General features: G+C 71.8%; 47 protein-coding genes (1 of these 47 cut by a window edge). 21 read left to right on the top strand and 26 right to left on the bottom strand.

Annotated features, from left to right (window positions below; all coding sequences use genetic code 11):
- Both ABT053_RS39565 and ABT053_RS39560 read right to left on the bottom strand, forming a co-directional pair.
- Positions 1–977: the beginning of an alpha/beta hydrolase gene (locus ABT053_RS39565; RefSeq protein ID WP_350976496.1), read on the bottom strand. 1,450 nt of this gene lie to the left of the window's left edge; the window shows 977 of its 2,427 coding nt (coding positions 1–977); the start codon lies at positions 975–977; its stop codon lies off the left edge, out of view.
- Positions 978–1,364: 387 nt separating this feature from the next.
- Positions 1,365–2,507, bottom strand: coding sequence for an FAD-dependent monooxygenase (locus ABT053_RS39560; RefSeq protein WP_350976494.1), 1,143 nt, complete (start codon positions 2,505–2,507; stop codon positions 1,365–1,367).
- A 55-nt stretch (positions 2,508–2,562) separates the two neighbouring features.
- Here ABT053_RS39560 and ABT053_RS39555 point away from each other — a divergent pair, with 55 nt between their 5' ends.
- Positions 2,563–3,144, top strand: coding sequence for a TetR/AcrR family transcriptional regulator (locus tag ABT053_RS39555; protein ID WP_350976492.1), 582 nt, complete (start codon positions 2,563–2,565; stop codon positions 3,142–3,144).
- A gap of 179 nt (positions 3,145–3,323) precedes the next feature.
- Here the strand turns inward: ABT053_RS39555 and ABT053_RS39550 are convergent, their stop codons facing one another.
- From ABT053_RS39550 to ABT053_RS39530, 5 genes are all read right to left on the bottom strand, one after another.
- Complete coding sequence (locus tag ABT053_RS39550) at positions 3,324–4,439, bottom strand: carbohydrate kinase family protein (protein WP_350976490.1); 1,116 nt, start codon at positions 4,437–4,439, stop codon at positions 3,324–3,326.
- A 360-nt stretch (positions 4,440–4,799) separates the two neighbouring features.
- Positions 4,800–7,676 carry a PEP/pyruvate-binding domain-containing protein gene (locus tag ABT053_RS39545; RefSeq protein WP_350976487.1) on the bottom strand — a complete coding sequence of 959 codons (2,877 nt, stop codon included), beginning with the start codon at positions 7,674–7,676 and terminating at the stop codon, positions 4,800–4,802.
- On the bottom strand, positions 7,627–8,133 hold the full coding sequence (locus tag ABT053_RS39540; protein WP_350976485.1) for a MarR family winged helix-turn-helix transcriptional regulator: 507 nt from the start codon (positions 8,131–8,133) through the stop codon (positions 7,627–7,629). The genes ABT053_RS39545 and ABT053_RS39540 overlap by 50 nt, the downstream gene beginning before the upstream one ends.
- 362 nt (positions 8,134–8,495) lie before the next feature.
- A complete protein-coding gene (locus ABT053_RS39535) occupies positions 8,496–8,981 on the bottom strand; it encodes a hypothetical protein (RefSeq protein WP_350976483.1) in 486 nt (161 codons plus the stop codon).
- Positions 8,982–9,309: 328 nt separating this feature from the next.
- The gene (locus ABT053_RS39530) at positions 9,310–10,032 is read right to left on the bottom strand and encodes a hypothetical protein (RefSeq protein WP_350976481.1); all 723 of its coding nucleotides are present in this window, start codon (positions 10,030–10,032) and stop codon (positions 9,310–9,312) included.
- Between the two features lie 610 nt (positions 10,033–10,642).
- Between ABT053_RS39530 and ABT053_RS39525 the strand changes: the two genes are divergently transcribed.
- The 3 genes from ABT053_RS39525 to ABT053_RS39515 all read left to right on the top strand — a co-directional run bounded on the left by ABT053_RS39525 (position 10,643) and on the right by ABT053_RS39515 (position 14,765).
- Positions 10,643–12,595 carry an ABC1 kinase family protein gene (locus ABT053_RS39525; RefSeq protein WP_350976479.1) on the top strand — a complete coding sequence of 651 codons (1,953 nt, stop codon included), beginning with the start codon at positions 10,643–10,645 and terminating at the stop codon, positions 12,593–12,595.
- Positions 12,596–12,656: 61 nt separating this feature from the next.
- On the top strand, positions 12,657–13,895 hold the full coding sequence (locus tag ABT053_RS39520) for an NAD(P)/FAD-dependent oxidoreductase (protein ID WP_350976477.1): 1,239 nt from the start codon (positions 12,657–12,659) through the stop codon (positions 13,893–13,895).
- 291 nt (positions 13,896–14,186) lie between these two features.
- Positions 14,187–14,765 carry a GNAT family N-acetyltransferase gene (locus ABT053_RS39515; protein WP_350976476.1) on the top strand — a complete coding sequence of 193 codons (579 nt, stop codon included), beginning with the start codon at positions 14,187–14,189 and terminating at the stop codon, positions 14,763–14,765.
- A 97-nt stretch (positions 14,766–14,862) separates the two neighbouring features.
- Here ABT053_RS39515 and ABT053_RS39510 read toward each other — a convergent pair whose 3' ends face one another.
- The gene (locus tag ABT053_RS39510) at positions 14,863–16,473 is read right to left on the bottom strand and encodes an NsdA family TPR-like regulatory protein (RefSeq protein ID WP_350976475.1); all 1,611 of its coding nucleotides are present in this window, start codon (positions 16,471–16,473) and stop codon (positions 14,863–14,865) included.
- A gap of 327 nt (positions 16,474–16,800) precedes the next feature.
- On the opposite strand from ABT053_RS39510, the gene ABT053_RS39505 reads away from it, so the two are divergent.
- The gene (locus ABT053_RS39505; protein WP_350976473.1) at positions 16,801–17,484 is read left to right on the top strand and encodes an ATP-binding protein; all 684 of its coding nucleotides are present in this window, start codon (positions 16,801–16,803) and stop codon (positions 17,482–17,484) included.
- Positions 17,485–17,488: 4 nt separating this feature from the next.
- On the opposite strand, the gene ABT053_RS39500 is transcribed toward ABT053_RS39505, so the two are convergent.
- Entirely contained in the window at positions 17,489–18,961 is a 1,473-nt protein-coding gene (locus ABT053_RS39500; protein WP_350976470.1) for a hypothetical protein, read from the bottom strand.
- Positions 18,962–19,080: 119 nt separating this feature from the next.
- Here ABT053_RS39500 and ABT053_RS39495 point away from each other — a divergent pair, with 119 nt between their 5' ends.
- From ABT053_RS39495 to ABT053_RS39485, 3 genes are all read left to right on the top strand, one after another.
- Positions 19,081–20,151: a hypothetical protein gene (locus ABT053_RS39495; RefSeq protein WP_350976468.1), complete on the top strand. Its 1,071-nt coding sequence runs from the start codon at positions 19,081–19,083 to the stop codon at positions 20,149–20,151.
- 168 nt (positions 20,152–20,319) lie between these two features.
- A complete protein-coding gene (locus tag ABT053_RS39490; protein WP_350976466.1) occupies positions 20,320–20,829 on the top strand; it encodes a GbsR/MarR family transcriptional regulator in 510 nt (169 codons plus the stop codon).
- A gap of 318 nt (positions 20,830–21,147) precedes the next feature.
- Entirely contained in the window at positions 21,148–22,521 is a 1,374-nt protein-coding gene (locus ABT053_RS39485; RefSeq protein WP_350976463.1) for a serine hydrolase domain-containing protein, read from the top strand.
- A gap of 28 nt (positions 22,522–22,549) precedes the next feature.
- Here the strand turns inward: ABT053_RS39485 and ABT053_RS39480 are convergent, their stop codons facing one another.
- Complete coding sequence (locus ABT053_RS39480) at positions 22,550–22,804, bottom strand: hypothetical protein (protein WP_350976461.1); 255 nt, start codon at positions 22,802–22,804, stop codon at positions 22,550–22,552.
- Between the two features lie 694 nt (positions 22,805–23,498).
- On the opposite strand from ABT053_RS39480, the gene ABT053_RS39475 reads away from it, so the two are divergent.
- Positions 23,499–24,833: a hypothetical protein gene (locus ABT053_RS39475; RefSeq protein WP_350976459.1), complete on the top strand. Its 1,335-nt coding sequence runs from the start codon at positions 23,499–23,501 to the stop codon at positions 24,831–24,833.
- A gap of 72 nt (positions 24,834–24,905) precedes the next feature.
- Here ABT053_RS39475 and ABT053_RS39470 read toward each other — a convergent pair whose 3' ends face one another.
- The gene (locus tag ABT053_RS39470) at positions 24,906–25,370 is read right to left on the bottom strand and encodes a GNAT family N-acetyltransferase (RefSeq protein WP_350976457.1); all 465 of its coding nucleotides are present in this window, start codon (positions 25,368–25,370) and stop codon (positions 24,906–24,908) included.
- A gap of 322 nt (positions 25,371–25,692) precedes the next feature.
- Here ABT053_RS39470 and ABT053_RS39465 point away from each other — a divergent pair, with 322 nt between their 5' ends.
- Positions 25,693–27,729, top strand: coding sequence for an NACHT domain-containing protein (locus ABT053_RS39465; protein ID WP_350976455.1), 2,037 nt, complete (start codon positions 25,693–25,695; stop codon positions 27,727–27,729).
- Positions 27,730–27,867: 138 nt separating this feature from the next.
- Here the strand turns inward: ABT053_RS39465 and ABT053_RS39460 are convergent, their stop codons facing one another.
- The 5 genes from ABT053_RS39460 to ABT053_RS39440 form a co-directional block, all read right to left on the bottom strand.
- Positions 27,868–28,629 (bottom strand): ABC transporter permease, encoded by a 762-nt coding sequence (locus tag ABT053_RS39460; protein ID WP_350976453.1) that lies wholly within the window; start codon positions 28,627–28,629, stop codon positions 27,868–27,870.
- 9 nt (positions 28,630–28,638) lie between these two features.
- Positions 28,639–29,454 carry an ABC transporter ATP-binding protein gene (locus ABT053_RS39455; protein ID WP_350976451.1) on the bottom strand — a complete coding sequence of 272 codons (816 nt, stop codon included), beginning with the start codon at positions 29,452–29,454 and terminating at the stop codon, positions 28,639–28,641.
- Positions 29,455–29,477: 23 nt separating this feature from the next.
- Positions 29,478–29,870: a DUF1048 domain-containing protein gene (locus ABT053_RS39450; RefSeq protein ID WP_350976449.1), complete on the bottom strand. Its 393-nt coding sequence runs from the start codon at positions 29,868–29,870 to the stop codon at positions 29,478–29,480.
- A gap of 3 nt (positions 29,871–29,873) precedes the next feature.
- Entirely contained in the window at positions 29,874–30,203 is a 330-nt protein-coding gene (locus tag ABT053_RS39445) for a PadR family transcriptional regulator (RefSeq protein WP_350976447.1), read from the bottom strand.
- A 490-nt stretch (positions 30,204–30,693) separates the two neighbouring features.
- Complete coding sequence (locus ABT053_RS39440) at positions 30,694–31,809, bottom strand: LacI family DNA-binding transcriptional regulator (protein WP_350976446.1); 1,116 nt, start codon at positions 31,807–31,809, stop codon at positions 30,694–30,696.
- A gap of 144 nt (positions 31,810–31,953) precedes the next feature.
- Here ABT053_RS39440 and ABT053_RS39435 point away from each other — a divergent pair, with 144 nt between their 5' ends.
- Both ABT053_RS39435 and ABT053_RS39430 read left to right on the top strand, forming a co-directional pair.
- Positions 31,954–33,324: an MFS transporter gene (locus ABT053_RS39435; RefSeq protein WP_350976443.1), complete on the top strand. Its 1,371-nt coding sequence runs from the start codon at positions 31,954–31,956 to the stop codon at positions 33,322–33,324.
- A gap of 307 nt (positions 33,325–33,631) precedes the next feature.
- Entirely contained in the window at positions 33,632–34,864 is a 1,233-nt protein-coding gene (locus ABT053_RS39430; RefSeq protein WP_350976441.1) for an MFS transporter, read from the top strand.
- A 210-nt stretch (positions 34,865–35,074) separates the two neighbouring features.
- Here the strand turns inward: ABT053_RS39430 and ABT053_RS39425 are convergent, their stop codons facing one another.
- The 4 genes from ABT053_RS39425 to ABT053_RS39410 form a co-directional block, all read right to left on the bottom strand.
- The gene (locus ABT053_RS39425; RefSeq protein ID WP_350976440.1) at positions 35,075–36,007 is read right to left on the bottom strand and encodes an acyl-ACP desaturase; all 933 of its coding nucleotides are present in this window, start codon (positions 36,005–36,007) and stop codon (positions 35,075–35,077) included.
- Positions 36,008–36,148: 141 nt separating this feature from the next.
- Entirely contained in the window at positions 36,149–36,847 is a 699-nt protein-coding gene (locus tag ABT053_RS39420; RefSeq protein WP_350976438.1) for a DUF998 domain-containing protein, read from the bottom strand.
- Positions 36,848–37,137: 290 nt separating this feature from the next.
- Entirely contained in the window at positions 37,138–38,355 is a 1,218-nt protein-coding gene (locus ABT053_RS39415; RefSeq protein WP_350976502.1) for a glycosyltransferase, read from the bottom strand.
- 17 nt (positions 38,356–38,372) lie between these two features.
- Positions 38,373–39,203 (bottom strand): DMT family transporter, encoded by an 831-nt coding sequence (locus tag ABT053_RS39410; protein ID WP_350976437.1) that lies wholly within the window; start codon positions 39,201–39,203, stop codon positions 38,373–38,375.
- 210 nt (positions 39,204–39,413) lie between these two features.
- Here ABT053_RS39410 and ABT053_RS39405 point away from each other — a divergent pair, with 210 nt between their 5' ends.
- Both ABT053_RS39405 and ABT053_RS39400 read left to right on the top strand, forming a co-directional pair.
- Entirely contained in the window at positions 39,414–39,815 is a 402-nt protein-coding gene (locus ABT053_RS39405; RefSeq protein WP_350976435.1) for a lipocalin-like domain-containing protein, read from the top strand.
- Positions 39,816–39,903: 88 nt separating this feature from the next.
- The gene (locus ABT053_RS39400) at positions 39,904–40,227 is read left to right on the top strand and encodes a hypothetical protein (protein WP_350976434.1); all 324 of its coding nucleotides are present in this window, start codon (positions 39,904–39,906) and stop codon (positions 40,225–40,227) included.
- Here ABT053_RS39400 and ABT053_RS39395 read toward each other — a convergent pair.
- The 3 genes from ABT053_RS39395 to ABT053_RS39385 all read right to left on the bottom strand — a co-directional run bounded on the left by ABT053_RS39395 (position 40,211) and on the right by ABT053_RS39385 (position 42,282).
- Positions 40,211–40,876: a DedA family protein gene (locus tag ABT053_RS39395; protein WP_350976433.1), complete on the bottom strand. Its 666-nt coding sequence runs from the start codon at positions 40,874–40,876 to the stop codon at positions 40,211–40,213. The two genes, ABT053_RS39400 and ABT053_RS39395, sit on opposite strands and share 17 nt — an antisense overlap.
- A gap of 188 nt (positions 40,877–41,064) precedes the next feature.
- Positions 41,065–41,538, bottom strand: a complete 474-nt coding sequence (locus ABT053_RS39390; RefSeq protein WP_350976431.1) for a TspO/MBR family protein — start codon at positions 41,536–41,538, stop codon at positions 41,065–41,067.
- Positions 41,539–41,622: 84 nt separating this feature from the next.
- Positions 41,623–42,282: a VC0807 family protein gene (locus tag ABT053_RS39385; RefSeq protein WP_350976430.1), complete on the bottom strand. Its 660-nt coding sequence runs from the start codon at positions 42,280–42,282 to the stop codon at positions 41,623–41,625.
- A 293-nt stretch (positions 42,283–42,575) separates the two neighbouring features.
- On the opposite strand from ABT053_RS39385, the gene ABT053_RS39380 reads away from it, so the two are divergent.
- Positions 42,576–42,923 carry a luciferase domain-containing protein gene (locus ABT053_RS39380; protein ID WP_350976427.1) on the top strand — a complete coding sequence of 116 codons (348 nt, stop codon included), beginning with the start codon at positions 42,576–42,578 and terminating at the stop codon, positions 42,921–42,923.
- 185 nt (positions 42,924–43,108) lie between these two features.
- Here ABT053_RS39380 and leuE read toward each other — a convergent pair whose 3' ends face one another.
- Positions 43,109–43,771, bottom strand: coding sequence for a leucine efflux protein LeuE (gene leuE, locus ABT053_RS39375; protein WP_350976425.1), 663 nt, complete (start codon positions 43,769–43,771; stop codon positions 43,109–43,111).
- A gap of 1,159 nt (positions 43,772–44,930) precedes the next feature.
- Between leuE and ABT053_RS39370 the strand changes: the two genes are divergently transcribed.
- The 6 genes from ABT053_RS39370 to ABT053_RS39345 all read left to right on the top strand — a co-directional run bounded on the left by ABT053_RS39370 (position 44,931) and on the right by ABT053_RS39345 (position 54,906).
- The gene (locus tag ABT053_RS39370) at positions 44,931–46,787 is read left to right on the top strand and encodes a cellulose binding domain-containing protein (protein ID WP_350976424.1); all 1,857 of its coding nucleotides are present in this window, start codon (positions 44,931–44,933) and stop codon (positions 46,785–46,787) included.
- A gap of 147 nt (positions 46,788–46,934) precedes the next feature.
- Positions 46,935–48,494 carry a cellulose binding domain-containing protein gene (locus tag ABT053_RS39365; protein WP_350976422.1) on the top strand — a complete coding sequence of 520 codons (1,560 nt, stop codon included), beginning with the start codon at positions 46,935–46,937 and terminating at the stop codon, positions 48,492–48,494.
- A 152-nt stretch (positions 48,495–48,646) separates the two neighbouring features.
- Entirely contained in the window at positions 48,647–50,317 is a 1,671-nt protein-coding gene (locus ABT053_RS39360; RefSeq protein ID WP_350976420.1) for a carbohydrate binding domain-containing protein, read from the top strand.
- A complete protein-coding gene (locus ABT053_RS39355) occupies positions 50,314–52,344 on the top strand; it encodes a carbohydrate binding domain-containing protein (protein ID WP_350976419.1) in 2,031 nt (676 codons plus the stop codon). The genes ABT053_RS39360 and ABT053_RS39355 overlap by 4 nt, the downstream gene beginning before the upstream one ends.
- A 200-nt stretch (positions 52,345–52,544) precedes the next feature.
- On the top strand, positions 52,545–53,933 hold the full coding sequence (locus tag ABT053_RS39350; protein ID WP_350976417.1) for a putative hexosyltransferase: 1,389 nt from the start codon (positions 52,545–52,547) through the stop codon (positions 53,931–53,933).
- Positions 53,934–54,054: 121 nt separating this feature from the next.
- On the top strand, positions 54,055–54,906 hold the full coding sequence (locus ABT053_RS39345; RefSeq protein ID WP_350976416.1) for a PhzF family phenazine biosynthesis protein: 852 nt from the start codon (positions 54,055–54,057) through the stop codon (positions 54,904–54,906).
- A 249-nt stretch (positions 54,907–55,155) separates the two neighbouring features.
- On the opposite strand, the gene ABT053_RS39340 is transcribed toward ABT053_RS39345, so the two are convergent.
- Positions 55,156–55,872, bottom strand: a complete 717-nt coding sequence (locus ABT053_RS39340; RefSeq protein WP_350976413.1) for a DUF6597 domain-containing transcriptional factor — start codon at positions 55,870–55,872, stop codon at positions 55,156–55,158.
- Between the two features lie 4 nt (positions 55,873–55,876).
- Complete coding sequence (locus ABT053_RS39335; RefSeq protein ID WP_350976411.1) at positions 55,877–56,983, bottom strand: AI-2E family transporter; 1,107 nt, start codon at positions 56,981–56,983, stop codon at positions 55,877–55,879.
- Positions 56,984–57,262 lie beyond the last annotated feature (279 nt).

Genomic DNA, 57,262 nt, shown 5'->3' with positions numbered 1-57,262 from the left:
TTGAGCAGTGCCGCCTTGACGACGCCCTCACCTCCGCGCGAGTGTCCCATCAGGCCGATGTCGTCCATGTCGAGACGGCCCTCGAAGAGCTCGACGAGCTTGCCGTCGCCCGTCCCCTTCGCCGCGTCGGCGAGCAGGTCGAGGTGGCGCATGACGATCTCGCCGCGCGCGAGGGCGCCCCGGTCCTCGCTGAACGGGTTGTCGGCGGCGTTGACGCCGTTGGCGCTGACCGACACGACGGCGTACCCGTGACTGGCGAGCACGTCGGCGGGGCCGTCGTATCCGGTGAAGCTGAGGATCGGCTGCTGCCCGGCCGGGCACGGCCAGGTGCTGTTCGACGTCTGGCGCGTGACGGGGTTGTAGCACGCGGAGTGGCGGCCGTGCTGGAAGACGACCAGGGGAAGCCTGCCGGTGGCCTCCTTCGGCAGGTACACCTTCGCGCGGATCTCGGCCTGCCTGCCGCCGAGGCCCGCGAGGGTGATGGCGGTGTCGCCGAGGTCGTACTCGTCGTGGACGACCGTGTAGCGCCCGGGGGCCGCCGGGTCGACCGGCGGGGGAGGGGGGCTCGGCCTGCCCTGCCGGGAGGGCGCCGGTTCGGGGGCGACCCTCGCGGTGGGGGCGGCCTCCGAGGGGACCTCGCCGTTCCAGGCCACGTCGACGGACGCCGGAGCGGAGGCCCCGGGGTCGGACGTGGTGATCGTCAGGGTCCTGCCGTCCGGCGACTCCACGGCGGGGCCGAGGGAGACGCCGTCGACGGCGAGTTCCGGTACGGCGTCCCGTACCGGGAGTGGTTCGGCGAGCCGAAGTGTGATCTTGTGGCCACCCTCCACCGTCTCAATCGACCAGGCGCCGTCCTCACCGGTTCCCGATACGGGCGGGTCGGCGTGGGCGGGTCCGGCGAAGAGCATCGTGGAGACGAATGCGGCAGCCATGGTTCCGGCGAGTGCCCGTACCCTGACCTGCGCGTACAAGCGCATGTTTTTCCCTTCGAGCGCAATGCCCCAGCGGTGGTTACATCCGCTATTGGTGGGGTTTTTGCATGTACGACCCGAATCAGATCGCGCGTGATCGCTTGCAGGGGTTACGGGTTTTTTGCGAGTCTGTAAATGACATTCGGTGATGACCGTTGGAAAACCGTCCGCCGTGTCCGTACCGGAGCCCGGACCGGCGGGGTCGCCAGGCGGCGGGAGAGTCCGGAGGGCCGCGACGGGGGGCGGTGACGGCGTTAGGGGAGTCCGGGGGGCGCGCGACAGGAAGGCGTCGGTGTAGTCACCTCGCCTCACCGTCCGGCGGTTGTCGACGTCGAGGAAGGGCGGCGGGGAAGGACGACGGGGAAAGACCCGCCCCGATGTCCGTGAGTTGCGCTAGGCGTGCCAGATGGCGGCGAGCTGCCGGGCGGCCAGGCGGGCCGGGATGGCGCGTAGCAGGGTGTCGCGCGCCCAGGCGGCGGCCCCGGTCCGCGAGGTCAGCCGCGACTGCCGTTCCGCGGCTCGCATCAGCCGGTTGGCGCGCGGGCGGCGGATCGCGTCGTAGCGCAGCAGTCGTTCTGCCACGTCGGCGGGTCCGGCCCCTGTCAGGTGGCGGGTGAGCGCGGCGGCGTCCTCGAAGGCCTGGCTGGCGCCCTGTCCGAGGTCGGGTGTCATGGCGTGCGCGGCGTCGCCGAGCAGCGCGATCCTGCCGGTCGCGTACGTCGGCAGCGGCTCGGCCAGGCAGGCGATCGGGTCGACGTGGACGTCGCCGGCGGGGGTGGCCGCCAGCAGCGCGGGGACGGCCGGGTGCCAGTCGGCCATCAGTGCCAGCATCTGCTCACGCGCCTCCTTCGGTCCCGGGACGGGTTGCGGCAGCACGGAGTCGGTGAACCAGTAGAGCCCGTCGGCGCCGATGGGGAACAGCCCGAACATCGCCCCGGTGCGCCGGTCGATCAGGATGCCGGCCAGCAGCTCCTCCACGTCCAGCCCGGCGGGACGAGGCAGGGTGCCGCGCAGGTCCATGCGGCCGATCCTGCGCAGCCCGCCGTGGCCGGGGAACAGCTGTGCGCGCAACCCGCTGCCGATCCCGTCGGCCACGATCACCGCGTCCGCCTCGTCGACGCGCTCGCCATCGCTGAACACCGCCACTCCCTCCACGTCGGGCTCCAGCCGCTCCACCGGTGTCGCGGTCCGTACCGCGCCGGTGGGCAGCGGGGCGCGCAGGGTGCGGTGCAGTTCCGCCCGGTCGGTCACGATCATCGACCCGACCTCGCGCTGTGCCCGTACGGCGTCGGTGATCAGCAGTGGCCTCCCGCGCCAGTCGCGCAGTCCGGCGCTGCGGGCGGGGACGGACTGCCCCCCGGTGTCGTAGCCGAGCTCCTCCAGCGCGCGGAGCCCGTTGGGCATGATCACCACGCCGGTGCCCGTCTCGCGGAGCTCGGCGGCCCGCTCGTAGAGGGTCACCTGGTGCCCTTGGCGGTGCAGGCCCACCGCGGCCGCCACCCCGCCCAGCCCGGCACCGACCACGACAACACGCATGACGTTCCTCCATCCACTACGACCGTACTACTACGGTTATTGGTAGCATGGCCGGGTGCCGCCGACCAACCCAGCCCGCCGCCAAGCCCTGACGGACGCCGCCATCGACCTGCTGGCACTCTCGGGGACGCACGGGGTGACCCATCGCGCGGTGGAGAAGGAGGCGGGGCTGCCGACCGGCACGGCGTCCAACTACTTCCGCAGCCGCGAGGCGTTGCTGGTGGCCGCCGCCGAGCGGGTGGTCGAGCTCCACCTGGCCGACATGGACCAGGCGGCCGGGCACCAGCCCGCGAGCGGCGCCGACCTGGTGGAAATGCTGACCGAGTCGTTGCTCACGGCGGCGACCACGCTGCGCCACCGCTACATCGCGATCTTCGAGCTACAGCTGGAGGCGGTACGCCGCCCGGCGTTGGCCGCGGCGCTGGCGGGGCTGCAGGAGGTCGCGGTGCGCTTCACCGCCGGCCATCACGACCAGCTGGGGCTGAAGATCGCCCGCGAGAAGGTCCCCGCGCTCGTCACGCTCTACGGCGGCGCCCTGTTCGCCCTGGTCGGCGCACCTCTCGGCAGTGTCACCCGGCCCCTCGTAGAGGCCATTGTCGACACCATGGTGCACGGCTCGACCGCACCGGATGACTAGCGCGTGGTCGTGGTGCTCGCGCGGCCGGTCGACGAGGCGGTGTCCCTCGCGGCCCGGCCACCCCGGGGCGCGGGTGGCTTCGCGGTCCGGCGGGAGACTGTCGAGGGCGTGGCCGGTGCCGGTGCCGGTGTCAGTGCTGGCGTCGGTGTCGGTGCTGGGGCCGATGCCGGTTCTGCTGTTCAGCGCGCCCACGGGGGGTTGGCCCCGGCCACCGAGCAGGTGAGCGAGGCGACCCGGGCGGCGAAGGTCGCGGCGTCCACCGCCCGGTCGAGGTCGAGCCGGTCGAGCCGCCCGCCGAGCAGACCGGAGGCGTGCAGCCGGTGCAGGAGCCCGGCGGTGAAGGAGTCACCGGCGCCGACGGTGTCGACGACCTCCGTGGGCGGCGTGGGGACCGTGGCGCGCTCGCCGCCGACGGAGACGAGCGCCCCCAGCGGGCCGCGGGTCACCACGACCAGGCGTACGCCCGCGTCGTGCCAGGTGTCGCAGACCCGCTCGACCGGTTTGCCGGGGTGGATGTGCTCCAGGTCGTCGTCACTCAGTTTGATCATGTCGGCGAGCGCGCACCACCGGGGCATCCGCTCCCGGTAGACGGCCGGGTCGACGAGCACGGCCCGCACGTTGGGGTCGATCGAGATCGTGGCACGGGCCGCGGTCGCCGCCAGCGCCTCCTCGACGGCCTCCGCGCCCGGCGCGCGGACCAGGGCGAGCGAGCCGGTGTGCAGGCAGGAGACGTCCCCGACCCGCTCGGCGGTCAGCTCCGCCGCGCTCCACGCCCAGTCGGCGGCACCGTCGGCGTGGAAGGAGTAGCGGGCCCGCCCCGACTCGTCCAGGGTCGCCACCGCCAGGGTGCTCGGCTCGGGGGCGTCGACGCAGCCGGTCAGGTCGACCCCGGAGGCGCCGAGGTGCGCGCGGAACAGGGCGCCGAAGGAGTCGCCCGACAGGCGTCCCAGGAAGCGGGTGGCGGTGCCGAGGCGCGCCAGGGCCACCGCGGTGTTCGCCGGGCCGCCCCCGGGCAGGACGCGCAGGACGAGTTCGTCCCGCGTGCCTCCCGGGGCGAGGACGTCACCCGCCGAGGATCCGGTCGCGGGGGAGCCGTCCGGGGCGAGATCGTTCGTTGCGGGGTCGTTCGTGGTGGAGCCGTCCAAGGAAGGGACGCCCGAGGAAGGGACGCCCGAGGAAGGGCGAACCGTGGCGGAGCTGCCCGGGGGCGGGGCGCTGCCCGCGGTGGGGGTGTCGCTCGTGGCGAAGGCGTCGGCGACGCACTCGCCGAGTACGGCGACCTGGGTGGAGGGCATGATCCCCGCCTTTCCGGGAGGTGTCTCCTCGACGGCGTCTTCTTGAGGATGTTCTCCTGAGCACGGCTTTCCGAGGACGGCTTCCAGGAGAAAGCCCCCTGAGGAGGGCTTCCCGAGGAAGGCTTCTCGAAGACGGCTTCCTGATTACGGCTTCCTGGAGACGGTCTCTCGGAGACGGTGTGGCAGATGCTCCGGCGACACCGCCGGTAGCAGTCTCGCCCATGTGAACCCCGAGCGAGTCACGAACGAGCCCCGAGCGAGCCGTGAGCGAGCTGTGAACGAACCCCGAACGAGGTGCGAGCGAGCCGTGAACGATCCCGGACGACCCCGAACGAACCCCCGGACGAGCCGCGCGCCAGGTCAGGTGGCGGTGACGACGCCGGAGGCGCCGTCGACGGTGATCTCCTGGCCGGTGACGATGTGCTCGGTCGCCCCGCTCACCCCCACCACGGCCGGGATCCCGTACTCGCGGGCCACCACGGCACCGTGGGAGTTGGCGCCGCCCATCTCCATCACCAGGCCGCCCGCCGTGAGGAACAACGGCGTCCAGCCGGGGTCGGTGGAGGGGCAGACCAGGATCTCCCCGGGTTCCAGGTGCGCGCCGACCGGGTCGAGGACGACCCTGGCGACACCGGTGACGGTGCCCGCCGAGGCCGGGGTGCCGGTCAGCGCCCCGTCCACCGGCGTCCGTACGCCGACGGCCTCCGGCTCGGTGCCGTCCGACAGCAGGACGCGGGGGACGTGCCTGCGCCGCAGCTCGCGGGCGGCCTCCTCGCGCCGCCGCGCCACGAGCTCCGCCGGTGCGAGTCGCGTGGTTCCGCCGGACGGGGAGGTGACGGTCAGTACGGGTACGGAAGCGGGGGCCGGATCGGAGGTCTCCCGGTCGGGCGGAGCCGAGGTCTCCCGGGCAGGGAGGTCGGCGAGGGCCGCCCTGGCCTCGCGGAAGGTCAGGAAGAAGATGTCGTCGGCACAGGACAGCGGCCCGCGCGCCGCCAGCTCGGCACCAACGGCCAGCAGTTCGGCCCGCATCGCGGCGAGCGCGGTCACCATGGCGTACTTGGGCATCTCGCGCAGGCCCACCAGCGCCCGGGTCCTGCCGAGCGCGAAGCGGACGAACCGTCCGCGCGGACCCCCGGCGCGCCCGCTCAAAGTCTTGATCATGAGAACGGCCTCGGCGGCGCCCTTCGCGAACAGCGCGTCGGGAGCCAGGGCCGGGTCCTCCAGCCGCAGGTAGTTGGCGAGGACGCCGATGATGTGGGTCGGGTCCTCCGACCAGCGCGGCAACCCGAGGTCGATCTCGGCGACCGCCCTGACACCGTAGACGGAGAGGAAGTCCGCCAGGCCCCGCTGCGCGACGCCGGGAAGCGACCCGGCGCGGAAGCGTTCGGCCAGCTCGGCGGCGGGGGTGCCCAGCAGCAGGGAGACGGACTCGCGGTCCTCGCGAACGCGGGTGGCCAGCCGCCACAGTGCCAGGTCCATCTCGGTGGTCACGTTGTGCGGCAGCCCGCGCAGGACCGTCTGCAGCTCGCCGGGCCTGGCCCGGTCACCCAGCGCCTTGGCGGCCAGGCCGAGCATCACGAACCCGGCCGCCGCCGCCGGAGCGATCGTCGGCAGCAGCGGGAAGATCTGACGGCTCAGCACCCGTTCGACGTGGTCGAGGCGCTGGGCCGGGGTGGCGTCCCCGGGCGCGGCCAGCTCCCTCCGGAGGCGCGCGTCCAGCAGCTCCACGTCCCGGTGCGCCGACGCGGGGTCGAGCAGGGCCCGTACGGCACGCCGCGGGATGCGGAAGCGGGACGCGATCCTGACCGCCCGGCGCAGGGGCGGGCGGAGCGAGGGCTGGGTGACGCCGAACCGGGGATCGTCGAGCAGGCCGCGCAGCACCTTCGCCGACCGGGCCTCCATCACGTCGAGCACCCTCGGGAAGGCCACGCGGCCCACCCTGCCGCGCATGAAGCCGGTGACGTCGAAGAACAGCCGCCCGCCCGACTCCGCGACGACGGGGGCCCCGGCCACCCGGTCGGCCACCGGGATCCCCAGGATCTCGAACGCCGACGACGACAGCAGCCTGAAGGCCGACATGCCCATGGGGGTGATCGGCCGGTAGAGGCCCTGGGCCAGGCTGAAGCAGAAGTAGACCCGCGTGCCGTCGGGCTCGGGCTCCCGTTCCCGGGACGGCGTGTCCGGGGCGCCGGTTCCCCCCGCGCCCGTGCCGCCCGCCACGGGTGACGGGTCCGCGGACGGCTCCGCGTGGTGGGGGATCGGGTAGAGCGTGGTGATGGGACGCGACTGGGTGAGCCAGAGGACACCCCCGGGGTCGATCGCCCACTCGGTGTCCTGCGGCGCCCCGTAGTGCCGCTCGACCCGGTCACCGAGCGCGGCCAGCTCGGCCAGCTGCGCGTCGGTGACACAGGCGCTCTGCGTGGACTCCGGGGAGGCCGCGGGGCTCGCGGGCGCCTCGACGTGCTCGACGCCGCCGCCCGCCAGTGACCGTACGGCCAGCCGCTTGTCGCCGAGGCGGCGTTCGGTGATCCGGCCGGTGGCGGTGTCGACCACGAAGTGGTCGGGGTTGACCGCGCCGGAGACCACGGCCTCGCCGAGACCGGGACTGGCGTCGATCACCGCCTCGCGCCGCCGCCCGGTGACCGGGTTGGCGGTGAACATCACCCCGGCCACCTCCGACTGGACCATCTCCTGGACGACCACCGCGAGGCGAATTGTGTCGTGGCCGATGCCGTTCGCGGCCCGGTAGGCGACGGCCCGGTCGGTCCAGAGCGAGGCCCAGCACCGCCGGACCGCGTCCAGCACGGCGTCGGCGCCGATCACGTTGAGATAGGTGTCCTGCTGCCCGGCGAAGCTGGCGTGCGGCAGGTCCTCGGCGGTCGCGGAGGAGCGGACCGCGACGGGACCGTCCGCGCTGTCCCGTACGGCTCCCGCGATGTCGTCGGGGACCGGCGCGGTGAGCACGAGCTCGCGGGCCTTCGCGGCCAGCGCGTTCAGGGCGGGGACGTCCCCGGAGGCCGTCGTGGCGAGCGCCGCGAGCACATCCTCCAGCCCGGCCCGCTCGGTGACCCTGCGGTAGGCCTCGGTGGTGACGCACAGGCCGGGGGGAACGGGGAACCCGGCGGTGGTGAGCACGCCGAGATTGGCGGCCTTGCCGCCGACCAGGGGCAGCGTCTCCGCCCCGATGTCACCGAATCTCAGGATGAGCGGGATGGGTGGGATGAGCGGCTTGGGCATGGGTGCGTCGTCTCCTTGAGGCTTCGCCGAGAAGCGTCATGGCCCGGGTCACGAGCTCGCGTTCTTCGGCGGTCAGATGGGCCATGACTTCGAGCTGGGCGTCGGCCCGGACGCGCTCGAACGTGCGGAGGAAGTCGGCTCCGGCCGGGGTGAGGGCGATCCGCCGCACCCGCCGGTCGCCGGGATCCTCCCGGCGGTCGGCCAGCCCCCGCCGTACGAGCTGGTCGACCAGGCGGCTGGTGGCCGAGACGGACCGGCTGATCCGTTCGGCGAGCTCGCGGAGGGTCGGGGCGACCGGTTCGTCGATGGTGTAGAGCGTGGCGACCTGGATCATGGAGGGCTCGTCGCCCTCGAACCCGCTCAGCAGATGGAGCAGCAGACCGGGGATCAGCGCCCGCCGGAAATCGCCGATGTCACCGGCCAGCCGGTCACGCTCCGCGCCGTCCACGGGGTTCATCGGACAACTCCTTGCATCACTGCAACTAATGCGTTGCCGCAAGGTTAGGCGGGGAGGGAAAATAAGTCAACAAGTGATGAAATTAGCTCTCGGAGCATTCGGCGAGCCTCACGAGGTGCCGGGTTCGCGGCCCGGAAGGTGGCGCGTTTCCCTTGGTGGGTCGCTGTCCGGCCTGGGCACGGAAGGTGGACGCGGCACCGGGAGAAAGGGCCGGGCACAGCACGAAGCCGGCCCCCTGGGGAGCCGGCCGGGTTCGAGCGTGGGCGACCGATCGGGTCGATCGGTGCGGGTCGATGTCGGTGAAGGTGTTCGGTGAAAGCGTTGGGTGTTGGTGGGGGTTTTGTGTGTGGGGGTGGGGAGGGTTAGAAGGCGTCGCCCCAGCGGCCGCAGTCGTCGAACTTGTCGGTGCCCTCGCAGACGCGGATCTTGAAGTCGTCGAAGCCGTTGCTCTTCTTGAAGCCGCCGAAGTGGTCGATGTCGCCGTGGCCGAAGGTCTTGAAGACCTTGGTGTGGGAGCCGAAGCGGTCGTGCCACTTGAACCACACGTAGCTGTAGGAGCGGTCGCGGTCACGGTCGAACAGGTCGCCGTAGAACCAGTAGCGGCCGTTGTCCTTGGTCCAGTAGCCCTTGAAGTACGAGCGGTGGCCGAAGTCCTCGCCGCGGCCGAACCCGGAGTAGTAGGGGCCGAAGAAGTGCTTGCTGGAGGTCTGGGCCTGCTGCGTGGCGACCGTGGCCGAAGCCGCGGTGGCGGTCCCGGTGGAGGCGGAGGCTGCGGGGGCGGCGGCCACGCCGGCGAGCAGGGAGGCGGCCAGGGCGGCTCCGGCGAGGAGGGTGCGCGTCGTGCTCATCGTGATGCTCCTGTGCGGTGGTGGAGGGGTGTTGCCGTTCGGACACCACGCACACTAGAAACCGCCAACCCATCCTTCTGCGCAGGAATGCACACTCACCCCCCAACGTGCACTATTACCGCTTTTTACGCCTGGCGGCACTGTGCGACGACCGCGCCACCGCCCCGCGGCCACTCACCCCGCCCACCCCGCCCACCCCGCCCACCCCACCCACTCCGCGCGAGACATGCCGACGGCCACCGCGCGATCCCGGGTGATCACGCGGTGGCCGTCTCATCTCACCTGCGCCGGTACGGGGTCCGTACGCGCGACGCCGGAGTGTTGATCCCTAGTTGCCCCATCCGAGAAGCCAGACCTGGCCGTTGGCGCCGTAGCGGTTCTTCTGCCACGGGTATATCCGGGAGGAGCAAACGCCCGTGACGGGGTTGTAGGACGTGCAGAAACGCCATCTGTCGGTGACGTCCCAGACATTCCAGCCGACCCCGTAGGCCTGGACGTTCTGGCAGCCCTCGTAGATATAGGTGGGAAGCGTCGTGCTCCCGGTGCAACTGGCCGAGGTGTATGTGACACGGACGCCGTCACCGCACCACGTGTGGTAGGCACTTCCCTGGAGAGCGGGGTATCCATATGTCGTCGTGAGATACCAGCAGCCGGTCGTGGCATTGGCGGGACTGAGGTTTCCCGGCCGCTTCGCGGGAGGGAGGAGAGTGCTGGTGAACCGCCCCTGGTCCGTGTCGATGATGCTGGGGACCGTTTCCTTCTGGCGGGACATGTCGATGTATCTGTCGAGTCCCTTTCCGCGGATCTCGGCGGCCGTCAGGGCGCGCACGGTGGGCTTGGGCGGCGGCGCCACCTCCCCGGGCTGGGGTGCGGGCTCCCACGACTGAGGCGCGGCCTCCCAGGGCTGAAGTGCGGCTTCCCGGGGCTGGGGCGCGGGCGGGTTGTCCGGGACGCTCGGCGGTACGGGGGCGAAGGCCCCGAGGCTCAGAACGGCCGCCACCGCGAAGGCGCAGCTGACCGTGACTCGGGCGAATCGTCGCTTCAATGGCATACGGAATGCTCCTTATCAAAACAGCGCGCTGCGGGCGGAGCTCTTGGCATCTCCGTCGACGGCGCGATCTTGACGGCGTGGAAAATATATACGCCCTCCTTTCGAGGGGTGTGGAATTCCGTTTCCGGGAGGGTAAACGAAAATTTCCTCGTTCTGTCTTCCAAAGATATTGCGTATCTTCTCCGGTCCGCGGATCCGATCTCCGTGGCGGTTTCATGATGATTCTCCCCATGTGTGGGAAGAAAGGTGATGCGCGTTTCTTTCTCATGCCGAACGCGCCGCGTTTCGGAATGTCGGTGGATCGCGTCCCGCCCGCGCTCACCGCCCGGTCCCGGCCCGGCCCGGAAACCGGTTCATCGCGCCCCGCCCGGGTCTCCCGTCTCGCCCGGACCCCGCCCTGCCCGGCCCCCCGCTCCGCCCGGACCCCGCCCTGCCCGGAACTCCTTTGTCCCCAAAGCGGGTCATCTAGTCTGTTCGCCGTCGATCACGCCTCCCCGCCCGTGTCCGCGCGTCACGGACACGGGGGACGCATGGGATACGTGCCGGACCTCACCCCCACGACAAAAACGACGAAAACAACGAATACGACGAACGCGACGGAGCGAGCGGAATGAACGTGGACCTTCTAACGCCCCTGGTGCTCGTGATCGGGGTGCTGGTCCTGGTGGCGGCGTTCACCCTGGCCGCGCGGCGCCTGCTCGACCTGCGGTTCGGGATCGTCCGCACGCTGCTGGCCGGGGTGTTCGTGGTCCTGATCGCCGGACCGCTCATGCGGGCGTTCGCGGGAACGGTGGCCCCGGACGACCCCGGTGTCACCCCGATCTGGTTCTTCATCCTCGCCGTGGTCTGCGCCCTGCTCGCCGGGCTGGTCCCCCTGGTGATCGCCGAGGCCCTGATGCCGTCCGGGTCGCTTCCGGGACCGCTGGAGTTGGCCGGAGGGCTGCGCCGTCACCTGATCCGCTCACGCCGCTACCTGCGCATCACGCGCATCCTCGTACGGCACGGTCTCGGGCCGTACCTGCGCGGCCGGGACCCCGACCTCGGCGCGTCCTCCAGCAGGGCCCGGCTGGCCAGGTCGCTGCGGGAGGCCCTCGACGACGGCGGGGTCACGTTCGTGAAGCTGGGCCAGATCCTGTCCACCCGGAGCGACCTGCTGCCGGTGGAGTTCGTCGAGGAGCTGCGCCTGCTGCAGGACGGCGCGGCGTCGGCGCCTTGGGCGGAGATCGAGCCGGTGCTCGTGGCCGAGCTGGGCGGGCCGGTGGAGGGGACGTTCGCCGGGTTCGACCGCGAACCGCTCGCCGCCGCCTCGGTCGCGCAGGTCTACCGCGCCCGGCTGCGGACGGGCGAGGAGGTGGTGGTCAAGGTCCAGCGTCCGGGGATCGCCACCGTGGTCGAGCAGGACCTCGACATCATCGACCGCCTCGCCCACTCGCTCGAACGGCGTACCCGGTGGGGGCGCGCGTTCGGCGTCACCGCCCTGTCCAGGGGGTTCGCGGACGCGCTGCGGGAGGAGCTCGACTTCCGGATCGAGGCCGGGAACATGGCCGCCGTGGCGGCGGTCTCCGCGGGCGAGCCGGTCCACGTGCCGGTGCCGTACCCGGAGCTGTCCGGGCGGCGGGTGCTCGTCATGGAGTGGCTGGACGGCACCCCGCTCGGGGCCGCCGCGTCCGGCGGGCGGGACGGGCAGGAGCTCGCCAGGACGCTGTTCGACACGTTGCTGCGCCAGATCATGCTGCACGGGGTGTTCCACGCCGACCCCCACCCGGGCAACCTCATGCTCCTCGCCGACGGGCGCCTGGCCCTGCTCGACTTCGGCTCGGTGGGGCGGCTCGACGGCTCGCTGCGCGACGCGCTGGGGCGCCTGCTCGGGGCGATGGACCGGGGGGACCCGCTCGGGGTGAGCGACGCCCTGCTGGAGGTGGTGCCGAGGCCGGACGAGATCGACGAGCGGGGGCTGGAACGCGAGCTCGGCCGGTTCATGGCCCGGCACCTGCTCGCCGGTACCCCTCCGGACGCGCAGATGTTCGGCAGGCTCTTCCGGATCGTCTCCTCGCACGGCCTGTCCCTCCCGCCCGAGGTGGCCGCGGTGTTCCGGGCGCTGGCGACGGTCGAGGGCACGCTCGCCCGGCTCGCCCCCGGCTTCGACATCGTCACCGAGGCGCGCGCGTTCTCCCTCCGTCACCTCACCGAACGCCTCGACTCCCAGGGGGTGCGGGACGAGGTCACCCGGGAGGTGCTCGGCCTGCTTCCCATGGTGCGCCGCCTGCCCCGCCGGATCGAGCGCATCGCCGACGCGGCCGAGCACGGCCGCTTCGGCCTGAACGTGCGCCTCTTCTCCGACGAACGCGACCGGCGGCACGTCACCGGGATGCTCCACCAGGTGCTGCTCACCGTGCTGGCGGCCACCACGGGCCTCATGTCCGCGCTGCTGCTCGGGGCCGACACCGGCCCGCGCGTCACCCCGGGCGTCGGGCTCCACCAGCTCATCGGCTACAACCTCCTGCTCGTCAGCGCCATCCTGGGCCTGCGGGTCCTGGTGGTCGTCTTCCGCAGGAACGGATGATCGGCCCGCCGCCTTCCGCGATCGTTGGAACCGGCGGGGGAATGGGAGTAGGAAGGAACCTATGACTACCGAGCAGACGTTCGTCATCGTCGGAGCGGGCCTGGCGGGTGCCAAGGCGGCGGAGTCCCTGCGCGACGAGGGCTTCGAGGGCGCGATCACGCTGATCGGCGCCGAGACCGAGTCTCCCTACGAGAGACCCCCGCTCTCGAAGGGCTACCTGCTCGGCAAGGAGGAGAAGGCCAAGCTCTACGTCCACGACGACGAGTGGTACGCCGCCAACTCCGTGGAGCGGCTGCTCGGCCGCCGCGCGACGGCCCTCGACCGGGCCGCGCACCACGTGGAACTCGACGACGGGCGGCGCGTCCGGTACGACAAGCTGCTGCTCGTCCCCGGCTCCTCCCCGCGCCGCCTCGACGTACCCGGTGCCGACCTGGACGGCGTGCACCACCTCCGCAGCCTCGGCGACTCGGAGCGGCTGCGCGAGGCCATCGGCGGCGGTGGCCGGAGGGTGGTCGTCGTCGGCGCGGGCTGGATCGGGCTGGAGACCGCCGCGGCCGCCAGGGAGTACGGCTGCGAGGTGACCGTCGTCGAGCCGAGGGCGGTGCCGCTGCACGCCGCGCTCGGCCCCGAGCTGGGCGCCTTCTTCGCCGACGTGCACCGGCGCCACGGCGTCGACGTACGGCTCGCCCGCGAGGTGACCGGCCTCCTCGGCCCCGGTCACGTCCGCGCGGTCGCCACCCACGACGGCGAGGAGGTCCCGGCCGACCTCGTGATCGTCGGCATCGGGGTGAGCCCCAACACCGAGCTCGCCGAGCGGGCGGGCCTGGCCGTGGACAACGGGATCCTCGTCAGCGAGTCCCTCCGCACCGACGACCCCGACGTCTACGCCGCCGGTGACGTGGCCAACGCGTTCAACCCCCTGTACGGCACCCGCGTCCGCGTCGAGCACTGGGCCAACGCCCTCAACGGGGGAGTGGCCGCGGCCAAGGCCATGCTCGGCCAGGAGGTGGTCTACGACAGGCCGCCGTACTTCTTCACCGACCAGTACGACGTCGGCATGGAGTTCTCCGGCTGGTTCACGCCCGGCGGGTACGACTCCGTGGTCGTCCGCGGGGACCTGGACTCGCAGGCGTTCCACGCCTTCTGGCTCACCGGCGGGCGCGTCGTGGCGGGGATGCACGTCAACCGGTGGGACGAGGGCATCGCACCGGCCCAGGAGCTGATCCGGAGCGGCGCGACCGTCGACCCCGGCCGGCTCGCCGACCTCTCCGTACCCCTGGCCGACCTCGCGAAAAGCTGACTCCCGCCTGCGGCCGTCCCGCGAAAAGCTGACTCCCCGCCCACAACCGGTCCCGCGAGAGGTCGGCTCCCCGCCACAACCGGTCCCGCGAGAGGTCGGCTCCCCGCCACGGCCGGTCTCGCGAGAAGACGGCCCGCCCCTGTCGTCCTCGCCTTCGCCCCTGCTGTCCTCGCCTTCGCCTCTGTCGTCCTCGCCTTCGTCCCGCACCGGAACCGGGACGGCTACCGCGCCCGTCCACGGGTAAGGAGCCCTCCCAGGGAAGGGCGGTGCGACGGAGGCGAGGAGACAGGGATGACCGACACGACCCCCACCGACGAGATCACCGTGGAGACGCACGGCCGCCGGGAGGCGCTCGCGCTGGCCGGGACGATCTGTGATCTCTACGAGGCGGTGTTCTCGCTGCCCCCGTTCGACGGGAACGCCGCGGAGTTCGCCAACCAGCGCTCGTACTTCCCCAGGCTGGTCGACCGGCCCGGGTTCCGGCTGACCACCGCGCGGTGCGGGCCGGAGCTCATCGGGTTCGGGTACGGCTACCTGCTGCCCGCCGACACCCCCTGGTGGAGCGCGCTCGCCGAACCGGTCGACGAGGAGTTCGCGGCCGAGACCGGCACCAGGACGTTCGCCCTCATCGACTACGGGGTGTTGTACGACCGGCGAGGCGCCGGAGCCGGGCACCGGATCCACGACGAGCTGCTCTCCGGATCCGGCGCCGAGCGGGCCACGCTCTCGGTGCAGCCCAAGGCCGTGCGGACCCGGGAGACATACCGGAGGTGGGGATGGCGGAAGGTGTCGGAGAAACTGATGGACCCGCCGATCCCCGCCCCGGTCTTCGAGATCCTGGTGCTGGAGGAGATGCCCAGGGCGCGCTGACCGGCCGCGACTGGCCGTGGAGGAGCCCCCCGGCCTCGTCGTGGACGGACAGCGCGCCGCCCGGCCGCGCACCGGCCGCGCACCGGCCGCGGGGCCGTCAGGCGATGAGCTGGAAGGCGTGCAGCTTCTCGTCCAGGGCGGCGACCTGTCGGGTCCTCGCCCACGGATTCAGCGTCTCGCGGACCTCCACCACCGAGCGGGCGAGCCGCGGCGAGGTGTTCTTGCAAGTGAGGCGGGCCGCCTCGGCGATCTGCTCGCACGCCTCGTCGATGGCGCGCAGCTGCATGTGCCCGCGCGCCAGATCCAGGCGGCTGAACGCCAGGTTGCGGACGAACGCCGGATCGATCCGGGCCAGGGACCGCGAGGCCATCTCCACGGCGGTCTGGGCGTCGCCCATGTCCAGCAGGCACTTGGTCCTGGTCGACAGATACTGCCCGTCGCCGTAGAAGTAGAGAAGCTTCGCCCCCACGTCGCCCTCGCCCGCGTGGCCCAGCTCGCGCCGGGCCTGGTCGAGGCTGGTCATGCACCGGGCGTGGTCCTTGCGCCGGTCGCTCTTGGCCGAGCGGCGCAGCACCGCCGAGTAGGCGCGGGCCCCCACGTCGCACGCGTACGACACCAGCAGCTTGCTGTTGGCGCGGTGCCCCCAGGCCAGCGCCCCCAGCGCGTGCTCGACGCCCTGGCGGGGGTCGCCCCGCCAGGTCGCCAGCTGTGACCAGTTGGCCAGGACGAAGCTGTTCATCGCGTCGTCGTCGGCCCGGTGCGCGGCTAACTTGGCCTGCTCGTAGTAGTGGTTCGCCCCGTTGAAGTCGTTGAGGTTGAACAGCACCCAGGCGGTGAACCGGCAGATGTTGGCCAGCAGCGACAGCAGCCGCTCCCGCACCTCGTCGTTCGACGCCGACGGGATGAGCGACCGCACCAGGTGCTGCTGGGCGAGCACGGTCCCCAGCACCGCCTGGGGGCCGAGGGTGTCCTCCTGGCGCATGCAGTGGTGCAGCACCGCGTCGATGTGGTCGACGGTGGCCTCGTCCACCCGGGACGGCTCGGCGGCGATCCGGGCGAGCCGGTCGAGCTCGTCGTCGTTGAGCCGGTCCAGCAGCGGGGAAGCCGCGGCGGCGGCAGCGGCGGCCCTGATCAGGGCCAGCACGTCGCGTCGTTTCATGGTCGCCGCCCACTGGGCGAGCGCCCGCACCAGGGCGTCGTACTCCTCGTCGCGTGAGGTCCCGAACGGCACCGGTCCGGTGGGCAGGGTGGGCAGGGCGGCCAGCACCCCCCGGAGGTCCTCGGGGCCGAGACTTCCCGCGGCCCCGGCCGCGACCAGCTCCCGTCCCCGGGAGCGGACGGCCGGTGTGTTGTGCTCGTCGGCATCGCGGTGGTCTTCACCGTCGACCAGGTCGGCGGTGCGGCACTGGTAGATGCGGGCCAGCCGGTTGAGCCCGGCGATCGGCGGCTCGTTGCCGGTGGGGCCGGGCCATGCTTCCCACGACCCGAGTTTCCGGGGCGTCAGCGGCTCGTTCGGCCAGTACTCGTTCCATAGATGGCAGACCTTGGCTTGTGTCAGGCGATGCGCCTCACGGAAACCCTGACGGGAGTTCAGGCGCCAGCGTCGCATGAACTCAGCGGCGACCTCGGCCCACGTGAAACCACGTTCGCGAAGCTCAGCGCTGAAGGCGTCCATCTGCTGCTTGACGCTGCGCGGTGCACGTGGCATCGGCTCGGCCCCTCCCGGCGGGTTCTCCGGCGGCGATTCTTCGGGCCGAACGTTACTGGGCGATCACGTTCGGTGACCGCCGAGTACAGAAATCGGCGATCAGATCACCGCTCCCTGTCACGCCGTCGCTCTGCGGGGTGACTTGACCTCTGAGAGTGACGAACAGACTCGGTGTCGTCGCCTGTTTCCAGCACGCTCCGTAGACCAGGGTGGAGGACAACGCCGGAGCCGTCGGATTCGTGTGGTCTCAGCGCTCGGGCGGGGGCGTCCCCAATCTGCGCCGGGGACGCGCGACCGAACCTTCGTTGAACTTCCCTGGAGCCACCAATGACCGTGCTCCCCGTCGAACGGCCGGGACCGATGCACTCACCGTTTCATCCTGATCCGGACACCGCCGACCACCTGTCCCCGGACTTCCCGGACTCCCAGGACTCCCAGGACTCTCTGGACCACCTGAACATCCAGGACTCCCGGGACTTCCTGGACGCGAACGAGCTGTGGCTGGCGGCGCAGCCGGCCGCGGCCTCCCAGGCGCGCGACTTCACGCGGGCGCAGCTGCTGGCGTGGGACCTGGAGGAGCTGGCCGACCTCTGTGTCCTGGTCGTCTCCGAGATGACCACCAACGCCATCAAGGCCACCGCCGCCCCGCCCGTCCCGTACGGCTACACCTGCCCGCACACCTCCGACTGCCCGCCCACCTGCGCCCGCGCGCGGACCGCCGACCCGTACCCGATCCTGCTGCGGCTCCGCCTCACCGCCGCGGGCCTGTTCGCGGAGGTCTGGGACGGCTGCGACGGCACGCCCGAGGTCACCGAGGCGGAGGAGGACGACGAGAGCGGCCGGGGCCTGCGGCTCGTCGGCATGTGCACCGACGAGTGGGGCCACCACCGGTCACCGGACGGGGGAAAGGTCGTCTTCGGCCGCTGGGCCCTGCCGCTCGCCTGGCACATCCCGGACGCGGTGCCCTCGCGGCCGTACGCGTACTCCCGGACTCACGCGACGCGCGGGTGACCCCTCATCTGCGCGGGGTGTACGCGGGGTACGCCGTCCGGTCCACGTCCGTGTCCGGCCACCGGCGGCGCAGCACCTGCGCCACCCGGCGGGCCCATCCGGACAGGTGGGGCAGGGCGCGGTGGTGCTCGGCGGCCCGCGCCGCGGCGTCCAGCGTGAAGACCATCTGGAGCCGGCTGTTCTCGCCCGGCGGCCGGGCGTCGAGCGTGGGGAACCGGGTGAAACGGGTGGCGGCCCAGGTCAGGCAGGCCGAGGCCAAGCCGGAGCCGAACAGGTGGTCGTCGTCCGCCTCCGGCACGCCCCGGGCCAGCGCGCTGCGGTAACCGGCCTCCAGGCCGGTCGCGATCGGGTCGGACACCGTCAGCCACGCCGGGCCCGGCACGTACAGGCACACGGCCGAGGTGAGGGCGTGCCGGTAACCGGCGAACTCGAAGTCGATGAGCCGCCCGTCGCCGTAGTCGTCTGCGTGGTCGTCGCCGTCCGTCGCCGGGAAGCCGTCCGTAGTGAGGAAGCCGCCCGTTGTCGGGAAGCCTTCCGTAGTGAGGAAGCCGTCCGTCGTGAGGAAGTTGTTCGCCTCGGCGTCCCCGTTGGTCAACGCCAGGAAGGGGCCCGGATCGGCGAGTTCCGCCAGTAGCCGTGCCAGCTCGGTCTCAGCCCGGCCCGGCAGCGCGACCCCGAGCCCCGCGCCGTGCTCCACGGCCCGCCGCCACGCCTCGGCGTCCGAGCAGGTGAGGCCGAGACCCGTGACCGGCCGCCTCGCGAGATAGCGCTCCGCGTGCCCGGCGGTGGCCGCGCCCAGCTCGCCCAGCGCCCGCGCGAAGGCCGCGAGCCCCGCAGCCGCGGGCACCGCGCCGTCGCGGCGCAACACCCGGTCCAGTGGCGTACGCGGAGCGAGGTCCTCCAGGACCAGGAGCGACGCCGCCATGTCGTCGGCGAGCACCCTGGGGGCGAGGTGGAGCCCGAGATCCTCGGAGAGGAAGCGCAGCGCGGCCCGTTCGGTCACCACCTGCCCCGGGTCCATGCGCGACCCGGACGGATCGCTGCGCAACCACTTGACGATCACCGACCCGGGTGGCCCGGAACTCGGCCGGGCCGGGTGCGAAGGCGGTCCGGATTCCGGTCCGCCCGAGAACGTGGGCTTTCCGGCGTCCGGCCCGGCCGGGTATGCGGGTGTTTCGTCGCCCGGCCCGGCCGGGAGCATGGGCGTTTCGACGTTCGGCTCGATCGGCTGCGCGGGTGTTTCGGTGTCCGGCCCGGCCGGGAACATGGACTTTCCGGCGTCCGGCTCGGTCGGGAACATGGGCTTTCCGGCGTCCGGCCCGGCCAGGTGTGCGCGCAGGACCGCCCACGGGGCCAGGTGCTCCACGTGGTCCAGCACCACCGGTGCGCCGAACGCCTTCCCCAGCAGCGCCTCCAGGGCGGGCCGATCGGGCAGCGGGAAGTTCGGCACGGGGAAATCCGCGGGAGGCGTCGGCATCCTGGCAGGGTGCCAGCCGGGGTCGCGGCCTTCAACAGGTTTCCCTTCCGGACCGGCCCGGAAGGGCACCCTGGCCGTCGGGGGCCCGGCACCCCGCTCGCGAGGGGCAGAATGCCGGGATGGATACGACCCTGCGGGCCGCGAGCGAAGTGGTGGGCGTCGAGCTGTCCGATCCGGTGGACCTCGGGGGCAGCCCGCGCAGCGTCGTCCTGCGCTGCCGGACGGCTTCGGGCGGCAGCGTCGTCGTCAAGAAGTACGGCACCGATCCCGAGGGCCTGCGCGCCTTCACCGGGGAGGCGGCCGGGCTCTCGCTGCGGCTGGCCGGTCCCGCACTGCTGGGTGTGGACGCCTCGGTCCCGCTGCTGGTGATGGAGGACCTCGGGTCCGCGCCGACCCTGGCGGACGTGCTGCTCGGCGACGATCCGCGGGCCGCCCTGGACGGCCTGTCGGCCTGGGCGCGCGGGCTCGGGCGGTTGTCCGCCGCGTCGGTGCACCGGCGCGCCGACCTGACCGACCTGACGGCCCGGTACGGCCTGGGCGTGCCGTCCTGGGACGAGGAGCCGTGGATCGCGGGGTACGCGGCCGGGTTCCCCTCGGCGCTCGCCGGGATCGGCGTCGAGGCGCCGCCGGAGCTGGGCGAGGAGCTGGGACGGATCGCGGCGACGGGCGCGGACGAGTACCTCGCCTTCACCCCCGGCGACACCTGCCCGGACAACAACCTGCTCACCCCGGACGGCCTGCGGCTGATCGACTTCGAGTCGGCCTGCTACCAGCCGGTCTTCATGACGGCCGCGTACTGCCGGATGCCCTTCGCCACCTGCTGGTGCGTCTTCACCCTGCCCGCCGGTCTGGCGGAGCGGATCGAGGAGACCTACCGCGCCGAGGTCGTCGGGGCGTACCCGGAGCTGGCCGAGGACGAGATCTGGCAGCCGGGGGTCCGGCGGGCGGTCGCGCTCTGGACGGTGTATCTGACGACGAGCCTGATCCCGCGCATGGGAGAGGACAGGCCGGCGCACCGGACCCGGCGGCCCGTACCGACGCTGTGGCAGCTGCTGAGGCACCGCTGGGAGATGGGGAGCACCCTGGAGGAGTTCCCGGCCTTCGCGGAGACGATGCGGCTGCTGCTCCGGGACGTGGCAGGAGGCTGGGACGTCCCCCCGCTGCCGGGCTATCCCGCGTTCGGCGGCTGAGCACCCGGCAGGAACAGGCGAGACAAGGTCGGCGGGAACGGGCGGGACAGGGCCGATCGCGGTCGCGGCGGCCCGCCCCGGCCGTCCACCGATCCGAAGCGGCAAGCCAGTCGTATCGCAAATGTCGGAGATTTGCGTTATTTCAGTTATGTGAGTAATGTCAGCGATATGGACTACGAGGCCGAGCTTGCCTACGCCGACGAGGTCGGCCGCCACTTCGCGCGGCAGAACGGCCTGCCCCCGATGACCGGCCGGGTGGCCGGATGGCTCCTCATCTGCGATCCGCCGCAGCAGACGATCGCCGAGCTCGGCGAGGCGCTGCGGGCCAGCCGCACCGCCGTCAGCGGCGCCGTCTCCATGCTGGAGGAGTGGTCCTGGATCCAGCGCTCCCGCGCCGCCGGCGAGCGCGTGGACCGGGTCAGCATCCACCCCGCTATCTGGCTGAGGATGGTCGACAAGCCCTCGGAGTACACCTCGCTCGGCGCGCTCGCGCGCCAGGGGCTCAAGGTGCTGGACGAGGCGCCCCCGGCCCGCCGGGCGCGTCTCCTGGAGGGGGCCGCCTTCGCCGAGTTCCTCGTCGAGCGGATGCCCGCGCTCGCGGCCGAGTGGCGCGAGCGCCGCGACGCCCTGCGCGCCTCCGGCGCACTGCCCGGCGACGCGGGGACGAGCCGGTCCTAGCCCGGCGTCACCGGACGGCCCTTTCAACCCGAAGCCACGAAAGCGACCCGAAACCACGAGGCCGTCCCCTCGGGGGTCACGACGAAGCGGCACGAAGCCGTCTCACGAGAGCGGCTTCTTCCTTCACCGTAGTCCGCGTTCCGTAGTCCGCGTTCCGTAGTCCGTTGGGCCGTCCCTGAGGACGGTTCCCCTTTCCTTCCGGCCGGTGCTCCGACGGCACCGGTGTCACCGGCATGCCCCGGCTTGCGTCGTCCCCGCCCGATCGGCCGACGCCCCGCCCGGCACTCGCAATGAGCATTCGCGCTGAGGAGATCTCTGATGACTTTCGACTCCGCCCGCTGGCAGGCCCGGTTTGACGAGCTTCGCGCCGCCCACCGTGTTCCGGGGGCCTCGCTCGCCGTACTGGTCGACGGGAACGTCCACGAGCTGGCCAGTGGTGTGCTGAACCGGGCGACGGGGGTCGAGGTGACGACCGACTCGGTGTTCCTGTCCGGCTCGCTCGCCAAGGTCTACACCGCCACGCTGGTGATGCAGCTGGTCGACTCCGGTGAGCTGGAGCTTGACACTCCCGTGGTGAGCGTGCTGCCGGAGTTCGCCACCCCGGACCCGGAGGCCACGAAGACGATCACGATCCGTCAGCTGCTTAGTCACACCGGTGGCCTGACCTGCGACTTCACCTACGACTCCGGCCGCGGTGACGACTGCCTGGCCAGGTACGTCGAGGCCGCCAGGGAGGTGGCGCCGGACTGCCCGCCCGGGATGGCGCTGTCGTACAGCAGCGTCGGGTACGTCGTGCTGGGCCGCGTCGTCGAGGTGCTGACCGGCCTGACCTGGGACCGGGCGCTGAAGGAGCGGCTCCTCGCCCCGCTCGGGCTGGAGCACTCGATGACGCTGCCCGAGGAGGCGCTGCGGTTCCGCGTCGCCATGAGCCACCTGGGGGAGCCGGGCGCCGACCCCGACCCGGCCCCGGCCTGGGACCTGATGCCGCGCTCCGCCGGTCCGTACGGCAGGGTCATCATCTCCGCGGGCGACGTCGCCCGCTTCGCGCGGGCGCACCTGGACGGCGGCGTCGCCCCCGACGGCACCCGGGTCCTGTCCGCCGCCGCCACCGAGGAGATGCGGCGGCGCGTGGTCGACAGCCCGGACAAGTGGACCGTCAGCGCCGACGGCTGGGGCCTGGGCTGGACCCTGTACGACTGGGACGGCGTCCCCGGCTACGGCCACGACGGCGCCGCGATCGGCCAGTACTCCTACCTGCGCGTCGTCCCGGGGGCGGGGGTGGCCGTCGTCCTGCTGGCCAACGGCGGCGGCACCGGCGGGCTGTACTCCGACCTGTTCCGGGAACTGCTGGGCGAGCTGGCCGGGGTGCGGATGCCGGACGTCTTCGGACCGGCGGCGAACCCGCCCGCGGTGGACATGACGCGGCTGGTGGGCACCTACCTGCGCGAGGGCGTCGTCACCACCGTCACCCAGGACGACGACGGCGCGCACCTCCGGTACGAGTTCGTCGACGGCATGAAGGACTTCTCCCCGCCCCTGGAGATGGACCTGGTGCCGGTGTCGGAGACGGTCTTCGCCGCCTCCGGCGGCCCCGCCTTCGGAGGGGAGCACTTTCCCGTGGTCTTCTCCACCCTGGCCGACGGCACCGAGTGCGTGTACATCGGCATGCGCGTCACCCCCAAGGTCGCCTGACCCCGACGCGGCTCGTATGTTCCCGGAATCAGGTCGCGAATATCAACCAGAGGTTCCAGCCGCCGCCGGAGGCCAGGCATTCGTAGTCGTCGGCCCCGCCGGGATTGTGGGGCCACAGGTATTCCTCGCCCACGGCGACACATTGGCCGTGGGTCTGGTAATGGCCGTGGTACTGCCAGTAATCCATCGCGCCAGTGCCCTGACCAGCTGACGCGGCTGCCGGAACACCACCGGTGAGCACGAGGCCGACCACCGCGAAAAGCCCCGCCGACAGCACGCGCATGCGAATTCCCATGGAAAGACCCCTCCGAAGTACGATCATCGCCGCCCCTCATTGAATGAAAGGTTCACCCCTCCCGCAAGGGGGCGGCAAAGGAGGCCCGAAAGGGCTAATAGGTCCTTTTGCTAATTGGACCGCAGCGTGAAGCGAGATGGAACGATCCGTTTCCGGCCCGTCGGGCATGCCGCGGCGAGACCGAATTCCAGGAATGGCATGAAACTTTCCCCATCAGCCGAGAGAGGCCCCAGCCGTGAGGGTCGCGGTGGGACCGGAACGGAGCACCTCCCGCGTGCGAGGAGCGACCCCCGGACGCCGGGCGGATCGGGCTGCGGCACGTGAGCACCTCCCGCGTGCGAGGAGCGACCCCCGGACGCAGGGCGGATCGGGCTGCGGCATGCGAGCACCTCCCGCGTGCGAGGAGCGACCCCCGGACGCAGGGCGGATCGGGCTGCGGCATGCGAGCACCTCCCGCGTGCGAGGAGCGACCTGCCGCAGCCACCCTGCCCGCCGCCGTCATGGAGAGCACCTCCCGCACGCGAGGGGCTTTCCATTCACCTGGCGCTCATCACACGTACGCCCGGACCCATCCGGCACGCGGGCGGATCCGGGCGCTTCCGCACCGGGCCCGGCGGGGAACCGGCCGACCGGCCCGCCGGGCCCGTCCGTCTCCGGTGACACGTCGAACTAAGATCAACAGATGCTCAAGCCGCCCTCCGCAGCGCAGGTGACACCGCCCCCGAGAAAGCGTCCGAGGGTGGGCCGGACGCTGCGACGGGTGGTCGCCGTCGCGATCGGTGTCTGCGCGCTGCTGGGCGCGGTACGGCTCGTCGTGCCCGCCACCTCGGGCACGACCGACGAGCCGCCCGGGGTCCGGCGGCAGCTGACGTTCCTGCGCGCCGCGCTCGACGGCGGTGCCGGTGACCAGGCGCAGAGCCTGTTCCCCGAGGGCTACTTCTTCCTGCACGCGCTGTACGGCCTGAGCTGGGTAGAGCTCGGCATGCGCGCACCGGACGGCGAGCGGTCGGCGGCGCTGCGCGAGGCGCGCTGGGCGCTGGCCCGGCTGGAATCGCCGCCCGGCCGCGCCCCGTTCAGCCCGGACCTCGACCTGCCGTACGGCGTCTTCTACCGGGGCTGGACCAACTGGCTGCGCGGCGGGACGCTCGCCCTGCAACCGCCCGCGCGACGCGACCCGGCCGAGCTGCGTCGCTTCGCCGACGACTCCGCCGCCCTCGCCGAGGCGTTCGGCGCCTCGGAGTCGCCCTACCTAGAGGCCTACCCCGGGCAGGCCTGGCCGGTCGACTCGACCGTGGCCATGGCGTCGCTGCGGCTGCACGACACGCTGCTGCCACCCAGGTTCGCAGCCACCGCAGACCGGTGGCTCCAGGCCGTACGCCAGCGGCTCGACCCTCGCACCGGCCTGCTCCCGCACGAGGCCGACCCCGGCACCGGCGCCCCGGCCGAGGTGGCCAGGGGCAGCTCGCAGAGCCTCGGCCAGCGCTTCCTCGTCGAGATCGACCCGGCCTTCGCCGCCGACCAGTACCGGCGCTTCCGCGACCGCTTTGTCGTCTCCCCGCTCGGCCTAGGACCGGCCGTCCGCGAGTATCCCGTCGGCATGGACGGCCCGGCCGACGTCGACTCCGGCCCCCTCCCGCTCGGCGTGAGCCTCTCGGCGACCGCGGTAGCCCTCGGCACCGCCCAGATCCACGGCGACGCCCCTCTGGCCGAAGCGTTGGCGAACTACGGCGAACTGGCCGGCCTCCCGATCGACACCCCCTGGACCAAGCGATACGCCTTCGGCCTCCTCCCCATCGGCGACGCCTTCCTTGCCTGGTCGAAAACGGCCCGCCCCTGGGTGTCGTCACCCCCCGCCCCGCCCCCGGCGACCATCTCGTGGTGGTGGCGCATACCGCTGCTGGCTCTGCTACTCGTCATCGGGGTCGCGCCCTGGCTGCCCACCTTGGTACGACGCCACCGAAACCGCCGAGCCCGTCCAGAACCGGCAGACGCGACGGGCAGGGCGGCGACCGAATGAGACCGGTCCGGAAACCGGGATGAAACCGACAAGAGCCGCGCATGGTTGCCGCCGGAGCCGACGTCGTGTGAATCAGGTGACGGCCCGGCGATAGATCTGCCGCGAACCGCCTTCCGGACCCGGATCGGTGGCCTCCGCAGGGACGAACCCGAGACTCTCGTAGAAGACGCGTGCGCCACCGGCGACGGCGCCCGGGTGGTCGGCTCCGAAGGTGACCACCTCGATGCTGCCCGGACCGCGCACGAACCTACGTGTCGCCTCCGCCATCAGCGCACGACCGGCGCCCTTCCCGCGATGCTTCTCCGAGACGACGAGCCAGTGGACGTGATAGATCGGGGCCTTCGCGCCGAACAGCAGGCCGCCGAGGAGATCTGACCCCGAGGAGACAGCGACGAGCGCCGTGGACCGGCGAATGTGCTCGTCCACGGCGCTGTGGAAACCGGCATCCTCCACCATCGGCCCGAACCAGTGCTCGACCTGGGTCGCCAGGCCGAGAAAGCCGGAGAAGTCCTGCTCTCGCGCGAGTCTGACGATCATCCAGGCAGTCTGGCAGACGAGGCGAACGTCGCCCGATGCGGCACTGGCCGAGGTCGAAGGCGACGTCGGTGAGGTTGACCGTCCGCACCTTCGGGTCGTCGAGGAGCTTGCGCGGATCGGCGAGTTTCCAGCCGTCGACGACGAGCCCGTACACGACGCCGATGGAAACCGATCGCCGAGTACATCCGCCACCGCGTCCCCCGGGCCGAGCCGACGCTGTTCGACGGGGCGGGCGACGCGGCGGCGTTGAATGGGATCTGGCCCATAGCCGGGCGGAATCGCGCATGGTTCGCCTGATCGCCGCGCGCTAATGTGACCCGCTATGCGTAGCGGAGGCCTGTCGAGTCCTCGACTTCTGTTCGCGGTCTCCACATTCGTCGGCGCGGCATTGGCGGTGGCCCTGAACCAGGTGCTCGACGACGGGGTCTGGAGCCCGCAGTGGATCGCGATCGCCTGCGGGCTGACGGCACTCGGCTACTGGGTGGGCTACCGATTCACCCTGGCCACCGCCCCCGCCCCCACGCTCTCCGAGGCCAAGGCCCGCCTGGCCGAGCTGGTGGCCCACCAATGGGCGGAGGAGGCGGTGGCGCGGAGACAGGGGGACGCGCTGATCCCGGTCTCCTGGAGCGTGACGCTCCGTCCCAGGTCCGCTAGGCAGCCGCGCCGGCCCGAGACCCGCCTGCGCTCGGACGAGGCCGCCGGGCTGGCCGCCTTCTTCCGCGGGCTGCCGCGCCACCGGCTGGTGATCACGGGCGGGCCGGGGACGGGGAAGACCACGCTCGCCGTCGAGCTGCTGCTGCACCTGATCGAGACCCGCACCGCCGACGAGCCCGTCCCCGTGCTGCTGCCGATCTCCGAATGGGACGTCGAGACGCACCCGCGTTTTCATGACTGGGTGGCCTCGCGCGTGCGTGCGGACTACGCGGCGTTGCGCGGGATGGGGAAAGGCGCCGACGGGACCGACCTGCTGGCCGGCCGCGGGCACCTCCTGACCGTGCTCGACGGGCTGGACGAGCTCCCCGGGGACGCCCGCGCCAGGGCACTGCGCGAGCTCTCACGCGCGCTGGGAGACCGCGACCAGGTGATCGTCACCTCGCGCGGCAGGGCGTACAAGGACGCCGTGGGCGCGACCCGGGCGCTCAAGGGGGCGACCGTCATCGCGCCGAAGGCCCTGGACCGGGAGGCCGCCGCGGCGTACCTGGACGCGTGCATGCCGTCGGAACCCTCCCCGGCGTGGGCGAAGGCGCTGGAGGCGCTGCGGAAGGGCGAGGCCCCCGCTCTGGCGTACGTCACCTCCGCCGCCTGGGGGCTCTGGCTGGTCAAGGTGGTCTACGTCGACCGGGGCGCCGATCCCGCTCCGCTGCTGAGCGCGCGGGGCGAGGAGAGCGAGACGCTGCGGGCCCACCTGCTCGACGGTCTCGTCGAGTCCCGGCTGAGCCACGGCGGGCCCGCCCCCGCCCGGGGCGCCGAGCGGCTCGCCTGGCTGGCCGGTCTGCTGGCCAGGGCCGGGACACGGGACCTGGCCTGGTGGCGGATGATCGACTACGTCTTCCCCGGCAAGGGACGCTCCCTGGTGTCCGAATGGGTCGGACTCCTGGCCGGGGCCGTGCTCAGCCTTCCCGCGGCGGTCATGGGCGGCATGATCCGCGGCCCCGCGTTCGGGCTGATGCTCGGTCTCGGCTTCTGCCTGGGCGTGAGCGTGCCCAGGCAGCCGGCCGCCGACGAGCCGGACTTCGCCCCGCTGCGGGCACGCCGCCGGCTGCTCGACTTCATGCGCGTGATCAGGACGAACAGCCCGCTGATGATGCTGGGAATGCCGCTCGGCCTGCCGGTGGCCGTGTACATGTGGTGGTCGTCGGGCTTCATGATGGGCCTGGCGAGCTTCGTGGGCATCGCCGGGCTCAACTGGATCTCGTTCCGGGTGACGCAGATCCGCCCCGCCGCACCGGACGAGCGGCCGCCGATGTTCACCGCCGCCGTGACGCCCGCCTCCACGTGGCGGGTGAACCGGGCGCTGACCGGCCTGCACCTCGTGAACGGCGTGATCCTCGGTACGGCCCTCACCCTCGCGGTCGAGCTGTTCGCCTTCGTGGACGGGCGGCGCGGGGTGTCTCCGGGGGACGGTGGGCTGATCGTCGCCGTGTTCGCCTTCGGCTTCGGCTTCATGGCCAGGCGGCGGGACACCTGGCTCAGATCGGTGATCTTCCAGGGGCATCTGGCCCTGCTGGGCCGAGGACCTCTGCGGCCCGCGCGGTTCCTGGACGACCTGCACCGGCGCGGGCTGCTGCGCGCGGCCGGCCCTTTCTACCAGTTCCGCCACGCCGAGTTGCAGGAGCATCTGGTCCGGCGGCGAGGCTGAGCGGGCGGTTCGCGGGAGGAACCGGTTCGCGGGAGGAACGGCGCCGAGGCGACGGTCGGGACTTTCGAGAAGGGACTTGGCTGGTTACGCCCGGTCGGACTGGCTCACGTTCGAGTCCAGGACTCGACCGGCACTGTCCTAGGAGATCTTGCGGCGGTAGGTGTTCATGGCGAAGACGTACGAGATGACGAGGAGGCCGACGCACCAGGCGAGAGCGATCCAGATGTCGGTGCCGACCGGCTGCTGGGTGTACAGGTCGCGGATGGCGTTGACGATGGACGTCACCGGCTGGTGCTCGGCGAAGGCGCGCACCGGGCCGGGCATGGTGTCGGTGGGCACGAAGGCCGAGCTGATGAACGGCAGGAAGATGAGCGGGTAGGAGAACGCGCTCGCGCCCTCCATGGTCTGCGCGGTGAGGCCGGGGATGACGGCGAGCCAGGTCAACGCCAGGGTGAACAGCATCAGGATGCCGGCGACCGCGAGCCACGCCAGCACTCCCGCCCCCGAGCGGAAGCCCATGAGCAGGGCGACGAGCACGACGACCACGAGCGAGATCAGATTGGCGACCAGCGAGGTCAGCACGTGCGCCCACAGGACGGACGACCGCGCGATCGGCATGGACTGGAACCGCTCGAAGATGCCGCTCTTCATGTCCGTGAAGAGCCGGAACGCGGTGTAGGCGATGCCCGAGGCGACCGTGATGAGCAGGATGCCGGGCAGCAGGTAGTTCACATACGACTCCGTCCCCGTCTTGATCGCGCCGCCGAACACGTAGACGAACAGCAGCAGCATGGCGATCGGCGTGACCGCGGTCGTGATGATGGTGTCCACGCTGCGCGTGACGTGGCGCAGGGATCGGCCCAGCAGGGTCGCGGTGTCACCGAGGAAGTGTTTGTTCATCGTCGTTCCTTACGCGTCCGCGTTGGGGGTGTGGTCCTTGCCGTTCTTGCCCTTGCCGCTCTTGTCGCCGACGAGCGTGAGGAAGACGTCCTCCAGGGTCGGCTGCTTCTCGACGTACTCGACCTTGGCGGGCGGGAGCAGTTGTTTGAGCTCGGCCAGGGTGCCGTTCACGATGATCCGGCCCTCGTGGAGGATCGCGATCCGGTCGGCGAGCTGTTCGGCCTCGTCCAGGTACTGCGTCGTGAGCAGCACCGTCGTCCCCTGGGCGGCGAGTTCCCTGACGGCCTGCCACACCTCGAGGCGCGCCTGCGGATCGAGCCCGGTCGTCGGCTCGTCGAGGAAGATGACCGGCGGATTCCCGATGAGGCTCATCGCGATGTCGAGACGCCGGCGCATGCCGCCCGAGTACGTCGACGCCTTCCGCGCGCCCGCGTCGGTCAGCGAGAAACGGGCGAGCAGGTCGTCGGCGACCTTGCCCGGGTCCTTGAGGTGCCGCAGCCGGGCGACCAGCACGAGGTTCTCCCGCCCGCTGAGGATCTCGTCGACGGCCGCGAACTGCCCGGTGAGGCTGATGGACTCCCGCACGTGCGCGGCCTGCGTGGCGACGTCCAGGCCGTTGACGCCGGCCGTCCCCGCGTCGGCCTTGAGCAGCGTGGACAGGATTCTCACGACCGTGGTCTTGCCCGCCCCGTTCGAGCCGAGCAGGGCGAAGATGCTGCCCCGCGCCACGTCGAAGTCCACGCCGCGCAGCACCCGCAGCTCCTTGTACGACTTCTCCAGGCCCCGCACGTGGATCGCGGGCCCCTGGACCTGACTGGTTGTCATCCGGACATCCGTTCTCTGCTTGGTCACGGCTTGTCGCCGGTGACGCGATTTATGGCGTTGGTCAGCCGTTCCCGCTCCCGGTTGATCCACTGACCCCCCGGGTAGTTCTGGAGGAACGCCTCGACGAACTCCACGGGGTTCTCCCCGACGACCTCGCGGATCGGGGTTTCGTTCGCCGCGCTCTGTTCGAACAGGTCGGCGAGGTCCTCGTACATCGCGACCACGTCGGCGCTCTCCCCCGGCCCGAAGTGCATCAGGTACCGCTCCAGCGCCTCGACCGCCGCGCGATAGTCCTCGGGGAGCTTCTTGACGCGCGCCTTGTACTGCCGGTAGCGCTTCTTGTCCTCCAGCGGCCCTGTGACCACTTCCAGATACTGCCGGTAGCGGCTCTTCGGCTCGTTCGACCCTGTGTCCATGTGCTAGTTACCTCCTTCGCGGAGCTGTTCGAGCCGTTCTGCGAGGAAGCTCCAGTTCCTCCAGAACTCTTCGAGGTACTCACGTCCCTGAGCGTTCAGGGAGTACACCTTGCGCGGCGGCCCCTTCTCGGACGGGACCTTCTCCACGTCGACGAGACCGCGCCGCTCGACCCTGACGAGCAGGGCGTAGACGGTGCCCTCGGCGATGTCGGAGAAGCCCTGGTCCCGCAGCCACGCCGTGATCTCGTAGCCGTACGCGGACCGGCCGGACAGGATCGCGAGGACGATGCCCTCCAGCGTCCCCTTGAGCATCTCCGTCACCTGCTTGCCCATGGAGACACCCCCTTTCCAGCTACTCAATGTTGCTGACTACCGGTACAAAGTAACACCGACTACCGGTACATAGCAACGCTTAATAGCTGAGACGCGGGCCTGGACCGTGAGCGTGTGGATGTGGGTGACCCGATCACCGCCGCTCACGAGCGAGCGAGCGAGTGAGTGGGCGGGGGAGTGGGGGAGTCTGTCGGCACCCCTCGGGAGGGTCGGCCCGCCGGAGATCTCGATCCCCGGCCTCGCCGTCGCGGACGCCACGGACGCGACGGACGCGACGTGAGCGCCGGCGACCGCGTGACGGGCGCGAGTGCCGCGATCCCCGAACCGTTCATGCGTTTACGATCGCCGACCGCTCTGATACCGGGCCGTCGCCGTACTGACACGGCCGCCGACATGGCCACTGACACGGTCGCTGAGATACGACACCGCGTCAGACCTGGCCGTCGCCGGGACCTCTACCGGCCTGGCGCGGCTTTTGTCCCCGGCTCCCTCAGGGGCGCCGGGTGGACTCGCGGCTGATCAGGTGCCAGGCGACCTCGGTGTCCCGTTCGGCGGGGGCGAGGACGCCGAGGGCGGTACGGGCGCAGCGGGCACCCTGGTCGCGGAGGGACTGGGCGACGGTGGTGAGTCCGGCCGGGGCGGCGGCGTCGGAGTCGTCCCAGCCGCTGAGGGTGAGGTCGCCGGGGACGGCCAGGCCCAGGCGGGTGGCGGCGCGCAGGACGCCGAGGGCCAGCTCGTCGCCCATCGCGGCGATCGCGTCGCAGGCGTACGGGCCGGTGAGCAGCTCGGCCGCGAGCGTTTCCGCCTCGCGGGCGCTGTTGACGGAGCAGACGGCCACGCGGACCTGTGACCAGTCGCCACCGGTCTCGGCCCAGGCGTCGCGGTAGCCGCGCAGGCGCCGGCGGGTGACCCGGAAGGTCGAGGCGTCCGGGTCGATCCCGCCCGGCGGCAGGGTGCCGGATCCGGCGGGCGCGGCATCGTCCAAGGGGGCGCCGAAGGTGACACCGGATAGCCTCGCCCGGTCGAGAGGGAAGCTCAGCACCCCCGGGCGCCGTGCTCCCGCGAAGACCTCGCGGCCCACGGCCGTGGCGGCGGCGCGGTCGTCGGCGGCGACGAAGGAGAGGCCGTCGCGGCGCGGGCCCCCGTGGACCACGGCGGGCAGGCCGGTGGCGGAGATGGCGTCGATGACGGGGTCGTCGTCGGCGGTCGTCCAGACCACGAAGGCGTCGACGGCGGCCTCGGTGACCCGGTCGACGTCGGAGGGGCTTCCGGTGACGGGGACGAGGGTGAGCGCCATGCCGTGGTCGGCGCAGACCTGGGCGACGCCGGACAGGAAGCGGGTCGCCTGCGGGTCGTCGAAGGCGTAGGTGAGGTGCTCGCCGAGGACGACACCCAGGTTGCCGGTCCGGCCGCTGCGCAGCGAGCGCGCGCCGGGGTGAGGGCCCGGGTAGCCGAGGCGCTCGGCGGCCTCGCGGACCTTGGCCCGCGCCTCGTCGGAGACCCGGCCCGGCTGTCCGTAGGCGTACGAGACGGTCATCACCGACACCCCTGCCGCGCGGGCGACCTCGGCCATGGTCACCCGGCGTCGCGCCGTCCGTCCGCTCATGGGCCGAGAATATCTGTGTATCGATACACAGCCGATTTGTGTATCGTTACACACATGTCAGGAGGAAAGGGCGGAGTTCGGGCGCGTACCGCTTATATGGGGTTCGCCGCGTTCGGTGCTTTCTGGGGAGTGTGGGGTGCCTCGGTGCCCGCGATCCGTGCCCAGGCGGAGCTCGGCGACGGGCAACTGGGGACGGCGCTGCTGTTCGTCGGGGCGGGGGCGCTGCCCGCGATGCTCGTCACCGGGAGGGCGGTCGACCGCTGGGGGCTCCGGGTGGCCGCGCTCCTGCTGGTGACGCTCGGCGCGGTGGGGACGCTGGTGGCCGTGGCCGGGCGCGACCTCTGGAGCCTGTCGGCGGGGCTGGCGCTGCTCGGCGCCTCCTCGGGAGCGGCCGACGTCGCGATCAACTCGGCGGCGGCCTCGGCGGAGCGGGCCTCCGGCCGGCCGGTCATCACCCGCGCGCACGGCACCTTCTCCGCCATGGTGGTGGCCGGCAGCCTCTCCACCGGGCTGCTGCTCGGCGGCCTGGGCGTGCCGGTCGTCGTACCGTTCCTGCTGGTCGCGGGGGTCGCGGCCGGTGCGGCACTCGGTGTCATGGCCGACCGACGGACCGCCTCAGCCGTCTCGGTCGGCCTGGCCGCTTCGGCTGTCTCGGCCGCTTCGGGTGTCGGTCAGGTCGCCGATCGGAAGGTCGCCCCGATCACCAAGGAGACCGTCCCGGGTGCGGCAGGGGCCGCTCCGGTCGCCGGGGGAACAGTCCCGGGCGCCACGAGAGGACTCTCGGTCACCGGGGGAACCGTCCCGGACCTGGCGGGGGCCGGTCCGGTCACGGAGAGAACGGTCCCGGGCGCGGCGGGGGCCGTCCGGAGTGGCGAGTGGCGTGGATACGCCCTGCGCCTGTTCCCGTTGCTCGTGGTCGGCGGCCTGGGCGCGCTCGCCTTCGCCGTGGAGAACGCCCACCAGAGCTGGGGCGCGGTCTACCTCGCCGACGTGGCCGGAGCGGGTCCCGCGCTCGCCGCGGCGGGCCCGGCGGTCTTCGCCGCCGTCGTCGCCCTCACCCGCTTCGCGGCCGGTGCGGTCGGTTCCCGGCACGCCGCGACCGTGCTCGTCTCCGGTGCCGTGACGGCCGCCGCCGGGACCGCGCTGGTGTCCGTCGCGACGGCCGTCCCGGTGGTCCTGCTGGGCCTGGCTCTGGCCGCCGCCGGTACGGCGGTGCTCTTCCCCATGCTGATGGGTGTCGTCGCGGCACACGTCGGGGAGGCGGCGAGGGGGAGGGCGACGTCCGTGGTGACCACCGTGGCCTACCTGGGATTCCTCGCCGGTCCGGTCTACGTAGGACGCTGGGCCGAGGCGACCGGCCTGCCGGGGGCGATGGTGGCGGTGGCCGCGCTGGCCGTCGTCCTCGCGGTCCTGACCTGGCCGTTGCTACGTGCGGCCGTCGGCGCCGGCTCCCCGTGGGACTCGCCTCGGCGCGACCTCGGCCGCGTGCGGGACGTCACCGGTCACGTCCCGTGAAGACCCGCCGCCTTCCGACTGCCGATCCGTCGAAGAGGTCCCTTTCCGCCGGAGAGGCTTCTTCCCGCCGAAGGGGTTCCTCCCGATCCGCCGAAGAGCAGAATCTGGTCCGCCCAGGGGAGGAAACCGTTCCGGGCCCCGCACACCCCTCGGTCCTCACATGTGAGAGAGATGGCATAAGGTAGCTCGTCGGTGCGTTCAGGACGGACGCGCACGATGACCGCTCGGCGGCCGCGAGAGCGGTATCAACCCCGGTCGAAGCCCACCCCGGTGGGCTCCCGAACCGGGCGGAGTCTCCGTCTGGACGATGGACGGAGAGATTGTGACGTCGTACTTCGCCGTGCTCGGCTCGCCCGGAGCGTGGCGCTTCCTGCTTCCCGCCTTCGTCGCGCGCCTCCCGAACGCGATGCTCCAGCTCGGCGTGCTGCTGCTCGTGCACTGGTCCACCGGCTCGTACGGCGCGGCCGGGGTCGCCGCCGCGGTGGCCGCGGTGGCGCCCGCGCTGGTCGGCCCGAGGACCGGGCGGCTCGCCGACAGGTACGGCCAGGCGAGGGTGCTGGTCCCGCAGGTCCTCGTGCACGCCGTCGCGCTGGGCACCCTGCTGGTGCTCGCCTCGGCCCACGCCCCCGCGGTCGCACTGGTGGTCGTCTCGGCGCTGGCCGGGGCGACGATGCCGCAGGTCGGCTCGATGGTCCGCGCCCGCTGGGCGTACGTGCTCGGCGGGTCGGGCAGGCTGGACACGGCCTTCGCCCTGGAGTCCATTACCGACGAGCTGACCTTCACCCTCGCCCCGGTGCTGCTCGTGGCCATCTCGACCGGGTTCTCGCCGGTGTGGGCGCTGTCGGTGGCGCTCGTCATGGTCGTGGCGGGGACGCTCGCGTTCGCCGGAGTTCGCAGGGGTGCCCCCGAACCGATGCCGGTCCGGGTCCGTTCCCAGCGCGGCGTGCTGCGGCTGCGCGGGGTGGCCGTGCTCGCGCTGGCCTTCGTCGCCCTCGGCACCGTCTTCGGCAGCCTCCAGGTCGGCGTCACCTCCTACACCGCGGCCCTCGGCCAGGCCGGTGCCGCCGGACCGGTCTACGCGAGCTTCTCCGGCGCCAGCTTCGTCGGGGGCATCCTCTACGGCGTGGTCCGCTGGCGGATCGGCGCCCCGGCCAGGCTGGTCGCCGCTTTCGGCCTGCTCTCCGCGGCCACCGTCACCCTGACGCTCGCCGGATCCGTGCCGCTGCTGTACGCCGGAGCCGCCGTGGCCGGGTTCGTCATCGCCCCGGCCGTCATCACCGGCTACACCCTGGTCGAGGGCCTCATCCCGGCCGAGGTGAGGACCGAGGCCTTCACCTGGCTCAACGGCTCCGTCGGCATGGGCATCGCCGCGGGCGCGGCCGTCGCGGGCCAGCTCGTGGACCGCTTCGGCGCGTCGTTCGCCTTCCTCGTCCCCCCGGTCACCACCGGCCTGGCCGCCCTGCTCGTGCTGGCCTTCCTGCGCCGCCTGCGGCCGGGAACCGGTGGCTCCCCGGCCCGCGAGCTGGTCGCCGCGGTCTGAGAAGCGGCGGGGCTTCGAAGCCGGGAGCCGGGACGGCGTTGTCGGAACGGCCGGAGCGGATCGGCCCGCGGTGTCGGCGAGGATCCCCGCGGGGAGCGTGCCGGGTGACCGGCGACGGCGGCCGACGCCGGGCCACCGCGAAGCGGATGCCGCGGCGGCCCGGACAGGGACGCGGTACCGCGGAGAAAGACGCGGTGACCGGAGGAGGGATCAGGCCCCGGCGGCCTGGCGGGCGCGGCGGGCCTCACGGCGCTCGACGAAGCGGGAGGCGGTGGTCTCCATCTTGGCGAGGAAGTCGGAGAGCTCCTCGCGGGCCTTCTCGCCCTCGGCGCCGAGGTCCGTCATGTTGAACACGTCCCACTGGCGCAGCACCGGCTGCAGGACGTCGTCCATGTGCAGGCGCAGGTCGTAGATCCCGGCGTTGGCGATGGTCATGGCCTTGCGGGTGAAGCCCTCGATGCCGGTGCCCGGCATCTGGAAGGTGGTGACGACGTCGGTCACGGCGCGCATGGTCTGGTCGGGGGCGAGCTTGAAGGCCGCGTTGAGCAGGTTGCGGTAGAAGAGCATGTGCAGGTTCTCGTCGGCGGCGATCCTGGCGAGCAGCCGCTCGCAGTTGGGGTCCTCGGAGGCCTTGCCGGTGTTGCGGTGCGAGATGCGGGTGGCCAGCTCCTGGAAGGAGACGTACGCCACCGAGGCGAGCACGCCCTCGTAGGAGTTGGTGAAGCCCTCGCTCATGTGCACCATCCGGGCCCGCTCCAGCGCGACCGGGTCGACCGCGCGGGTGACCGTCAGGTAGTCGCGGATGGCGGTGCCGTGGCGGCCCTCCTCCGCGGTCCAGCGGTGCACCCAGGTGCCCCACGCCGCGTCGCGGCCCAGGGTCGTGGCGATCTCGTGGTGGTAGCTGGGGAGGTTGTCCTCGGTCAGCAGGTTCACGATGAGGGAGACACGGGCCTCCTCGGGGATCTTGGTGTCGGTCTCGACCCAGGCGTCCCCGCCGTAGAGGCCGTCGTAGTTACGCCCATCGGACCAGGGGACGTACTCGTGCGGGAACCACTCCTTGGCCACCTTGTGGTGCCGGTCCAGTTCCCCCGCGACGACAGGCTCAAGTTCGAGCAGCAGCTCGGTTTCACTGAACTCTCGCATCAGGTTTCTCCCTCGAAGACTACGCAACCGTAACCTACGTTAGCGTAGGTAAAAGGCAATGGGTACGTGCTGCATGTCTCATTTACTCGCTCGTGGGCGATTCAAGGAAGCTCCTTCGCTGTTCAGGGAGCGTTCTCGCCGTCAGCCGAGGCCGATCGGCTGGCGGGGATGGCGGGTGTCGTCCGGTCCCGGCTGGGCGGGGATCGTCACCTCCCTCCCCTTCACCGCCGGCCGGCGGGCGGGGTGGCCCGGCCAGAGGGCGGCCAGCAGGACCAGCGTGATCTCGGAGAGCACCAGCAGCCGTTCCACCAGGCCGTAGTGCTCGGCGCCGTCGATCAGGACGGAGACCAGCGAGCCCGGGTGGGCGGCCAGGAACCAGGCGAGGAACACCGCCGACAGGACGGAGACCGCCGCCAGGGGGCCGTTCCCCGACCGGCGGCCGAGCATCCACCCCGCGCAGGGCAGCGCGGTGAAGACCACGGCCGCCGACCAGCGGTGGATCTCCCCGGCGATCGAGACGACGCCGGGCGCCGCGTCGGTGGGGAACGCGGCGGTGAGAAGGAGTCCCAGCGCCGCGGCCACGAACAGCGCGCGCGACGCGGCACCGCGCACCGGCTCCACCCGGGCCAGCAGGTACGCGACCCAGAGGCAGCCCATGGCGAGGGCGATCGTGCCGCCCACCATCGCCCAGACGCTGTCGTCGAGCAGCGCGTAGTCGCTGATCAGGCCGTTGAGCGGGTTCACCGTGTCCGCCGCGGCCAGGTGCGCGTAGCCCATCGCGGCGAGGGCGAGCAGCGGCCCGGCCACCCCGGGCCAGCGGATCGGCGGGCCCTCGTTCACCCCGCCACCTCCTGACCGGTCGTTTCGAGATTCACCGCGCCACCTCCCGGCGGATCGCTTCGGAGTTCATCGCGCCACCTCCCGCCGCCGGACCGTCTCGGAGCCCGGTCCCGCCTCCCGGCCGGTCGTCTCGGAGCCCGGCCCGGCCCCCCGGCGGATCGTCCGGGAGTTCACCGCGCAACCTGTCCCGGAGTTCACCGCGCTGCCTGTCCCGGAGTTCACCGCACCACTTGTCCGGGAGTTCACCGCACCACTTGTCCCCGAGTTCACCGCGCCGCCTGTCCGTGAGTTCACCGCGCCACCTCCTGGTAGATCCGCTCGAACCTGGCCAGGGAGGCCTGGTGGTCGTGGGTCAGCGCGATGGCGCGGCTCGCGGCGCCCATCGCGGTACGCGCCCCGGGGGAGACGAGCAGGGCGCCCAGGTGCCGGGCCAGCTCCTGGACGTCGCCGGGCCGGAACAGGTGGCCGTTCTCGCCGGGCCGTACCAGGTGCGGCAGGGCCATCGCGTCCGCGGCGACGACGGGCAGGCCGCTCGCCATCGCCTCCAGCGTGGCGATGCTCTGCAGCTCCGCGACACCCGGCATCGCGAAGACGTCACCGGCGGCGTACACCTGGGGCAGCGTCTCGTCGGGGACGAACCCGAGGAAGGACACCCGGTCCCCGACCCCGATCCGGTCGGCCAGTCGGGCGAGCGCGGCCCGCTGCCCGCCGGTCCCGGCCAGCGCGATCTGCGCGTCGGTGTGGTTGAGCACGTACGGCAGGGCGCGGATGAGCTCGTCCAGCCGCTTCTCCTCGTCCAGACGGCCGACGAACACGATCGTGTCCCGGTCGGGCAGGCCGAAGGCCCGGCGGGCCCACGCCTTCGGCTCGGCGCGCGGCTGGAACCTCGACAGGTCGATGCCGCAGGAGATGGGCTCCACCGGCGGGCCGAAGCCCTTGCCCGTGAGCAGCCCGGCCGCGATCTCGGTGGGCGTGGTGACGCGGTCGGCCCTGGAGAAGACGCGGTTGAAGTCCTTCCACGCCAGCGCGCCCGCCCGCTCGCGGAGCCGCGCGGGGATGTGCGCGAACTGGAAGAGGTTGTCCGGCATGAAGTGGTTGGTCGCCACGACCGGGACGCCCGCGCGCCGGGAGGCGGAGATCGCCGCGCGGCCGACGACGAAGTGCGCCTGCACGTGGACCACGTCCGGGGCGATCCTGTCGATCAGCCGGTCCAGCCGGGTCGGCACCGTGACCCGCATGGTCGGGTGGACCAGCACCGGCGCCGAGCGCAGCCGGTGCACGGTCACCCCGTCCACCCGCTCGGTCCTGCCCGGCCCCTCGTCCGAGGCGCACACCACGTGGACCTCGTTCCCCCGCTCGGCCAGGCCCTGGGCGAGCCGGTGGGCGAAGTAGGCGGCGCCGTTCACGTCCGGCGGGTAGGTGTCGGCCCCGATCAGCACCCGGCGGGCCCGGGTGGCGAGGAGGGCGGGGGCCTGCGCGGGGGTGCGCGGGGGTGCGGTGGCCGGCATGACCATCGGTGCTCCGTTCATCGTGCTGTCACGTCAGGTGAGGGGGACATCGGGGTGGTACGGGCCAGTGCCACGGTTCCGGCGGCGGTGAGCGCGGCCGCCGCGAGCGCGGTGAGCGTGCTCGCCGCGCCGGTCGGCAGCGGCTCGCCGAGCAGGAGGGCGCCGAAGGCGACGGCGGTGAGGGGATCGGCCACCTGCAGCGCGGCGAACGCCACGCCGAAGTGGCCGACGGCGTAGGCGCGCTGGAGCAGCGCCAGCGCGATCACGGCGGGCATCGGGACGGCGAACAGGAACCAGATCTCCCAGTCACCGTCGACCAGGACGCGGGTGAGCGTGGCGGTCGCGCCGTACAGCACGCCCGCGCCCACGGCGAGCAGGCAGGCCCGCGCCGCGGGACCGGCCTGCTTCGCGACGACCCACAGCGCCAGGGCGGCCCCGGCCGCCGTCACGAGCAGGGTCACCGCCTCCCCGGTGCTGAGGTGGGGTTCCCCGCCGTGCTCGGGCACGACCAGCACCAGGCCGATCAGCCCGATGGCGATCACCGCCGCCGAGGCGAGCTCGCCGGGCCGCGGCCTGCGGCGTTGCAGGGCCGCGGCGCACGGCAGGGCGAACAGGAGGCTGGCCACGCCCATCGGCTGCACCAGGGTGAGCGGACCGTACTTCAGCGCGAGGATGTGCAGGGCCGTGCCGCCCGCGATGGCGAGGCCGCCGAGCAGCCATCGGGGGCGCCTGACCAGATGTGCGAGGCCGGCGCGGGACGCGCCCGCCGCCTCGAACTGCTGCAGCGCGGCGCCGAGTGCGAAGAACAGGGATCCCAGCAACGCCAGGCCGGCCGCCAGCACAGTCATGCACACTCCTCCCAAGCAGATGAAGACATGGCGAGATGACCGGATCGCCTCGTGGAGGCGTCCGTTGAGGGACTCGCGGTGAACAGTCGAAGCGTCCCCCGCCGGGAGGTGCCGGAGCCATAGGGGTTCACCCTGACTTCGCAGGGAATTCCCCGAGATTCGCGTCGGGGCTGTTGACCTGCTGGCTTCTCTTATCGTAGTTTCTCGGGCATGAATCTCGTGGGCGCCTGGCGCCTGGTCGAGTGGCGGATCGTCGGTGCCGGGGGGCGGGTCTCGCACCCCTTCGGCACGGACGCGGTGGGCCTGCTCTGCTACACCCCCGACGGCCACATGAGCGCGACGATCGCGCGGGCCGGGCGCGCCCCGCTGCCCGGCACCAGCCCGCGGCAGGCGCCCCCGGAGGCGCTGGCCGAGGCGTTCACCTCCTTCTTCGCCTACGCGGGCCGCTACGAGGTCCGCGACGGCTACGTCGCCCACGACGTCGAGGTGGCGCTCAACCCGGCCTTCGCCGGCACCGTCCAGGTCCGCGAGCTGAACACCGACGGCGACCGCCTGATCCTGGCCGCCGACGAGGGCGGCCGATGGCACACCCTGATCTGGAGACGTTCGTGACCCCGAGCGTCCGGCACACGCCGAGCGTCCGGCACGCGTCCGGAGGCGTTCGTGAACGCCGAACGTCCGGCACGGGTCCTGAGCGGTCGTGAACGCCAAGCGGCACGCGTCCGGAGGCGCTCATGAACGCCGAGCGGCCGAGGAGGTCGGCGAGGCCCCGGCGGAGGCCGTACGGCGGATCTCCACCGTGCCCAGGCGGGCGGCCTCCGTGCCGGCGGCCATCCAGTCACCCGCCGCGCTCACCTCCGGCCTCACCGGCCCGATGCCGCTCAACCTCTCCGCCGCCTGCAGCGACCACCACGTCAGCGGGCTCAATCCGGCGGGGAACGCCTCCCTCACCGGCGACGCCTTCGTGTCCGGCCGCTTCCGCGTCACGCGGTCGCGCCGTCCGGCCGTCAGTCACCCGAGGTGACCAGCTCCGGCGCGGTACGGCGGCCGCGGCGGCGGAGATGGCGGACGGTCTCGACCACCACGGTGACCGCGAGGGCGATGCCGAGGCCGAGCAACAGCCCCTTGATCGGGTCGTTCTCGAAGGCCGCGCCGCCCACGTAGCCGATCAGCCCCGAGTAGACCGCCCAGGACACCGCGGCGAGGGCGTCGAAGAGGGCGAACGCGCGCCGGGGGTAGGCGACCGCGCCCATGGTCAGGGTGCAGGCGGTCCGGCCGCCGGGGATGTAGCGGGCCACCACGAGGACGAGCCCGCCCCGCTCGGCCAGCGCCCGCTCCGCCCAGGCGAACGCCTTGCGGCTGCGCCTGCCGTTGCGCAGCCGGTCGTTGGTGGTCCGTCCGATGGCGTACGAGATGTGGTCGCCCGCGAACGCGCCCAGCGCGGCCACCACGATCACCGGGAACAGGTCGGGCGCGCCGGTGGCGGCGGCGAACACCCCGGCCGTGATGACGGACGTCTCCGCCGGGACCACCGGGAAGAACCCGTCGAGCAGCGCCAGCGCGAACAGCGCCAGGTAGATCCATGGAGATGTCATCACATCGTGCAGGACGTCGAGGATGGCCTGTGTCACGTCGGGGCTCCAGCCGGGGGTCGCGAATGGTTCACGCAGCACGCTGACGCCCGATGATCCTCAGGACATCGGGGACCGACCCCGGTGTTCTCGGATCACGTCCCTGAGATCACCGGGGGTCCGTCCCGCCGACTCTAGGAACCGGGCGGACCCGGTCACATCACTCGAACGGCCTGAGCCACCCCCTCCTTCGGTCGGGGGGTCCCTCCTCCTCAGGATGGAGACACGGCTCAGTTGAGCTGCCAGATCGCGAGATTCAGCGAGGCCGCGTACGTCACCCAGAGCAGGTAGGGGACGAGCAGCCAGGCGGCCGGGCGGCTGATCCGCCGGAACATGACGATGGTGAGGACGATCGCGAGCCAGAGGACGACGATCTCCGCGAAGGCGAGGCCGTACTGCCCGGCGCCGAAGAACAGCGGCGTCCAGGCGGCGTTGAGGACGAGCTGGACCGCGTAGACGCCGAGCGCCGGTGTCAGGCCGCGTGCCGACCAGGCGAGCCAGCCGGACAGGGCGATCATGACGTACAGGACCGTCCAGGCCGGGCCGAACAGCCACTGCGGCGGCGCCCAGGGCGGGCGCTCCAGCGACAGGTACTCGCCACCGGCGTTGACCGCCGCCAGCGACCCCACGACCGCCACCAGCACGAGCGCGACGGCGAATACGGGCAACCCGGCCCAGCGTTTCGGTTGACTCGCGATGACCATGGAGACCTCCCTGCCCCCTCATTCGTACGTCTACCGCGCCGCGGTTTCCCTCGTACGGAGAAGCCGGAGGAGCCGGGTCCCCGCTCAGGCGGGCGGGGCGGCGATGGCCGGGACGGCGACGGGGTCGTAGTGCAGGCGGCGCAGCACCCGGCGGAAGGCGTACAGGGAGAAGGCCACCGCGAGGCCGCTGATCGCGGCCACGGCCACGGTGCGGACCAGCAGGTAGGTGCCGATCGACTCGTGCAGCAGGAGCCAGATGCTCACCGCGGAGTTGGCCAGCAGCACGAAGGCCCACAGCAGGGTGATGCGGGCGAAGAACCGGCGGACCCGCTCGTGTTTCAGCACCGCCGAGGGCAGGTGGATGTAGTCGAGGGTGAGCTTCTGCACCAGCGGGCGGTTGAACCGCACCGAGGCGAGGAAGACCATGCTGATGCAGATCGTCCCGAGCTCCGGCTGGAGGAAGTAGATCACCGCGCTCCCGGTCCAGAACCCCAGCAGCGCCCGTACGGTGATCGCGATGATGGCGAGGATCATCGTGCCGGGCACCGGGATCCGCCTGACCAGCCGCCACCCCACCCCCGCGTACACCCAGGTGACCGCCGCGATCAGCGCGCCCTTCAGGCCGAGGAGGGCGAGCGCGGCGTAGAACACGGCGAGGGGGGCGACGACGCCCTCCAGCAGCTTCGGTGCCGCCTGCCTGGCGAGAGCGGCGAGGCGGGGGAGGACGATGGGCTGGTGGCTCATGACGCTCCACGGGCTGGTGCGGTGGCAGACGCTGGGCGTTCACGCCTACCCCGGCATGACACGAGCATGTCAGGCCGTCGCAGGGGGTTGCGGGAAGGGTTGCCTCCGGATGTTCACCGGTCACTCACCGTACCTGACCTCGTGTCGTGCTCTCGTGAAAACAACTCAATAACACTGCAATAACGGCTGAGACCGGTACGGATCATTACGGTTCACACAAAGGATCGTTATGCCGGTAACGGTTGGGAAACGGGAGCTTTCCTGATCGGGTCCGGTCCGCGACCATGAGAGACATGGCAGTGCTGCGCACGCACGCGTTTCGCCGTTCCACCGAAGGTGTCGAGAATGTCGCGGCTCAGCTCGTCCGCTGGCCGGACCTGGCGCTGAAACGGACCAGGAAAGGGCTGGGTTTCCGGGCCGAGGGCCGGGAGATCGTCAGGATGTCCGGAGACCACACCGCCCAGCTGCTCCTCACCAAACCCGTGATCGACCGGTGGGCGCGGGTGCTCACCGACTGCCATCGGATCACCCCGGGCGCCGACGCCGGGTGGGTGTCCATGTCCATCGAGGGCAAGGCCGACGCCGAGCTGTTCCTCTCGCTCGTCAGCGTCGCGATCAAGGTCAACCAGCGGTCGCGGTAACCGGCGCTATCCGGGGCCGAGCGGTGGCAGGCGTCGTCCGGGGCTCGCGGCGGGTGGTGTCGTCCGGAGCCGTGCGGTGGTCGGCGTCTTTCCGGGGCTTCTCGGTGGCCGGTGCCGGGGACGGCGGAGGTGTTCGGCCGGAGGTGCGGCGGCAGGCCCGGCCGGAGGTGTGGCGATAGGCGGCGTCAGCCCAGGGTCGCGGTGGCCAGTCTCGCCCCGAAGCCGATGAACAGCGCGCCCACGCCCGTCCGCAGCCCGGTCGACAGCCCGCGGCGGGCCCGGAACTGCCCGGCGAGGAACGTGCCGCCGAAGATCAGCGCCGACAGGTAGAGCACGCTGAACAGCTGGCAGATCGCGCCCAGGATCAGGAACGACAGCGCGGGGGTCCCGTAGGCGGGGTCCACGAACTGGATGAAGAACGAGATGAAGAACAGGATCGCCTTCGGGTTCATCAGGCTGACGACCAGGGCCTTGCGGAAGGGGCTCTCCGCGGCCCGCTCCGGAGCCGGGGCCGCCTCCGCGCCCTCGCCCCCGACGCCGGGGGAGCGCCAGGAGCGCCAGGCGGACCGGAGCATCTGGAACCCGATCCACGCGAGGTAGGCCGCGCCCGCGTACTTGACGACGTTGAAGAGGAACGGCGACGACTTCAGCAGTGAGGCGGCTCCCGCGGCCGCCAGCACCATCAGGACGGTGTCGCCGACGAAGACCCCCATCGCCCCCCGGTAGCCCTGCCGCACCCCGTGCTGGGCGGCGGTGCTGAGCACGTACAGCGAGTTCGGGCCGGGCAGCAGGATGATGAAGAAGGCGCCGACCACGTAGGTCCAGATGTCGGTGATGCCAAAGAACACGGCGTTACTCCATGGGGCGTTACGGATGCGTCATTACCGTACCGCCTATAGGTGCTTATCTCCCTTTCGGGGCTTTCCGGACGCCATGGAGAGGCCTGGGCGAGGGGTGACCGTGCCGTTCCCCCGCGCTCCCGGGCGCGGTCGCCGGAACGCCCCCGGGCACGGCGGCGACGGCTGACGTTTTTGGGCCTTGTGGCAGGGGTCTGTCAAGGCTACGATCGCGACAACTCTTAGGAAACTTTCCTAAAAGAAATGACGACAGGGGGTGCCCGTGGCCCGTGCCTCCCCTCCGACCGATTTCTAGCTGCGAAAACTCGACGGCGGTAGCCGTCGCTGCTGAAGGTCCGACCGTCCGGACGCCTCACCCCCCAGGTTCCACGTCCATGGGAGCGATCATGCGGCGCACCTTTTCCTTACTTGTCCTGACAGCGGTTGCAAGCCCTCACTCCGGCCTGCCCACACGCGCCTCCGGCGTCACGGCCGTTCCCGCCCCCGAGAACCCCGGGAGCCCCGGGACCCCCGGGACCCCCGGGACCCCCGAGACCCCCGAGGCCGTCGCGGCCCCCGCCGCGCCCTCCCCCGGCACGGCCGCCTCGACCGTCTTGACCGCCGTCGGCGCCGCCGTCGCCGTCCCCGCCCGTCCCGAGGCCGCAGGCCGGGGTACGCGAGCCATGGACGAGCACCGGCGCCCGGGAACCACGAGTGAGCGCGCGACCACGGACGCCCCCGCCGAGCCCCTGATCCTCCCGGGGAGCGGGCGCCGCACGTCCCCGAAGCGCCGGCACCGGATCCCACCGGCACCGCACGCCGACCGGCCGCGCCCAGAGCCCGTGACAGCGCCCCGAACCCCCGCTCGAACCCCGGCTCGAACCCCGGCTCGAACCCGGCTTCGAGGCCGGACCCGGCCTCAGCCCCAGGCCCGAGCCCGGAAGCAGGCCGACCCCCAGGCCGACACCCAGGTCGAACCCCAGGCCCGCACCCAAGCCCGGACGCCGGCGACCCGGTGACGACTCGCTGAACCCGGCGGTCCCCGGCGCCCCGCGCCGACAAACGGAACGGTCCCCGGTCGGAGCCGTGCCCACCCCGCCGTACGGCCCGCGCCCACGTTCGCGCCCGCGCACCCCCCGCGTGGCGCGGGTCGTACGGTCACCCCCACGGAATGCATGAGGTTAACGTGAAATTACGCGCCATAGCTCGTCCTCTCGTCGCTCTGGCGGCCCTCGTCATGGCGATGATGGTCGCGACTCCCGCGTTCGCGGCTCCCAACACCGCCGTCTTCACCAAGGTCTCCAACTGGGGTACCGGGTTCGAGGGCAAGTACACGGTCACCAACGGTGGTACGACGACGATCAACGGCTGGTCGGTCGCCTTCGATCTGCCCTCGGGGGCGAACATCGGGTCCTTCTGGGACGCGTCGATGAGCCGTAGCGGGCAGCGGTTCACCTTCACCAACCTCGGCTGGAATGGCAGCCTGGCTCCGGGGGCGAGCACGAGTTTCGGCTTCAACGGCAGTCCCGGTAGCGCGACTCCGTCGAACTGCACCCTCAACGGCACCGCCTGCGGAGGCGGCACCACCCCCGCCACCCCGGGGGCCCCGGGGAATCCGACCGTCACCGGCACGACCAACTCCTCGATCTCCCTGTCGTGGGGCGCCTCCAGCGGCACGGTCACCGGCTACCGCGTCTACGAGGGCGCCACGCAGCGAGCCCAGGTCACCGGCACCACCGCCACGATCGGCTCGCTCGGCACCTGCACCGCGCACACGTACACCGTCAAGGCGTACAACGCCCAGGGCGAGTCGGTGGCCAGCGGCGCGGTGAGCGCCACCACCACCGGCTGCACCAGCGGTGCCCCCGGCAAGCCGGGCGCGCTGTCGGCGACCGGCGGCACGAACAGCGTGGCGCTGTCATGGGGCGCGTCGTCGGGGACGGTGACCGGCTACCGGGTGTACGAGGGGACGACGGTCAGGGCGACCGTGACCGGGACGAGCGCGACGGTGTCGGGGCTGGGCGCCTGTGAGGCGCACACCTACACGGTGGCGGCGTACAACTCCTCGGGCGAGGGCCAGAAGAGCGACCCGGCCGGCGCGACCACGAACGGCTGCACCGGCGGCGGCCCGCTGCCCAAGCACTTCCTCACCGGCTACTGGCACAACTTCGACAACCCGGCCGTCGAGCTGCGGCTCTCGGCGGTGCCCAACGAGTACGACCTGGTCGCGGTCTCCTTCGGCGAGGCCACCGCCACCCCCGGTGAGGTCGTCTTCGGCGTCGACCCGGGCCTGTCGGCCTCCCTCGGCGGCTACACCGACGCCCAGTTCAGGGCCGACGTGCAGACCCTCCACTCCCGTGGCAAGAAGGTCATCCTCTCGGTCGGCGGCGAGGCGGGCCGCGTGCAGGTGGCCAGCGCCGCCGCCGCGACCAAGTTCGCCGACACCGTCTACGCCCTGATGCAGAGCTACGGCTTCGACGGCGTCGACATCGACCTGGAGAACGGGCTCAACTCCACCTACATGGGCCAGGCGCTCCGCTCGCTGCGCGCCAAGGCGGGGGCGAACCTGATCATCACGATGGCTCCGCAGACCATCGACATGCAGTCCACCGGCGGCGAGTACTTCAAGCTGGCGCTGGCCATCAAGGACATCCTCACCGTCGTCCACACCCAGTTCTACAACTCCGGCTCCATGCTCGGCTGCGACCAGATGGCCGCCTACTCGCAGGGCTCGGTCAACTTCATGACCGCGCTGGCCTGCATCCAGCTGGAGAACGGCCTCCGCCCCGACCAGGTGGCGCTCGGCCTGCCCGCCGGACCCGGCGCGGCCGGTGGCGGGATCGTCGCCCCCGCCCTGGTGAACCAGGCCCTGACCTGCCTGGCCACCAGGACCAACTGCGGCAGCTTCGTGCCGCCGCGCGCCTACCCCGGGATCCGGGGCGCGATGACCTGGTCCATCAACTGGGACGCCAGCAACAACTGGAACTTCTCCAGGACCGTCAAGCCGCACCTCGCGACCCTGCCCTAACGCCTCCCGGCACCTCGGGACCTGCCCGGCACCGCAAGACTCACGACTCACGGCACCCGGGCCGGGCAGGCCCCACCCCCGCACCTCCCGGCACCCCGCACCTCTCATCACCCCCCGGACCTCGCACCCCCCAACCGAGGAAGAGCCATGAGATTACGACGAACGCTGACCGCGGTCCTGGCCGCGCTCGGCATGTCAATCGGCCTGTCACTGGTCGCGACTCCCGCGTTCGCGGCTCCCAACACCGCCGTCTTCACCAAGGTCTCCAACTGGGGGACCGGGTTCGAGGGCAAGTACACGGTCACCAACGGTGGTACGACGACGATCAACGGCTGGTCGGTCGCCTTCGATCTGCCCTCGGGTGCGAACATCGGGTCCTTCTGGGACGCGTCGATGAGCCGGAGCGGGCAGCGCTTCACCTTCACCAACCTCGGCTGGAACGGCACCCTGGCCCCCGGCGCGAGCACGAGCTTCGGCTTCAACGGCAGTCCCGGTAGCGCGACCCCGTCCAACTGCACCCTCAACGGCACGGCGTGCAGCGGTGGCAGCACCCCCGGAACGCCGGGCACCCCCGGCACCCCGTCGGTCACCGGCACCACCAACTCCTCGATCTCGCTGTCGTGGGGCGCCTCCAGTGGCACGGTCACCGGCTACCGCGTCTACGAGGGGGCCACGCAGCGCGCCCAGGTCACCGGCACCACCGCGACCATCGGCTCGCTCGGCACCTGCACCTCGCACACCTACACCGTCAAGGCGTACAACGCCCAGGGCGAGTCGCTCGCCAGCGGCGCGGTGAGCGCCACCACCACCGGCTGCAACAACCCGCAGCCGGGCGGCAAGATGCCCGGAGCCCCGTACCTCTACATGGGCTGGGGCAACCCGCCCAACCCCGCGACCGTCATGAGCGCCACCGGCGTGAAGTCCTTCACCATGGCGTTCATCCTGTCCAGCGGCGGCTGCAACCCCGCCTGGGACGGCAACCGGCCGCTGACCGGCGGCGCCGACCAGACCGCGATCAACCAGATCAAGGCCGCGGGCGGCAGCGTGCAGATCTCCTTCGGCGGCTGGTCCGGCAACAAGCTCGGCCCGAACTGCTCCACCCCGGCCGCCTTCGCCGGAGCCGTGCAGCAGGTCATCAACGCCGTCGGTCCCGCGGTCGTCGACTTCGACATCGAGAACACCGACGAGTTCGAGAACTACACCGTCCAGGACCGCATCCTCAACGGCCTGAAGATCGTCAAGCAGAACAACCCGAACGTCAAGATCGCCGTCACCTTCGGCACCTCCACCACCGGCCCGACGGCCCCCGGCATCCGCCTGATCAACCAGGCCAAGGCGCTGGCCGTGCCGATCGACAACTACACGATCATGCCGTTCGACTTCGGCAGCTCCAACATCTACAACGACACCGTCAACGCCTCCGAGGGACTGAAGAACGCCCTCAAGGCCGCCAACGGCTGGACCGACGCGCAGGCGTACGCCCGGATGGGCATCTCCGGCATGAACGGCCTGTCCGACCAGCAGGAGCTGACCACGGTCGCGGCCTGGACCCAGATCCGCGACTGGGCCAACGCCAGGGGCCTGACCCGCTTCGCCTACTGGGCGGTCAACCGCGACCGTCCCTGCCCCGGCGGCGGCGTGACCTCCAACTGCAGCGGGATCGCCCAGAACGACTGGGACTTCACCCGCGTCACCGCCGGCTTCTAGCCGGCACGGAGCGGGCCCGCCCACCGCGAAAACGCGAAACGAGAACGCGGGGCGACCCGCACGGCCGACACGACCCGTGCGGCCCGCCCCCGCCCGGGGCGCGGGCCGCACCCCCACGACACCCTCCTAAAGATCTCTGCGGGGTAAATCGGATGCACCTCAGGAAACTCGCCGCGGCCGCCGTCCTGGCGCTCGGCGGGACGCTGCTCGCCGCGACACCGGCCCACGCGGCCAACATCGCGACGAACCCGGGCTTCGAGAACGGGCTGAGCGGGTGGACCTGCTCCGCCTCCTCCGGCGCCACGACCGTCTCCTCGCCCGTACACGGCGGGACCAGGGCCCTGCAGGCCACCCCCCAGGGCTCTGACCAGGCACGCTGCCAGCAGACGGTGAGCGTCAGGCCGTCCTCGTCCTACTCGCTGTCGGCCTGGGTGCGCGGCGGCTACGTCTTCCTGGGGGTGAGCGGCACCGGCACCACCGACACCAGCACGTGGGCCGCGTCCCCGTCGGCCTACACCCAGCTGACCCGCACCTTCACCACCGGCGCCTCGACCACCACCGTGACGATCCACACCAGCGGCTGGTACGGCCAGGGCGCCTACCAGGCCGACGACGTCGTCCTCGACGGCCCGCCCGGCACCGGTGTCCCCGGCGACACGACCCCGCCGACCGTACCGGGCAACCTCACCGTGGGCGGCCCGACCGCCACCTCGCTCACCCTCGGCTGGTCCGCCTCCACCGACAACTCCGGAAGCGTGGCCCGCTACGAGGTCTCCCGCGACAACGGCGCGGCGGTCGCCACGGGCTCCGGCACCGGGTACACCGCGACCGGGCTGAACCCCGACACGGCCTACGGCTTCCGCGTCCGGGCCTGCGACGCCGCGGGCAACTGCTCCGCCTACACCGCCTCCGTCAGCGGCCGTACGAGCCGCGACACCGGCCCGCCCCCCGGCGGCGAGATCCGGTACGCCCCCTACATCGACATCACGATGCCCACGCCCTCCCTGGTGAGCGCGGCGGCGGCGACCGGGGTGAAGAACTACACCCTCGCCTTCGCCCTCGGCGACAGCAGCGGCTGCAACCCCGCCTGGGGCGGCACCATCCCGATCGGCGACTCCCGGATCGTCAACGACGTCAGGGCGCTCCAGGCCCAGGGCGGCCAGGTCGTCGTGGCGACCGGCGGCGCGATGGGACCGTACCTGGAGCACGTCTGCGGCACCTCCGCCGCGCTGGTCACCGCCTACAAGAAGGTCCTCGACACGGTCGGCACCAACCACCTCGACGTCGACGTCGAGGCCTCGATCGACGCCGCCAAGGTCAACACCGCCCTCAAGCAGCTCCAGGCCGAACGCGGCACCGTGATCAGCTACACCCTGCGCATCCAGGGCCAGGACTACGGCGTCGACCCGTTCTCGCTGTCGATCCTCCAGGACGCCGCCGCCAGGGGCCTCAACGTCATGGTCAACCCGATGCTGATGAACTTCGGCTACACCGGCAACTGGGGCGACGCCATGATCGCCGCAGCGCAGGCGACCCTGGCCCAGATGAGGACCGTCTGGCCCGCCAAGACCGACGCCCAGCTCAAGAAGCTGCTGGGCCTCACCCCGATGATCGGCAGGAACGACACCGGGATGACCACCACCCAGGCCGACGCCCGCAAGCTGCTCGCCTGGGCCAACACCAACCACGTCGGTTTCATCGGCTTCTGGTCCAGCGCCCGCGACAACGGCGGCTGCCCGACCGGCCAGGTCTCACCGACCTGCAGCGGCATCTCCCAGTCGGCCTGGGAGTTCACCAACATCTTCAAGGGGTTCACCGGATGAGGTTCAGGAAACTCGCGGCGATCGCCGCACTGGCGCTGGGCGGGACGATGCTCGCCGCGTCACCCGCCCACGCCGCCAACATCGCGGTCAACCCCGGCTTCGAGAGCGGGCTGACCGGCTGGACCTGCACGGCGTCCTCCGGGGCCACCGCGGTGTCCTCCCCGGTACGCAGCGGCACCAGGGCCCTGCAGGCCACCCCGGCCGGGAGCGACACCGCCCGGTGCCAGCAGACGGTCAGCGTCAGGCCGTCCTCGGCCTACACCCTGTCGGCCTGGGTCAGGGGCGGCTACGTCTTCCTCGGCGCGACCGGAACCGGCGGGACCGACCCCAGCACGTGGACGTCCTCGCCGTCGTCCTACGCCCAGCTGTCGACCTCGTTCACCACCGGCGCCTCGACCACCTCGGTGACGATCTACGTCAACAGCTGGTACGGCCAGGGCGCCTACCAGGCCGACGACGTCGTCCTCGACGGAGCGCCGGGGCAGGGACAGCCCCCCGCGGCGCCCACCGGCCTCACCGGCACCGGGAACGCCACCACCGCCTCGCTGAGCTGGGGCGCCTCCCCGGGCGCGACCGGCTACAACGTCTACCGCAACGGCACCAGGGTCGGCACCGCCACCGGGACCACCTTCTCCGAGAACCCCGGCACCGGCACCCACTCGTACCAGGTGAGCGCGACGAACGCGGCGGGCGAGTCGGCGAGGTCCGGCGCGGTCTCGGTCACCGTCGGCACCGGGCAGCCGCAGCTCCCGGCCGTGCCGTCGGGGCTGGCCGCCACCGTGAGCGGCACGAGCGTCGCGCTGAGGTGGAACGCCTCCTCGGGCGCGACCGGCTACAGCGTCTACCGCAACGGGACGAGGGTGGGCACCCCCACCGGGACCACCTACACCGACACCCCGGGCGCGGGGACGCACGGCTACCAGGTGAGCGCCTCCAACTCCGCCGGTGAGTCGGCGCGGTCCGGCGCGGTCTCCGCGACCGTCACCGGCACGCCCCCCGGCAACCTGCCCAAGCGGGTGCTGGTCGGCTACCTGCACGCCTCCTTCGCCAACGGCTCCGGCTACATCCGGATGGCGGACGTGCCCAACGAGTGGAACGTCATCAACCTGTCCTTCGGCGAGCCCACCTCGGTGACCTCCGGGGACATCCGCTTCACCCAGTGCCCGGTCGCCGAGTGCCCCAACGTCGAGTCCGAGGCCGAGTTCATCGCCGGGATCCGGGCCAAGCAGGCCCTCGGCAAGAAGGTGCTGATCTCGATCGGCGGCCAGAACGGCCAGGTCCAGCTGAGCACCACCGCCGCGCGCGACAAGTTCGTCCAGTCGGTGGGCGCCATCATCGACAAGTACGGCCTCGACGGGCTGGACATCGACTTCGAGGGCCACTCCCTCTATCTCGACAACGGCGACACCAACCTGGCCGCCCCCACCACCCCGGTCATCGTCAACCTGATCTCCGCGCTCAGGACCCTCAAGGCCAGGTACGGCAGCAGGTTCGTGCTGACCATGGCCCCCGAGACGTTCTTCGTCCAGCTGGGCTACCAGTTCTACGGCCCCGGCCCCAACGGCTCCGCCGACCGGCGGGCCGCCTCGTACCTCCCCGTCATCCACGCGATGCGCAACGACCTCACCCTGCTGCACGTCCAGGACTACAACTCCGGGCCGATCATGGGGCTGGACAACCAGTACCACACCATGGGCGGCCACGACTTCCACGTCGCCATGACCGACATGCTGCTCGCCGGCTTCCCCATCGCGGGCAACCCGAACAACGTCTTCCCCGCCCTGCGCCAGGACCAGGTCGCCATCGGCCTGCCCGCGGCCCCGTTCGCGGGTAACGGTTTCACCACGGTCCCGGAGGTCCAGAAGGCCTTCGACTGCCTGGCCAAGGGGACCAACTGCGGGTCGTACCGGCCGAGAGGGGTCTACCCGAACCTCCGCGGCCTGATGACCTGGTCGATCAACTGGGACAGGTACAACGCCTTCGAGTTCTCCCGCAGCCACCGGGCCTACCTCGACGGCCTGGGCTGAGAGCCCCTCGCCGCCGGGGGAGACGGACTTCCGGCGGCGAGGTCACCCCTTCCCGCGCCCGCGGGTGTCCGGGGAGTACGCGAGACGGTCACCCGCCGTGACGGCCCGGATTCCGGAGGCCGGGAAAACTGGCAGAGTGGTCTCGGTTTGGAGATCCGGGTGGCTGGTTGGTCGCCGGGTCCGGCAGGCTAGGGGCCGTCATGGACTACGCAATTCTCACGGGGTTCGTCCTCGTTCTCGGTGTCGTGCTCGCCCTGGTCGCGCAGTGGAAGGGCTGGAGGCCCTCGCTGCTGGTCATCCTCGGGGTCGGAATCGCCTTCCGGGTGCTCATCATGGCCACCTCGGCGGTGGACACCTGGCAACCGGTCGACTTCATCAACAGCTTCAAGCCCGCCGGCGAGGCGGTCCTGAACCGTGAAGACCCCGTCCTGGGCAGCTCGGGAGGCTGGCACTTCCTGCCGACCATCCCCTACGTCTACGGCCTCCTGCTCTGGCTGGGCATCCCCTGGGAGATCGGCGGGCGCCTGGTCACCGTGGTCGCGGACATCGTGCTGATCCCGCTGGTCGGCAAGCTCGCCGGAGGACGCGACGCGTCGCTGCGCGCCTTCCAGTACGCCTGCAACCCGCTCGCCATCCTCGTCGCCTCCGTCCACGGCCAGGTCGAGCCGGTCGCACTGGTCTTCGGTGTCGCCGCGTTCGTCGTGGCACGAGGTCCCGGCGACCCGCACCGGCCGGGCATGACCACCGACCCGATCGCGCTGGCACGGCAGAGCGTCGCCCTCCACGGCCTCGCCGGCGCCGTACGGCACGCCTTCGGTCCCGAGGGGGTGCTCCGCGGGGCGCTCACCCCGCGCGAGGGCGACCGGCAGTCCCTGCGCCGCGCCCTGTTCGCGGGACTGCTGATGGGACTGGCGCTGTGCGCCAAGAGCTGGCCGATCTGGCTCATCCCCGGCCTGCTCCTGCTGCTGCCCACCTTCCGAGCCCGAGCCGTGGCGTTCGTGGCCACCGGCATCGCGCCGGTCTTCTTCCTGGTCACCCTGCCGATCTTCGCCGGCACCTCGCTGAGCCAGATCCCCGAGGTCATCCGGGTGATCCAGGACGTCCGCCCGATCGTCGGCCAGTGGGGCTACAGCGCCGTCCTGATGCACGGCGTCAACGACCTGAACCAGGCGATCGCCACCTTCGGCACCCGCCTGATCTACGTCACCATGCTGGTGACGGCCTTCCTGTGGCGCCGCGCCGACCCGATCGACCTCACCACGGCGCTGCTGCTCGCCTTCATGGTCACCACCCCCAGGCTCGGCGCGCAGTACCTCCTGTGGTTCATGCCGTTCCTGATCGCCCGTCCCACCCGCTTCGCGTGGCCCGCCATCATCGGCGTCTCCCTCTGGGCGGGGTACGGCTACCTCTACATGACCCAGTTCGACTCCGCCACCTGGCGAAGTCTCCACGTCGTCTGGTCGCAGGCCTCCGTCGTGCTGCTGCCGATCCTGGCGCTCGCCATGCCGTGGAGCCGCCGCGTCCCACCCGAGCCCGCCGCCTCTCCCGGGGGACCACCTCCCTCGACACCCGTTCCCGCGTCCGCCTGAACACGCCGGTCGTTCCCGTCGGCCCCGTCACCCGTCACCGGCCACGGGGCCGGTCACCCCGGGTGACGGGGCGTCGCGGGGCACGGGCGGGGCCCGGGAGGGGCTGGTACATTCCGGTCCTGTGACGAGCACCGTGGACATCCTGCGTTACACCGCCTTCACCCACGATCCCGAGGGGGGAAACCCCGCCGGGATCGTCCTCGACGCGGCCGGGCTCTCCGACGCGGAGATGCTGGCCGTCGCCGCCGAGGTCGGATACTCCGAGACGGCGTTCGTGACCGCGCGAGACGACGAGCGGCGCGCCTTCCGGGTTCGATACTTCGCCCCTTCGGCGGAGGTGGCGTTCTGCGGGCACGCCACGATCGCCACCTCGGTGGTGCTGGCCGAACGCCTCGGGACCGGGCGCCTCACGTTCGACACCGGCGCGGGCGAGATCACCGTCGACACCGAGATCGCCGACGACGCGCTCCGCGCCACGCTCACCAGCGTCCCCACGCGCTCCCGGCCCGTCGCGGAGGACGCGCTGGCGGAGGCCCTTGCCGCCCTCGGCTGGTCCCGCGACGAGCTCGACCCGGCCTTCCCCCCGCACGTCGCGTTCGGCGGCGTGGAGCACCTCGTGGTCGCGGCCTCCTCGCGCGAACGCCTGGCCCGCCTCGACTACGACTACGAGCGGCTGAAGGCGCTGATGACCCGCGAGGGCTGGACGACGGTGAACCTGTTCTGGCGGGAGAGCGACGAGCGGTTCCACGCCCGCAACCCGTTCCCGGTCGGGGGCGTCGTCGAGGACCCCGCCACCGGGGCCGCCGCCGCTGCCTTCGGCGGCTACCTGCGGGTTCTCGGGAACGGCTCCTCGGAGTTCACGGTCATCCAGGGGGTGGACATGGGACGGCCCAGCACGCTGAAGGTCTCGATCGCCTCCCCCGACGGCCGGAGCCGGGTGAGCGGCGGAGCGGTCGCGCTGGAACCCGCCTGACCCCGGCACGACGCCCCGCGCGGCTTCCGCCAGGCGGTCGTGCCACCGGGCGATCGAGTAGCCGGGCTAGCCGGGCGTTCGAGCAGTCGGCTCAGGGGTCACCGGGCCGATCGAGCAACCGGCTCGGGCCCGCCGAGCTGAACCGGCTCAGGCCGCCGAGCTGACAGAGCGACCAACCGGCCCAGGCGTCGCCGAGCCGGTCGAGAAGCCAACCGGCTCAGGGGTCACCGGATTGATCGAGCGACCGGCTCAGGGGTTACCGGGTTGATCGAGCAACCGGCTCAGAGGCACCCCCGCCAGCCGCCGTACCTCGTTCGCCATGTGCGCCTGGTCTGCGTACCCGCTGACCACGGCGACCTCGGCCGCCGTGACACCGCGCCTGGCCAGCCGCAGTGCCCGCTGGAACCTGACCACCCGCTGCAGCACCTTCGGGCCGTACCCGAAAGAGCGCAGGGTCCGGCGCAGGAGCTGTCGCTCGCCGACCCCCAGATTCCAGGCCACCTCCCTCACGCTCCGCCCCGCCCGCAGCGCCTCGGCGATCACGGGCGCGGCCGGGTCGGGTCCCGGAGCCGCGCGCAGCCGTACGGCCAGCGCCCGCTGTACGACGTCGAGGAACGACTCGGGCTCGGGTAGCGCGGTGAGCGGCTCCGGGTCGGACAGTTCCGTGAACGGTCCCAGGTCGGACAGCGGCACCCGCAGGTCGCGCAGGCTGTCGAGCGGCACGCCGAACAGCTCGCCCGCCGCGCCGGGCCTGAACCGGATCCCCGCGTAGCGGTCACCCGGCGCCATCCGGACGGGTTTCGGACCCGTGTCGGGCCCCGCGACGAGCGCTCCCCCCGGCCCCCAGACCAGGTCCACGCAACCGTCGGGCACGACCAGCTGCGTCGTCGCGGAGATCGCCTCGCTGCTCCACACGCAGGCCACCCGCCCGGCGACGCGGGAGTCCGGAGCCCACTCGCGGTACATGGCCTCAGGGTACGGGGGAAGGGGCCTTGCCCTGGTCCCCGTCCGGTTTCTTCCCCGTGCCGGGCCGCTCGTCGCCGGGGACGTTCCCGGACACGAGGGCGGCGGCCCAGTCGCCGTCGGGATCGCTGTCGATGAGCAGCGCCCGGGCCAGCAGGCTGAGCGGGATGGCCAGCAGCGCGCCCAGCGGGCCGAGCAGGAACGTCCACAGGATGAGCGAGAGGAAGGTCACCGTAGTGGACAGGCCGACCGCGTCACCGAGGAACTTCGGCTGGATCAGCGACTGCACCACGAAGTTGATCAGTATGTAGGCGACGATCACGAAGATCATGGTTTTGGGCCCGCCCTCCAGGAGAGCGAGCAGGGCCGGCGGGATCAGCCCCAGGACGAAACCGACGTTGGGGATGTAGTTCGTGATCAGTGCCAGTACTCCCCAGAGGAGGGGGAGCGGCACGCCGAGAATCCAGAGCGCGGCCACGTCCAGCGCGGAGCAGATCAGTCCGAACCCCGTAGAGACCAGGAGATAACGGCGGGTCTTGTGACCGAAGTTGCTGAGCGCCTCGATGAGCAGAGGCCTGCGCGCCGCTCCCATGGCGAGGATCTTGGAGAAGGACTGGGCGTCCAGGCACATGGCCAGGACCAGGACGACGATGAGGATCAGACCTGAGAACACGCCCAGCAGCCCCGAGACGAACCCCTGCGCGAGCGCGAAGATCTTGCCGGGGTCGAAGGAGTTGATCGCCTCGTTCATCTGCTGGGTGCCGAAGCCGAGCCTGGCCGCCTGCTGCTGCGCCTCCGCGACGAGCTGGTTGAACTGCGCGTCGTAGGTGGGCGCGAGGGTCGCCATCTGCGCGACCGCCACGGTCAGGATCGCCACCATGCCCAGGAGCACCAGCAGCACGATCGCCAGAGGGGCCGCCACCAGCGTCCATCCGGGAGCGCCACGATCGCGAAGCCAGGTTCTGACCGGGGAGACCGCCAGGACCAGGACCAGGGCCAGCAACAGCGGCCCGATGATCGACCCGATCTCTCTGATCCCGCCCAGGGTGACCACCGCCCCCGCGGCGCAGAGAAGCACGACGAGCGCCCTGGGCAACACTCTTTGGTCCGTCATAACGGATCTCTACCCAGCAGGTGAGAAACACGTCATGGCCGGGCAGGCTCTTCGATTTGACGGACCTCGGCGGCGTACATAGAGTTCACAGGCCCGAGGGGGTTGGCGGAGATCGCCAGAGCCTCGGGACCCTCCTTCTGATCATCTCCCTCGTCGGGACGCGTGCGTCACGCCGAAAATTCGGTTGGACATCGACCGGATGTTGGAGTAAGTTAGAGGGGTTGCCCTGGAAACGGGGTGGTCGCAATCCTAACGGGTTCGGCGGGATCGAGTCGAGCG

Origin of the sequence: Streptosporangium sp. NPDC002524, assembly GCF_040295985.1 — a bacterium.
GTDB lineage: Bacteria > Actinomycetota > Actinomycetes > Streptosporangiales > Streptosporangiaceae > Streptosporangium.
Note: the sequence above shows the minus strand (reverse complement) of the source record. Positions and strands in the feature narration are given on the sequence as shown.

Bases quoted from the DNA above. Each gene is read 5' to 3' on its own strand.
- ABT053_RS39485 (WP_350976463.1), top strand. From the start codon at position 21,148: ATGACTTTCGACTCCGCCCGCTGGCAGGCCCGGTTTGACGAGCTTCGC.
- ABT053_RS39505 (WP_350976473.1), top strand. From the start codon at position 16,801: ATGACCGTGCTCCCCGTCGAACGGCCGGGACCGATGCACTCACCGTTT.
- ABT053_RS39380 (WP_350976427.1), top strand. From the start codon at position 42,576: ATGGCAGTGCTGCGCACGCACGCGTTTCGCCGTTCCACCGAAGGTGTC.
- ABT053_RS39525 (WP_350976479.1), top strand. From the start codon at position 10,643: ATGAACGTGGACCTTCTAACGCCCCTGGTGCTCGTGATCGGGGTGCTG.
- ABT053_RS39340 (WP_350976413.1), bottom strand. From the start codon at position 55,872: ATGTACCGCGAGTGGGCTCCGGACTCCCGCGTCGCCGGGCGGGTGGCC.
- ABT053_RS39550 (WP_350976490.1), bottom strand. From the start codon at position 4,439: ATGCCCTCCACCCAGGTCGCCGTACTCGGCGAGTGCGTCGCCGACGCC.
- ABT053_RS39450 (WP_350976449.1), bottom strand. From the start codon at position 29,870: ATGGACACAGGGTCGAACGAGCCGAAGAGCCGCTACCGGCAGTATCTG.
- ABT053_RS39490 (WP_350976466.1), top strand. From the start codon at position 20,320: ATGGACTACGAGGCCGAGCTTGCCTACGCCGACGAGGTCGGCCGCCAC.
- ABT053_RS39390 (WP_350976431.1), bottom strand. From the start codon at position 41,538: ATGGTCATCGCGAGTCAACCGAAACGCTGGGCCGGGTTGCCCGTATTC.
- ABT053_RS39530 (WP_350976481.1), bottom strand. From the start codon at position 10,032: ATGCCATTGAAGCGACGATTCGCCCGAGTCACGGTCAGCTGCGCCTTC.
- ABT053_RS39405 (WP_350976435.1), top strand. From the start codon at position 39,414: ATGAATCTCGTGGGCGCCTGGCGCCTGGTCGAGTGGCGGATCGTCGGT.
- ABT053_RS39475 (WP_350976459.1), top strand. From the start codon at position 23,499: ATGCTCAAGCCGCCCTCCGCAGCGCAGGTGACACCGCCCCCGAGAAAG.
- ABT053_RS39430 (WP_350976441.1), top strand. From the start codon at position 33,632: ATGGACGGAGAGATTGTGACGTCGTACTTCGCCGTGCTCGGCTCGCCC.
- ABT053_RS39470 (WP_350976457.1), bottom strand. From the start codon at position 25,370: ATGATCGTCAGACTCGCGCGAGAGCAGGACTTCTCCGGCTTTCTCGGC.
- ABT053_RS39535 (WP_350976483.1), bottom strand. From the start codon at position 8,981: ATGAGCACGACGCGCACCCTCCTCGCCGGAGCCGCCCTGGCCGCCTCC.
- ABT053_RS39385 (WP_350976430.1), bottom strand. From the start codon at position 42,282: ATGAGCCACCAGCCCATCGTCCTCCCCCGCCTCGCCGCTCTCGCCAGG.
- ABT053_RS39510 (WP_350976475.1), bottom strand. From the start codon at position 16,473: ATGCCACGTGCACCGCGCAGCGTCAAGCAGCAGATGGACGCCTTCAGC.
- ABT053_RS39460 (WP_350976453.1), bottom strand. From the start codon at position 28,629: ATGAACAAACACTTCCTCGGTGACACCGCGACCCTGCTGGGCCGATCC.
- ABT053_RS39370 (WP_350976424.1), top strand. From the start codon at position 44,931: ATGCATGAGGTTAACGTGAAATTACGCGCCATAGCTCGTCCTCTCGTC.
- ABT053_RS39415 (WP_350976502.1), bottom strand. From the start codon at position 38,355: ATGCCGGCCACCGCACCCCCGCGCACCCCCGCGCAGGCCCCCGCCCTC.
- ABT053_RS39410 (WP_350976437.1), bottom strand. From the start codon at position 39,203: ATGACTGTGCTGGCGGCCGGCCTGGCGTTGCTGGGATCCCTGTTCTTC.
- ABT053_RS39545 (WP_350976487.1), bottom strand. From the start codon at position 7,676: ATGCCCAAGCCGCTCATCCCACCCATCCCGCTCATCCTGAGATTCGGT.
- ABT053_RS39355 (WP_350976419.1), top strand. From the start codon at position 50,314: ATGAGGTTCAGGAAACTCGCGGCGATCGCCGCACTGGCGCTGGGCGGG.
- ABT053_RS39465 (WP_350976455.1), top strand. From the start codon at position 25,693: ATGCGTAGCGGAGGCCTGTCGAGTCCTCGACTTCTGTTCGCGGTCTCC.
- ABT053_RS39455 (WP_350976451.1), bottom strand. From the start codon at position 29,454: ATGACAACCAGTCAGGTCCAGGGGCCCGCGATCCACGTGCGGGGCCTG.
- ABT053_RS39350 (WP_350976417.1), top strand. From the start codon at position 52,545: ATGGACTACGCAATTCTCACGGGGTTCGTCCTCGTTCTCGGTGTCGTG.
- ABT053_RS39445 (WP_350976447.1), bottom strand. From the start codon at position 30,203: ATGGGCAAGCAGGTGACGGAGATGCTCAAGGGGACGCTGGAGGGCATC.
- ABT053_RS39515 (WP_350976476.1), top strand. From the start codon at position 14,187: ATGACCGACACGACCCCCACCGACGAGATCACCGTGGAGACGCACGGC.
- ABT053_RS39365 (WP_350976422.1), top strand. From the start codon at position 46,935: ATGAGATTACGACGAACGCTGACCGCGGTCCTGGCCGCGCTCGGCATG.
- ABT053_RS39360 (WP_350976420.1), top strand. From the start codon at position 48,647: ATGCACCTCAGGAAACTCGCCGCGGCCGCCGTCCTGGCGCTCGGCGGG.
- ABT053_RS39540 (WP_350976485.1), bottom strand. From the start codon at position 8,133: ATGAACCCCGTGGACGGCGCGGAGCGTGACCGGCTGGCCGGTGACATC.
- ABT053_RS39520 (WP_350976477.1), top strand. From the start codon at position 12,657: ATGACTACCGAGCAGACGTTCGTCATCGTCGGAGCGGGCCTGGCGGGT.
- ABT053_RS39335 (WP_350976411.1), bottom strand. From the start codon at position 56,983: ATGACGGACCAAAGAGTGTTGCCCAGGGCGCTCGTCGTGCTTCTCTGC.
- ABT053_RS39425 (WP_350976440.1), bottom strand. From the start codon at position 36,007: ATGCGAGAGTTCAGTGAAACCGAGCTGCTGCTCGAACTTGAGCCTGTC.
- ABT053_RS39495 (WP_350976468.1), top strand. From the start codon at position 19,081: ATGGATACGACCCTGCGGGCCGCGAGCGAAGTGGTGGGCGTCGAGCTG.
- ABT053_RS39500 (WP_350976470.1), bottom strand. From the start codon at position 18,961: ATGCCGACGCCTCCCGCGGATTTCCCCGTGCCGAACTTCCCGCTGCCC.
- ABT053_RS39480 (WP_350976461.1), bottom strand. From the start codon at position 22,804: ATGCGCGTGCTGTCGGCGGGGCTTTTCGCGGTGGTCGGCCTCGTGCTC.
- ABT053_RS39560 (WP_350976494.1), bottom strand. From the start codon at position 2,507: ATGCGTGTTGTCGTGGTCGGTGCCGGGCTGGGCGGGGTGGCGGCCGCG.
- ABT053_RS39440 (WP_350976446.1), bottom strand. From the start codon at position 31,809: ATGAGCGGACGGACGGCGCGACGCCGGGTGACCATGGCCGAGGTCGCC.